The following is a 56664-nucleotide window of genomic DNA, read 5'->3' on the forward strand; positions in this document are numbered from 1 at the left end:
TCGAGATCCTGGATCAGCGTGGGGTGTACTGGCTGCCACCCCAGCAGCTCGCGGGTCAGCGCGCTCGACGTCGGGTTGTCTACTGAGGAGAAGGGTCCGAGCCAGCGAAAGTGCTTGCCCGCGTCCTCTGGAGCGATGGAGACCACCGGGAGATCGAGATGCCGACCGATCACCTCGGCGATGGTGCGGGTCGGCACGCCCTCTTCCCCGACTCCGTGCAGCACCGATCCCGCTGGGGCCTTCTCCAGCGCCAGACGGAACAGGCGAGCGGCATCGAGCCGGTGCAGAGCGGGCCAGCGGTTAGAACCATCGCCGACGTAGCCGGAGACGCCCTTCTCACGGGCGAGACCGATCAGGATCTCCGTGAAGCCGCCTCTTCTTTTGTCGTGAACCGAGGGAGCCAGTCGCACGATCGATGAGCGCACGCCGCGCCGGGAGAGATCGAGCGCCACGTTCTCCGATACGAGCCGGGGCGCGACCAACCCGGCGTCGGCCACGTCCTTTTCCGTCCCGAGACGCCCCTGCGGGAGAAAGAATGTGAGCATCACTGTTCCCGAGGTGATCACGAATGGCTTGCCGGAGCCTTCGAGCGCTGCTCCGATTGTCTGGACGGCGTTCAGATCCGTGCGCACAGCGCTCTCGTAGTCCGTGAAGATCCCCTGGTTGTCCGCGATGAAGTCGTGGACAAACGCGAGGTGGATGACGCCGTCAGATGCAGCCGCTGCGCTGCGCAGGCTGTCAAGATCATCGAGGGAACCACGATGCACCTGTGCGCCGGCGGCAGCAAGCGAGGCAGCGGCGGCATCTGAGCGTGCCAGTCCGAGGACCTGATGGCCCGCCTCGATCAGTTCGGGGACGACGACGGAGCCGAGACTGCCAGTCGCGCCGGTAACAAAAACTTTCATAGGAAAATCCTCCATTAATAAGCGTAAGGTTAGGGTTTCGGTCGTGTGGCCACACACATCAAGTCAGGTGATACAGCATGATTGATTGTGTCGTCACACATGCGTGTGCCGGTTTGGCAAGCAATGCAGCCAGCATCTCTCCCGACGACAAGCGTTCCTTGACTGACATCAGAAGTATATACTGATAAAGGACTTGTCAAAAGGGCCATTTTTAGATAGACGAAAGGGGCCATTGAAGAAAGATTTCGATCTATGCAGAGGCTTGAGGGAAAGCAGATATAGTATGCCGAAAAGAGCACTACCTGGCAAAAGCCGGAAATCACCCTCGACCAGAACGGTATTGTCAACTTGACGGTGTGGCGAAACATGGTGCTAAAATAACCTCATGAAAACAAACATCGTTGCCCCCACATAGAAAGGCTTTCGTTACCCTCCGGAAATCATTAGCCACGCCATCTGGCTGTATTTTCACTTTTCGCTCAGTTTTCGTGATGTCGAAGAACTGCTGGCACAGCGAGGGATCGTCGTGACCTATGAAACCGTGCGGCAGTGGTGCTTGACGTTTGGGCAGACCTATGCCAATGAGTTACGTCGTCGCCGCCCTCGTTGTGGCGACACATGATACCTGGATGCGCGTCTATCTGAAGATGAACGGGAAAACGCACTCTCTCTGGAGGGCTGTAGATCAGGATGGCAACGTGCTCGACATCCTGGTGCAAAGCCGACGCAACAAGAAGGCTGCGAAACGATTTTCCGCAAGCTTCTCAAAGGGTTACACTACGTTCCACGCGTGATCATTACCGATACGCTGAAGAGTTATGGGGCGGCGAAACGCGAAACCTTGCCTGGCGTGGAGCATCGTCAGCACTCGCAATGATAATGCCAGATTTACCAGCCCACTATCGTCACATTCTCTATTTGAAGGAGGTAGAGCATTATTCTCACGATGCTCTCGCGACACATCTTCATATGAAGAAAAACCGTGTGAAGGTCCTTCTTTATCGTGCAAGAGCGTGTCGCCAGCGGCTTTTGGAGGAAGCTCAACAGCAGCAAGTCGCAGCGTCGGCGTCGCGTCGGCGCACCATCAGCGAAACTGCTCTTCGTAAACTTCAACATGTTCCTCTTCATTATCGCGAGGTTATTGAGCTGGCCTATCTTCAGCATCTCTCAGATCAAGAAATCGCGGCCCACCTCCGACTTCCACTCGGAACGGTCAAAACACGGCTCGCCCGCGGAGTGTATTATCTGCTGACGATGTCATCTCACAGTAACAAGGGATCTGAGACCAACTGGAACAAGGAAGAATGCATGGAAGAGTGACAACCAGAGCAGTGCCAGGGCCAGAGCTGGGATGCTGTGACGGTTTTACGGGAAAACCGTAAGGCCGTATTTTTGAGGGGTCCCTGGCTATTTTTTCGGTGTGCTCCAGGTATGTGCTCTGAAGGAAAGGAAGCGCGAGGTTGGCGAGGTTGGATGAGGGAAGGATTTCCTGTGCGCCGACGAAGGCGGCAATACAATTCGGCCAGGTGGAAGACTTTGTCGCGATCCGTTGCGGGATAGGGCAGGAGAGCATGTTAATCCTCGGAAGGAATGAGGATTAAGAGATAGAAGTGGCCGTGGGCTTGCGAAAGATATACACCTGGTTCGCCATTTCTTTGTTCTCTCTATTGTACCTGGCCACGATTTGTTATCAGCTCGATGTCTTCCCTGATGCGGTAGGGGGCATGGCCTTCTCTCTGCCTGCTGCCGCCAAACGCCCTCTTCTGCTAACGGATATGCTAAATAGCCAGCACACTGTACTTTTGTTTTGGCGTTAGCATTTTTGCAGAGCTATGGAGCGACTTTAGCCGCCCCATCACAACAATGTCACACACGAGACGTGCTTGCCTGGTGCACTATTTCACGCATTTGATCCAGATGAGATGCATCGTGGTATAAACCCAGGATAAAGCGGCCAATGGCATTGAGTTCGCCAGCTTGCGGGAAGAATGAATATGTCATTATAGTATCCAGGTGAGGCTCGTCAGGCCACGCGTCGAGCATAGCTTTACGCATACGACGGCTCTCCTCAAGACGCTGGCGCACCTGAGCGATACTTGTCACGCTCTCCCAGGGAGTCTCGTAACGCGAACGACCCTCAACCTGCAGACCACGGGCCAGCACGAGAGCCAGGGCGGCGGCCTCTTCGGATGAAGCGGTGGCGTGAACCACCACGTGGCCCAGGGTCCACGCCAGGGCGGCCTCTTCAGAATTCCCAAAGGTATCGTTCGCCTGGGGATCTAGCGGCACGAATGTCACGTCCGCATCAACTGTATCAGTAATGATCTCTTGCATTACATTGATCGTTTCATCGGTAAGCTGATAAAGATCGGTCTTTGTCAGACCAGCGGCTATGTCTGCCAGGGTCTGAGAGCCGCTTGTCACTGCACTAAAATCGAGCATAGGGGTCTCCATCAATGAATTTTTGTTAGAAAGTAAAAGGATCTCAGGTTTTTTCAGCGCCTGTTTTCCTTAAGCAAGGCTTGGTATATAAGGTGACGAGTGATCAGGTTTTAGGGCGAAGAGTGATCAAGCGGCGCGAAGAGTGATCAGCTCAACTATTGGCGACGAGGGAAGCCGCTTGAGATGCGGATCGTTCTCAATCGTTTCTGTCAATTCGCGTGCGAATTTTCCTGTTTTTGCCTGTTATGAGTGGGCTATAGTAGCATGAACCCCAGCGAGACGCGCCTGCTTCAGCCCAAAAAAGGCCGGAACAGGGCAGCAGAAGCTCACAATCCAAGCAATTTTTGCTCATGAATTTACACTATTGAAAGTGGTACATCTGCTTGTAGAGCCATGTTGCTCATCAGCAATAGATGAGCTGATCACTCTTCGCGCCGCTTGATCACTCTTCGCCCTAAAATCGGGTCTTGGTTACTTTCGGTGTTTAAGCTCATCAACAGACACGAGGGAAAAGGCTTCCGGGCTTTCTGGAGCAATCTCTTGCTGTGTTTAAACACCGAAAGTGACCAAGACCCCTAAAATCTGTCAACTCTTCGCACTTACTCCCATCTCGATGGCAGCAGTATACTACGACAATGGAACTGTTAAAAGAGCCATTCATAGCTATAATAAGGGGGCCATTTACGAGCAAGCGAGGTCTTCAAAACGTTTCAATAAGAAGAACAGACAGGAGCGTATGTCTACAACCCCCAAAAATGCTGATCTTTCATGGAGAACAAAAAAGCAGAATTTAGTTTCAACTCAACTTCTTCGCTATAAATACAGATTATATGAATAGAACTATCTGTCTTTCTGCCACCCTGCGACCTCGTAGAGCGTTTGTGCATCGCTATTATTGACGGCAGTTTTTAAGGTTAAGCCTCTGGCCTGGGTTTCTACGGCAAATTCTCTTGCACGATCTAAGAGGGCCTTGCCAACACCAGAACGTCTTGCTCCCTGTATGACAAAAAGGTCGTTTAATATCCACAGAGGTTTCAGTGAGACCGAGGAGAAGGAGGGGTATAGCTGCGTAAATCCATACGCCTGCCGTACTCCATTTTCGTCACTTTTGAGTGACAGAGCGAGGAAGATCACTGAACTGTTTTCCTGCAGTCGCGCGGTAAGGAAGTTTTGCGCGGCTACTATGTCTGTTGCTTGCTGATAGAACTGGCGATGTGCGTCGAAGAGTGGTGCAATGAGTGCTACATGTTCTATCGTTGCCATGGTAATCTCAAAGGTAGATTTATGCATATTCAAAACTTGTCTCTCCAGCCTTTCCAATGCCAGTCGTGGAACTGACAGTCGATGGTAAATGGCATTAAGCAGTTACGCTCTTACCATTTGTCCAGCTATCGTAGTCGGAAAATGGTCTGCTTACGAGGACCACTTCGAGGCATATTGAACATACCACTTGAGACGCAAAAAAACTTGCCGTACCCAACTGGCCAGGCTGTGACGATTGCTTCGGCTTTCTCCACAATTCGTGCACACCCTCTGAGGATAAGTTCGTGGAAAAATGGGTTGTGCGCACCCCTCTGATTCAGGTATGCTTCGTAAGAGCAAGCGCTTTCTCCTCTGCCCTGCCCCCTCTCAGCAGGCTCCTCTATTTCTGATGTGCTTTTGTTGTGCTTCTCAATCAAAGGAGGGAATCGTTATGCCTGCAATCATCGAGGGAGAGGAGCCTCGTCTGGCTCCACGCAGCCTTGTTGTGCGTCGCTGCCCGAGGACCGAGCCCGCGAAAGCGCCAGCGGTCCAGACGGCGCGCGCGTCACAATTCGCCAAACCACGAGCGCAGCGCCCTGTAACGACTGAAGAGGTGCAGGAATTTTCGCGACTGTCAGCTCCACAGTCGAAAACGTTCCGAGGTGGGAGTTGGCTCCTGCCCCTTGGGCTGGGGATGTTTTGCGCCCTGCTCCTCGCCCTCGCTGGGTCTGTGGTGTTCACCTGGAGTAGCACGCTCATTGACGGGGTACGCTATGGCTATCCAAGGACGACGCACGTAGAACACATTGTGGGCCATAAGCGAGATCCACGAGTCCCAACGCACTTTACCGCTCTCAATCTCAAGGGGCAAGTACTGATCTTTGAGGTGCCCGGCGGCGATCCCGGGCATGCGCGACTCCTGCAAGGCCCTCACCTGGTTGGAACTGGCGCGGATCTGGCCCCGGTCATGCTGACCTTCTCAGGCGATGTGAAGCATCCTGATCTGGTGGTGACGGTCAATGGGCTGCAGGTGCTGTTTCACAACAGAGGAACGAGCTATGCGCCAATGCGGTAAAGGCCAAAGGGGCAATTATCATCGCGGCCACCACTATCACTCACGGGTGCGGCAAGTTTTTTTGCGTCGAGCTCATCCAGGGCAACGGAGAGGTGGTACGATGTGAGAGAACAACGTGATTGAGGCGTAGCGGAACGATTTTGCAAATATGGAGTGGAAGATCATGAGAAAACATCCTGATGAAGTGTATCTGTCCAAGCGCAACAAGATTGAACACTGGCCGGTAGAACTGGCCGAGAAGGTACTTGCCAGCCCACTCCCATGGGGGCCACCAACCTATGCCTTCGGCGGATATATCGACGACCCAACACAACCTGACCAGAGCGATGATGTTCATGCCCTCGCTTTTTGTGTCGATGGTGCCTATGAACACCACGGAGGGGACATCGGTGAAGCCTGGAAATGGGCTCGCCCTCTTCTCCATCACCTGAAATCTGGTGGTTCCTGCGAGCAATATGCAACACAGGATTTGTTGGATCTTGTGTTTCTCAATGTTCGTCTCGAACGCTTCTCAGATGGGCACATCCGTTCCGAGGAAGCGCTCCTGCGTGACATCGTGCGAGAAGTGGTCCGACGGGTCCAATCTTCTCATCCGCCTGTCTTTTTGGTGCAAAAATAGAGACACACGTGCTTGACGACACGAGGAGAAGGAGTCGCAGCGATAGATATAGGAAGGCCGAGCAAAGTTTGATCTGCTCCGCCTTCTTGTGCTCTCTCATGCCCAAACGAAACAGAGCTCTCAAAAAAAGAGCGAAAGCGAACGTCTTATGACTGCATAGGAGGAAGAACCATGCCCATTCAAGCCTTTATAGTTGATTTTTACGACGTCCTCTACTGTGAAAAAGACTCCGTTTCATTGCAAGTCTTTGAACAACGTCACAATCTGCCAGAAGGGGGCTTGCGGCAAGCCATGTCGCGATCAAAGTATTTCCGCGATGCTCGACTAGGCAGAGTGGATGGGGAAACGCTCTGGCGCGATGTCGCCCAACACATCGGGACTTCCCCAGAAGAATGGCGGACACTTGTCTCCCTCTCTGAGTCCGCTTTTGGACTCAATGAAGACCTGGTCGCTTTCTTTGAGAGGCTGCACCCTTACTATAAAATGGCTTTGCTCAGTAATGCGACTCCACACGTGCGCCATCTCGTCACGCAACAGTTTCACCTCAGCCATCTATTCGATGTGATGGTGATTTCGGCTGAGGAGGGGGTGAAAAAACCAGACCCAGAAAGTTATGAACGAACCTTACAGCGGCTCCAGGTACCTGCGGCAGAGACAATCTTCGTGGACGATGATCAAGACTATGTGGCGACAGCACAAGCATTAGGGATGTATGGGGTCGCGTTTCACACAACCAAGCAAGCGATGACCGATATTGACAAGCTTCTGCAGTCAAACGAAAGAGAGATCTCTCCCCAGAACACTTGAGCCTAGCTGGTTTGTCAAGAAGGGGTTGATCAGCAAATGAGTATGGATTCCTCTGGAGCGGCACAAGGGTCTCTGCTATTGGTGCGCGAAGTTTTTTCCTGGACGCTGCCTCACGCAAAAAAGCTTGCCACACCCAGCGCTGACCAGGTCATGACGATTGCAAAGAGCGTAGGACAACTCTTGAAGTGTCTGAGCAGGCCGACTCAAAGGTTCATGGATCTTCCGCAAAGTTGATGATCCGGGGACGCGTCTTCCCTGAGCGGCTTTTTTAGCTACACCGTAGCACTCGCTTACGCAGCATCTGGAAGCTCGCTCGCCCATACGCCTGGCGCTTGAGGAGCTTCAAGCGATGTACATGCCCCTCGACCGGCCCTTGAGACCAAGGAAGCGTCAGCCCGGCTTTCACCGCTTCATAATCTTTCTTGAGCGATTGCGCAAAGCCGCATAGTTCGGGGATACCCTGCTGTTCCGTCTTTTCCAGCCACGCATCAAAGCGGTCCCCTTTCCGCTCCCGCAGCATCGTTGTAAATTCTTGGATCAGTTCATTGGCATCTCGGATCTCCTGATCTGCTTCGCAGAGTTGGGTGAGATACTTCTTTTGCCATTCCAAGCGCTGCTCTTCTTTAAACGTGATCCAGTGGGCAACTTGCGAGGCGGTCGGAGGACGCTTTGGTGGCGCTTTGACAGGCGTTTGAGTAGCAGGATCAACTTGCTTGAATTTCCGCGCATCTTTCTGGGTGCGAAATTGGGCAAAGTAGCGCACAATGGGCTGATCCGAGCCGGTGTAGCCCTGCTCTTTGATTTCACGATAGACTTGTTGAGCATTGCGACATCCTTCGTTCCAGCGTTTGACCAGATACTCCTTGTACGGCTCTATGAGCGGTTTGCGCGGCTGATTGATCCGCGTGCGTTCTGGGGGCTGCTTCATCTTGAGGAAGTTGTACACCCCCTGCCGAGAGAGTCCCACTTGGTGAGCAATGCTGGCAACATCGACTTTGTTGGCATACAACTCATGGATCTTGTGGTAGCGTTCTACTCGTTCCTGATGGAGGAACACGCTTTTTTCTTCTTGCCGCTTTGTCCGGCCTGCGTACCAGGGCGGAAGCTGCCTGGCTTCCTCCCCAGAAATGCTCTCTGATGGCTTTGGCTCTAAGGCGTCCAGTTGGGCCTGCTTGTTCTGGAAGAAACTCTTCAACGCTTCCGAAAGATTCGATAACAGATGCCACCGGTCGGCAACTTGTTGCGCGTTGGGGGCTTCTTGCCTGGCTCCGTCCGCATACGAGCCACCGCGATCTCGGCTGATGATCTCGACACCTGGATGGTCCTCTAACCACTTTTTGAACGTTGTAGCCTCCCGATCGGGCAGCAAGTCAATCGGAACACGCCGTTCGAGATCGATCAAGATCGTTCCGTAGGTCTTGCGTTTGCAGAACGAAAAATCATCCACACCCAGCACCCGAGGTGTGGGAGCCTGCTCTTCTGGCTGGGCACGAATGAGCCTGAGCAAGGTATCGGGACTGGTCGAGAGACCCATTCCTTCCACCAAGCGCTTTCCGGCTTCCCCACCAAGGGCAAAGCCGATGAGAGTGAAGACATCCGTGAGTCGCGTGGTGCGTCGAGCGTAGGGAGCAACAACGGTTGGGAGTCGTTCGGTGAAAATCCAGCGTGCACATTCCGAATGGGAGCAGAAAAAGCGACGTACATGCAGTTCCAGGCGCACAGCACAGCCCATCCAGGGCAGATCGGCAACTTCTCGCACATAGCGCGAGTGAATCCGTGCCGAACGCCGATGACAGAGAGGGCACTCCGCGTCTTCAGAAGTGGTTGTCACCACGGCAGTAATCACTGTCTCAGAAGCCTCAAGGAGCTTCAAATGTAAGCAGGTTGGATCGGGAAGCAGCGTCTGCTTTGCCATCGAGCGTCAGGTTTCCTTCCATTCCTTTTCTTCAGGCATGAGGGAAGCATACCAACCTCTGCTTCCGCTGGCAAGAAACGCTGCAGAACGGCTCATCTCTGAGCAAGAACAAATATTCTTCATCAACTTCGCGGGAGAGCCAGGTTCATTGACACATATTCATCGCTTCCGTTGCAGCGAAAAGCGATGTTTTGAACGAGCGATCTGCTTCTGAAGCCATTAGGCCTATCAGTGTCATTTTGACGAAAAAGTACAACGTACCAGATAACTACGCATGGTTTTCCTATGGAATGGCTTGAGAGGCCCTGCTGTGTATCTTGATAGTCTTCAGTTACCATGAGCGTTTTGTATCTCAATCAGAGGCATCCCCAGCAGAATATGGCATTGAAGAGTCAGGAAATACCTACTGAATGTGCAGAAAAGAAGAACAGGAGCAAGCTCAGCCTCAGTTATATGGAACGTCGTACTTTTTCGTCAAAATGGCACTTACAGGCCAATAGCAAGGACAGGAGAAACAAGCAACGGAAAGGGCTGAAAGCGACCGATGAAAGGACTGACGTTTCGTGCCTGGCGGGATGATACCCCAGTTTGGCTCGGTGACCTGTTGCAGGCTCTTGGGCCTGAGAAGGTAGAGCAGACGAAGTGGGAGATGAAACAGCTTGAGTGTGCTGGTGCCCCCCTCTCCGCACGGTCTCTGGAGGAAGCGTGTGACCAGGGAACTATCCTGACTGGGACGCTTCTCCTCGATATCGCCAAGCAAGGATATGGCGTTCAGGTCATCAATGGAGAACTGAGGGGATATCAGCAGGATCGTCCCGATCCTTGGATCGTGTTGCGCGCCGTTGATAGCAGCTGGTGGGATGTAGAATGCGAGGTCAATGACGTTCTTGAAACCCTGCGCTCTCACTATCCAGATGCCACTGCACTGCCTGAGGCATGAAGGGCTTTTCTTTCGTTGTCACCCCGGGCAGGCCATTTTGCTCCTCACACAGCATGTAGCACCCGCTTGCGCAGGAGCGCAAAGCCTGCTCTCCCATAGCCCTGTCTTTTGATGAGTTTGAGCTTGGTTACATGGCCTTCCACCTGTAAATCCCAGGATTAAACGGCTCATGGCCGCTCTTGGTGCATACTGCTTGTTTGCTTTTATGCATTGGCAAATAGTGATATAGTTCCTTCTAAAAGAGCATTTCATCATCAAGAATGAGGTCGTGATGGAAAGGATGCCCCTGCTTCCCCTGCCTGAAGGGATGTTGATTGATGAGATCCAGATCACCGAAAACGGTTTGGGCATTGCGGTCGTTGCGACACATCCTACATCGTGTTGTCCATTGTGTTCTGACCTGTCATCCTCGATCCAAAGCCACTATCGCCGGGTCTTGCGTGATGTGCCCTGTGCAGGACGCCGGGTTCAGTTGTTCCTCACCGTTCGGAAATTCTACTGCCGCAATCCTCTCTGTCAGCGGAAAATCTTTACCGAACGTCTCCCAGCCTTTGTGGAACCCTGGGCCAGGATGACGATCCGGCACTGCCAGCAGATCACCTCTATCGGATTGGGCACCTGTGGCAAAGGGGGCGCCAGGCTCGCCGCTCGTTTGGGCATCCAGACCACTCGCCAGACGATTCTGCGCCGCATTATGGATCTCCCCGATCTCCTTCGCGGATCGATTCTCTTTCTTGGGATAGACGATTTTTCGTTTCGGCGTGGCCTCCGCTTCGGGACGATCCTGGTGAACCTGGAAAGCAGGCGAGTGGTAGACCTCTTACCTGACCGAAAAGCGGACACCTCGGCAGGCTGGATGCGCCAGCACCCCGATCTGATGGCGATCAGCCGGGACCGGGGAGGGGAATATGCCTCTGCTGCTGCGGCTGGCGCGCCCCAGGCCATTCAATATGCGGACAGGTTCCATTTGCTCAAGAATCTTAGAGAGGCTTTGGAGGGGCTGCTGGCGCGCCATTTGGCAACTCAGTGCAAACGTGAGGCACAAGCTATCCTTGATGAGCAACCACCAGCGTGGCAATCCAAACGAGCGGTCAGGTCTTCTCCAAAGCTGGAGAGCCTTCAACACAACCGACGCGAGGAGCGTCTAGCCCGTTATGAGCAAGTGATCGCTTTGCACAAGCTCGGCATGAGTCAAGCCGCTCTTGCCCGCCAGGTCGGCATGGGTGCCAGCACTGTGCAGAGCTGGTTGGCTGCTGGGATGTTTCCTGAGCGCAAACCGCGTGAACAGAGCAACCAACTTGATCGCTATCTTCCCTATCTTTTTCAGCGCTGGGAAGAAGGCTGCCACAATATTGCGTGCCTTTTTCGAGAACTGGTGGAGCAAAACTACAAAGGATCCTATGAGAGTGTGCGTGACAATCTTGTCCGCCTGCTTCCGACGGGGCGGAAGAACCTGGCTAACTCCTCGTCGAAGGCACCTGTTCTCCCCACGTCACGGCAAGCTGCCTTCCTCTTTCTTCATCGCTCAGAAGAACTGCGCGTCGAGGAACAGGAGACACTCGTCAAGCTTCGCCAGATCAACCCAGAAGTCGATCTGGCCTATGACTTGGTTCAGCAATTTGCCCAGATGCTGCGCACACGCACTGGAGATCTCCTCGATGCCTGGCTCGCCCAGGTGGAACAAAGCAACCTTCCCGAACTCCAGTCCTTTGCTGCTGGCGTTGAGAAAGACAAAGACGCGGTGAGAAATGGCTTAACCTGGCCGATCAATAACGGCATGGTCGAAGGCCACGTGACCAAGCTGAAATTGATCAAAAGACAGGGGTATGGCAGAGCAGGTTTTCCTCTCCTCCGCCAGCGGGTACTCCACGCAATCTGAGAAAAGCCCTCTTTCCACTATCTCGCTTCTTTCAGAGGCGAAACGCGCGTAGCAAAAATGACCAGGTAGCCAGGGACTAACCAATAGCGTTCAGCACCGTGCAACTCGGCAACCGTTTTCTCTAGTTGAGGCTCAATCACCCTTTGGAGTATGCAGCCCGCTTGAATCACACTGTTTAGATACGTACTGAGTGGGCGATGGATGAAGTATCCTCCATAGGTTTGTTTGATGGTTCGTTCCTCAAAATAGTCCCGGACCTCGACATAGCCTTTTTCCTTCCATGCTGATCCTGTTTCTTCAAAACACGGATGGAGGATGGAAAAAAGGAGTCCTCCACCGCTCTTGAGTGCCGCAACACAGTTCTTGAGTGCAGGTTCATAGTCGGGGATATCCATCAAGACCATGTTCGCAATCACAAAATCAAAGGTATTCAAGGGTGGCGTCCAGGTCGAGAGATCAGCTTGCGCATAGCGAATCCCTAATGGTTCCTCCTGTTCTCGGCTCCGCGCATACGTGTAGAAAGCTTCGGATGGCTCGACACCTGTGATGCTTGCTCCCTTTTTGGCAAGGAGCCGACAGAGATATCCTTGGCCACATCCTGCATCCAGAATGCTTTTGCCTCTCACATCTCCAAGCAGGGCAAAAATGGCTGGGTTCAGAAGATGTTTGCGCGTGAAATCCCCTTCCTCACCAAACCCTTCGATGAGATCCTGAGGATATTCAGCATAGGCCTTAATCACGTCTGCATTGGTTATTTCTGTCATGACTTCCTCCTGGCATCTTTTTCCTTTGGACATATTGGCAAGAAAGTATATCACATGAGTACCAAACAAGCAGTATGCACCAAGAGCGGCCATGAGCCGAATAATGTTGGGATTTACAGTTGCCTCTCGCTCTGAGGGAGGGGTGGCGAAAGCGTGTGGCATCGATTGGAAGCGATGCTGGTCTTGCATTCGCCGAAGCATTTACACGGCTTTATCTTGATTGAATGAGACAGATGAGGAAACAGAGTGAACCCATCTTTTTAATAAAGAGTATCACTTGTTTCCTCGCTATTATAGATCAAACTATTTCTGTGTGCCCCACCTCTGGTGGTTCCGCTTCGGCTCACTTCGCCTGCCAGACCTGAACTGTATGATCCAGACTTCCTGATGCGATCATCTTCCCATTGGGTGACCACGCGACACATAACACCGCATCATCTGGAGAATGGCCACGGTAGACAAAGACGTTGCCTCCGGTCTTTGCATCCCAAAGCTGAACAGTTGAATCGGGATACGCACCTGCTGAGGCAATCCGTTTGCCATCGGGTGACCAGGCTACACCCCATACTCCGCTGGAATGCTTGCTGTAAGTAAGATGCGTCTGGCCTGTAGCCACATCCCAGACACGAGCTGTGTAATTATCGCTTCCTGAAACAATCTGCTTTCCATCGGGCGACCAGGCAACGCTTTTGACAATATCATGCTCACCATAACCTGTATGAATCAGATGTTTGTTTCCACTCGCCGCATTCCATATCTGCACCTGCTTATTATTGTCACTAGAAACAATCCACTTGTCATCGGGCGACCACGCCAGGGCATTGATGTCCCTGTTATGCCCATGATATGTCAGCAACGTTTTCCCTGTCCGGGCATTCCAGACGCGTATCACTTGCTGATTATTGTCACTCCCTACTGAAGCAATACGAGACCCATCATGCGACCAGGCTAGAGAAGAAACAAATCCGTCACTTGAAGGGGCATACGTAAATGTATGATGTGCAGTGGCCGCATTCACAATTTGCACTGTTTCCCCGTCTCCGAATGCAATACGAGATCCATCGGGTGACCAGGCAACCGAATCTACATAAGGTGAAAGCTTAGCTTTGGCCTGAGAGATCACAATGTTTTTACCCGTGATCGCGTCCCAGGTCTGGGCGGTACCGTCGCTACTGCCAGAGACGATCCGCTTGCCATTCGGGGACCATGCTACCCCATTGACAGAACTCGTATGTCCCCGATAGACCACGAAGACGGTCGTGCCATTCTTGTTGGAAACCGAGGCATTGATAACCGGGACATCGGAGTCTGAGGCAGTTGGGTCACTGCATGAGGTCCAGACTACCCCTCCTCCAGTCAGGGCCAGGCCTGTCAATCCCAGCTTTATCAAGGCGCTCCGCCGGGAAATATGTCCTCTCCCGGCTCTCTGTTCTGCTGCTTTGTTCCCATCTTCGTGTGAGTGTAAGTCCACTGATCGGGTCCTTTCATCTGTGTAATTCCCTACTTTTTGATGTTGTGCCAGTTCTTGTGCGGGACTGGATTGAGAACACCATGCTGTATTGTTTAGCTCTTGTTCTAGTTTAGCCGTTCTCTGGGGAGAATCAGATAGCAATACGGTATCATTTATGTATCAAAAAAGCTGAGGGAAGAACGTAGAAAATCGTGTTCACTTTTCGAGATGTAGTGAAGAGGGTGGTATGATTGTGTGATTTGCCATTGTTCCTGTCCTCATTGGACACATTATGATTCAAAAAGTGTGTAGACAAGTTATGATTCCATCTCATAAGTAGTCCACACTAGACGCTCCGATTACGCAAGCGTCCAGATGGTCCCTTGCCTGACCCATCTGGGAATGGTTGAAGATCTCGCTCTCTGGGGAGGCTGGTGAGGCGGAAATGAGACGATCTCTCCTCGGATGCGGGCGGTCCAAATGGCCCCACAAAGAGGACAATGACATTTTGCCACCCCTGCCTGTGTCAACTGCGCTGGAGAGAGGACAATGGTCTGATTGGAGAACAAGCATTTTTCTGCCCGATCTTCCTTTTTGTACTCTCCTACCTCGTATCGTTGCGGTTTCGGTTCGCCCATATGCCGCCCTTGAGGCGAGTGTCCGTGTTGTGGGGGAGTGGTTGGAGGAGTGGGTTCGGCTTGGTGTCTTCTGTTTCCGTACCCATTCCCAACAGTCGCCAGAGGTGTTGACGTCGGCTGGCTGTGTACCGTAATTCTTGCTCGCCAGAGGCCGCCTCCATTGCCATGCTTTCACATTGTGCCAGTGGAAGAGCACACTCGGCAATACGCTCAAAAAGCAGTTTGGATTGATTCTCTGCCAGGGTTGCCGCGACGGCTCGAACAAGCCAGTCTTTCAGGACACCGATACAGCCAATGCTTCGCTCATAGAAATACGGCCAATGCTTGACGAGAAGGGCCTCGGTATCCACTTCCAGGGGAATCTGTTGAAGGAGAGTGAGCAAGACGCGTTGGAAGGCCACTTGATCCGGCTGGTGCTGAAATTGGTAGCGAGGAAAATGGATCTCCAAGCCGCGCCGGGCGGTCTGCCCGTTCAAGTTGCGTAGTGTGAGGAGTTCATAGGTGCCTGTCAATATGTGCAAGACGCCAGTTGTGTTTGCCATGCTTTTCAGCCAATCAAGCTGATCAACGAGCTTGATCCCTCTCGCCAGCTTTAAGAGATGCTGGGCTTCATCTACAATAATGGTTCGGACCCCTCGGCGGAGAAGGGCTGCTTCATAGACATGGCGCAGCTCTGCTGAGCCATTGAATTGCGCGGCTTTGCCCCTCACTTTTTTCGGCTCCCGTTCCCAAACATGTCCCTCATCAATGGTGAAGACCATACGGCGCTCGTACGTCTGCTCTCCGAGTTGCTTTAAGGCAATGCGATAGTAGTCAGACCGATTGAACGTTGAGCCATCTGGAGGACGCGCCTCCAGCAAGAGTAGTGGCATCGACTGAGGTTTGGAGCCGCGTAGAGGTGTGCCAGCCAGGATGGATGGCAAGGAGTCCTGGAGTTCCCGGCTACTTTGTTCCATCTGACGAATCAAGGTGGTTTTTCCCACCCCACTCGGCCTGTACAAGAGTACATAAGCGAACCCCGCTGGCTCTTCAATGGCGAGAGACAGGTGTCGATCAACTTCCTGGAGCAGGGTATGAGAGGTCGCATAGGCTTTGAAGGTATTGTCAACTTAAGGAATGAAAGGAAGAGCTTTTCTGAGAAGAATGACGAGAGGACGAAAAGAGATGAAAGACCGGGGAGGTTGGCACGGTGCTACGCTGCGGTTTGTGCGCCGGTGATGCGCATTCCATATCTGGAATCGGTCTTGCATGAGGGCACGATAATCTGAGGCATGAAGACGATGCCGTTTGGGACGAAAGTGATTGGAAATAGGACCGAAGGCCGAAAGAAAGCGTTGAGCATGTCCCGGGGTTTTAAACCGACGCATGGTGCGCTCCCGTTGTCTCGTCGGTTGGTGCGAGTTTTCTGCTCGATTATTCAAGCCTTTGTGTTGTCGATGCTCTACGCTAGCTAACAGTTCTCGTTTCGCTGCTCCGTAACTGGCCAGTTTGTCAGTAATGATGACGCGTGGGACATATTGCAGCCCTTTAAGCAGCTTACGGAAGAATTTCTTGGCTGCCTGCTTATTTCGCCTACTCTGAACCAAAATATCGAGAATATTTCCATACTGATCGATGGCTCGCCATAAGTAATGCGTTTTCCCATTGATTTTGAGAAAGACCTCATCCAGATGCCATTTGTCTCCCGTTCGAGGACGAGAACGTTTCACCTCATTGGCATACTGTTGGCCGAATGTGAGACACCATTGCCGGATCGTTTCGTATGTGAGCATCACTCCACGCTCGGCCATGATCTCTTCCACGTCGCGGAAACTGAGCGAGAAGCGAAAATACAGCCACACGCAGTGACTGATAATCTCAGCTGGGAAGCGATACCCTTTATAGAGAGAGGCTGATTCTTGCGTTTTCATAGCCCTCAGTTTAGCAGAGATTTCCAGCCCTCAGCAACTTGACAATACCTTCTACCTTGCAATTCTTGCTCGCCTATCCGACCCCACAGGAGGCGATGAATGCTTCGTGTGAAGAGATTGCTGAGCTGTTGAAAAGCGCTGGGCATCCAACGCCAAAGAAGACCGCGGCCTCGATTGTGCACCAGTTGCATCAGCCCCAGTTGACCGCCGATGAAGTAACGACCAGAACGAAATCGCGCTTGTTGATCGCTCTGATCCGTCAATTGCAGCCCGTGATGGAAGAGATTGCCGCCTATGATCAGGAGATTGAGCGCCTTTTTTTGATGCATGCTGACAGTCATCTCTTTCGCACGCTGCCTCGTGCAGGCAAACGGATTGCCCCACGACTGTTGGCAGAAATTGGGGATGATCGCTCGCGCTATCAGGATGCTGCCAGTTTGCAAGCCTTGGCTGGCACCGAGCCCGTGCCCTATGAAAGTGGCAAGTATACCAAACCGCATCGACGCTATGCCTGCATCAAGCCGTTGCGCAACGTGCTGCAGCAGTTCGCCTGGCAAAGCATCCAGACCGAAGCCTGGGCCAGCGAGTACTATGAGCGCAAACGTCGGGAAGGCAAAAGCCACAGCGTCGCTGTCCGTGCACTGGCCAATGTCTGGGGACGCATTCTCTTTGCGCTGTGGCTCAAACGAGAAGCCTACCAGCCTGCGATCTTTGAACAAGCCAGACGCCTGCATGCGCCTCGTGCGGCGTGAGTGCTGAACTGACCAGAGCTGAGCAAAGCGCTCTTCCTCCCAGGCAAAACAGACGCCTGTTTTTTTGCCTTTCAACTCGGCATGTCTTTTTTTGACCACGCAAGCTCAGGCGTGTCAAGGAAAGCGGAGCGGCTTGACACGCCTGAGCGGCGTGGTACACTCCTTCATGCCGTGTTGAAAGCATCGTTCTTCCTCCTGCCTTCTTCATGTTTGCCTGGTTTTACATTGGTCATTTTAGGGCTTGACATAGAGAGTCTTCCTTCTTCCCTGACCAACGCTCATTCAGGAATTTCGATTGCCATTTCTTATCAAAGAGCGTCGAGGAGTGTTTGTAATGCAGGAACAAGCCCTACTCCTGGGGCGATTTGCTGGTAATGAATACCAAATCGTCGGATCACCTGCCCAAACTCTTCGTCTCCGTCGTCTAATAAAAGACTCTCGCCGTGCTCGACATGATGCTTCCGTAAGTATTCTGCAAAGAACAGGCTGCTTCCATCGTGATTCCTATCTGCTTTTAGACTTCTAAGATCCGATGAACAGAGAATCGCATCAAACAGGGTATCAAGCTGTAAGTTAGGAACCGTCCAGCGCTGAAACGTATCCATATTATCAGTCGCAATAACTACTTGTATGCCCTTGGCTCGCAGGTTTGAAACGTAATGAGGGACCTCCTGGGAAACGAACTGCATCCGCTGGCAACTCACCATGAGTTCGTGCAGGACAATACCTGGATCCAGTTTCTGCTCCTGACAAAGGATATGTACGATATCTTCACTTGTGAGCTCTCCACGCATCCATGGCTCAAGAATGGTGCTCACTCTGCCAGAACTTTGAAAGAGGTATGAAGTGATGAGCCCCATCATCTGATGAGAAATATGTGATGGATCGCTCAGGTGGCCCCAGAAGAGCGATGTCGATAACGTATTATGCCAATCGAGAAAAAGACATTTGAGATGCTTCATTCCTGATTCCCTTGCCTTTGTTACTTTGTTTTTCGTACGTGTGCCAAGTTGTCTTGGTCATTTAGGTTGCTACATAATACACGCTAAATGTTCCACACTCCTGAAAGCCGATGCGGTGATAGAGAGGCTGACCCATTGGAGAAGCCGCTAATACACCGATATGATATCCGCAGTCCTGCGCCTCGCGTAGGGCTGCAAGCGTCATTGTGGCTCCGATCCCCTGGCCGCGATACTGAGGTAGCGTGAAGATGCGCCCAAGTGAAGCTGCTTGTGCGCCTAAGAACAACAGAGAGGTTGATACTGGTTCGCCATCTATGGTGCCAAGAAAGAGGCGCATAGGATTCTGAAGGTCGAGGTGCAAACCAGAATAAAGGGCGAAACACTGCTGAAGAATCTCTTCTGGACACCCCAGCAGACAGATAGAGAGCCATTGCCTTAATTGTTTATCAGTGGTCACAGGATGAATGGCTAATCGAGACGAGACAGAAATCTTCCTGTTCATGCTCAGCAGATCCACAGCCATGATGGGTTCTGTTTCGGCATGCAGAAGCCCATGATCTTCTAATATTTGTCTCAGGTTGGCTGGATGCGAGGAGGGTCCCACGAACCACAGAAAAGGCAGGTGGCGCTGGCGAAAGTAGTCACAGATACGATCAATGGCCGGAGAGAGATCCCCTGGCTCTAATTGTGTCTGTAGCACGCCGTTGAAGCTATCCGCGTCACTGCCAGTTTCATACCACAGGAGCCCAGGTTCTACATGAAGCTTTGCCCAGGGAAGGCGACTAAAGAGCGTGCGTTCGGCAATGTGGTTGGCATCATAGGCGAAGGCAATATTTGTTGGAGAGAGGTCTTGCAAGACAGCTTTCACGGAAAAAAATAAGTCTTTCTTCACTAACAGGTATGATGGTAGAGCTCCCTTAATTGGTGGACGCGCATAAGACCCCCTTTCGCAGACGAAGCAAAGGGCGAGATCGTGCTGGAGAAGGCGAAGAGGCAAGCTGTCCAGCCCTCTTTGGGCGACCTCGCCGCTTTGGGGCGACCCAAGGTGGTGGAGTGACCCGATAGGTGAGTCCCTCGTGCATGCTCCACATGTGATCCGTCAGCTCAGAGGCCATTGCAGGAGTGATCAAGGCTTTACCCTTGTGCCCCTGAGCGCGGGCTCGCTGTCGGCTCAATTCATGATGCGGCCAGCAAAAGTTGTAGGTGCAGCCAACCAACCACATCCCCGCTTCGAGCCTGTCTACTCGGCGAGCTGCATGCCGACAACGCCGGGTCAAGCTGGCAAGACGCTCTCTCATGGTCCCATTGAAGCGTTCGATAAACGCTGTGTTCAGCTCTTTTCCCCCAAGCGTTTGAAGCAACACCTCGTTGGCGCGCTCCATGGTGCCTTGCGCCATCCGCCGGATCACTTCAACCACGCGCTTTTTGACCGTTTTATTGATCACCGTTCCAATGAAGATCTCCGGCCACTCCTGCAACGCACACCGCCCGCGTCCTCCTGCTTTTGGGATCTTTTCCCGAAACGCGCGTCGGATGCTGCCCGGATACGCTGACCATCCGTCTGTCAAGATCAGAAGTGCGCGCACAGGGCTTTCCAATTCTAATAAACCACACATTGTCCAGTAAGAACGAGATCAAGAGCTTGATCAATATGGGCATCAAAGTAGCGCATCTGGCGAGCGACATTGCGGACCCCCACGCGATCCATGAGACTCAAGACGGTGCTATTGAGCTGGGCCAGCAGACTGGGAACCACTCCTGTACGCGTTTGACAACCATCTTCGCCTAAGGTCACATCACGTCGATGATGGAGGCAATTTTCAACGGCCCAATGGGCTCTGATAAGTTCAAGCATGCATGTGGGAGGCGCTTGGTATATCGAGAGACTGCTCAACCCATAGACCACCTCGTGACGGATCTTTCCCGACTTGAGAATGCGCGTGGTTCTTTCCAGCCGAAAGACTTGCTCGATGCCCTCCCAATCTTTGCTAAACCAGTCGTTAAGATCAGGGCTACAAAGAATTTGGCGATGTTCCAAGCGCCCATGCCCTTTGTTCCAGGTTTCTGCCTGCTTCCAGCGCCGTCGATCAGGAGAAGGATCCTCAAAGAAGGCAACAATATCCTCTCGCAGCGTTGGCTGATTGTCCTTGGCAATCAAGATGTAGTCTCCACTCAAACGAAGGACCTGCGCGCACAGTTGCCGTTGAGTATGCATAGCATCAAGGGTGAGAATGCGCCCACGCACCCATGAAGGTGCAAATAAGGGCTTGAGGGCACTGATCTCATTTTCCTTGTCTTGCACATTGCAATGCCAAAGCACGGTGCCAGTCTGCACCTCATAGCAACTGAGTTGATGAACCGGGTGAGCCTCTTTGCTTGTGGCCCGCAGGGCTTTGCCATCAACAGCGACCTGAGCATGTTTGGCTTGGATGCCTGGCGTCAGCAGGCGACTGGGTTCCTCTCCACACCGGGCCTGGGCTTCCCAACGGGTGAAAAAGGCAGAAAGAAGCTCATCGAGATGCTTGCTGTCTACTCTGGCAAGGACATTGCAATAGGTCATCTGGCATGGCATCTGCTGGCGGGAGAGCCCAAAGCGCTGTGCTAAAGGCACTCGATGATGACGAACCCACTCGGTTGCTGCACTCAGGGTCTTTTGCCCTGCTAGTTTGGCAAGCACAAGCAGAGAAAGAACCAAGGCCAATTCGTATCGTTTTCCTTGTTTTCGTCTCGTATCTGAGAGGGCTCGCAAGCTCTGGTACAACGAATTGACGGGAAGCGTTTCTGGGTCGTGTTCGGCTCGTTTTGCGAGCATGAATGTGGTATAGTCCATGCAGAGTTTTCCTTGAGATGTGATTTGGTTTTGTATTCTACAAGGAAAACTCTTCTTTTTCACCTCCTTTGTGAGAATTGGAAAGCCCTGGTGCGCGCAAAGGCAGGCAACAGGCTTTCACCATTTGTAGCAACTGATCAGCGAGCGTTCGATCACGCCTCAGACTGATCACCCCTCCCAACCATAAGCGCGTCGAAACCATCATCGCCATCGCGATCCACGGGATCATCTTACAGCCTTTCCCTCGGATCTCATCAGCCTGAATGTGTTGCAGATCCAGTCGGGCTTGCACAACTTGATCGAGGTGAACCCTTTGGCAATGGGCTCCTGCCCGCTCTTGCCATCTGGCCACCGTTCGTTCGTCTAGGTGGAAGGCATGTACAATCGCTTGAGGTGGACAACCATAGGCGAGCAAGGTCACAACGATCACAATCAGTTCCTCTGGCTTGCACAGACCTTCAAACATTGTCCTTTGGTGGGCACTGAACGTCTTTTTGCACATCCTGCATTTGTAGCGCTCGCGCTCCTTTCCATGACTGACAAGGTTGCTTGCTCCCATCTTCCCTCTTGCAGGGCAGTCCAAGTTCGGGCAAAATAACTGGGATGCATCTTTCAGCGTTTTTGTGCTTTTCATACATCACAGAATGCTGATTGATGCTCTTTTTCAAAGCTCAACCATCTTTCGCCCACCGGTTAAGGGCGTCCTACCAAAAATTCATCTTCAAAAATTTATGCCAATGCACGTTAAACCTATAAGTAACATTGAGTATCTCCAATATCTTCTAAAATGTCTCCAGTCTCTTATGAAAGAGGAGTCGTTTGATGGCCTTGCATACATAAGAGCTACGGCTCCTGCAATAACGATTGCAGCGGGTAGAGATCACGTTGAGAAGGTGCAGCATGGAATTACAAGGCTTTCCGTTTTTTAATCAATTAGATCTGTGGGATACGACTGATGGCAGGCCCAGCGAAGACCGGCTCTTCCTATGCGTACCGACCTCTATCGCGGCTGGTGTGCAGTACCTGACCGGGAAACACCTTTCCCCCGATGCCATGAAGGACGCGGAATATGGTGAAGCCTGGGTCAACCAAGGCACCGCTGCCAGTGCCTTTGTCGGCATTTGCGACCGCAACGGCGTCAAGCTGTATCCCCGCGAGGACGACTGCGTTGCCATAGCTCACGAAGAAATAGCGCGTGGCCACCCGGTAGTGTTTACTCAACAGGATGACTACGCGCCTGACCATCCTGACTGGACCCACGTTTGCGTCTGGTACAAGGACGGTCCCGGCTGGTTGTCAGCCATGGACCCCTTTGGCGGGAAAGAGCTGTGCTATGACGATCAGACCTGGCGCACCAGGATGCGCGCACATGAGGTCTGGGTCATGGCGCTCAAGCAGGAACCGCAGCAGCAAGGAGAAGAGATGATCACGCTTCAGGATCCCTGGGTTGCAAGCTACTTTCAAGATGTAGGCAACGGACAGTGGAAATGTAAACACAATGGGTACGTCATCGGCGGAAATATTCTCAAATACTGGCGTGTGATGCAGGGTGGTCCCCGCCTGCCCCTCTCAAATGAGCTCAAGAATATCGCGGGCGTCGCCTACCAGCATTTTGAGAGCGGCATCATCGTGTTTGATCCCGAGAAAAAACTCGATGGTCCACAGATGCCCGGTGGCTATCAATGCTACTTACTCAAGCTCAATGCCGCGCTCAGGCTCAAGCTTCTGGGATAACCAGCACCGGGCGCTGCCCCTGGCGGAATCTCAACAGCCAGGAATGGCAAGCGCAATTTCTGCTCCTGAGCAGACCCTGCTCTCACTCTCTATCACGCTTGACACACTTTTTCTCGTCGTGCAGTTCCGCTGCACAAATGTACATTCAAATGGAGGTACTATGGGTGTTACAGCCATCAAACGGATCGTCAATAACTATTCTTCGGGGATCACCGTTGGCGTCAAGGACCACGAGAATAACAGCCTTCCAGTTATCGCGCTTGGTGCCGGCATCGCCGACTGCGACATGTGGATTCCCTGGTGTACCTCGCAGGCAGACTTTGATGCGGGACACTATATCAGCATCACCGGGGGGGAGACCAACCTCTACCTCTGGCAGGAGGCGCGCGCCGATGGCGATTTCGTGCGTTTCTCGACCAGCGGTTACACCTCCTGCGCGCCAGTCTTACACTACGCGAACGTCAATGGCGATCGCGTCCTCATTCTCGATGAGCGTGGTCCCGCGCTCTGGCTCTTCGGCAGTAGCGTCGAGATCCCCTGGTTCCCCTCGGATCTGCTGAACGAGCATGCCAACTGGCATATGCAGCATATGGTTCCCTTCAAGACGGGTGAAGGCGTCGAGTTCCTGCGTTTCCACTGCCAGTTTGTCGACAAGGTGCACGCCTGGTATGACAGCCAGTCATTCGCCAACCAGGCCCTTGTCGCACCCTGGAGCCAGTTGCCTTCCTTCTTTAGACAGATAGCCTCAACGCCTGATTCGGCCGCTGGCTCAACATACATCCAGGACGAGCAAAACTTCCTCGCTAATCCCGCGCGCTGGGGCCACATGGATGACGACCTGGGGCAGTACATTGGCGATGGTATTCACGGCTGGGGTCATGTAGTGGCTGCGCCCAAAATCTTCAATGATCCTTTTATGTCCGACTTTTCGGTCTCGCCAAAGAGCGTCTACTTCTACCAGTGGCACGGCCTCATTAACGGCTGGTGGCGCTACTGGCAGCACCACATGGCTCCCGCGGGCTGGACGGAAATTCACTGTCAGCCGCTACCCGCCCTGGCGGCCCGCTTTGTCTCACAGTCTATTCCCGCGACCCTCAATCCAGGTCAGAGCTTTACCGCGACCATCACCATGCAGAATACAGGACGAAGACTTGGGCTTCGGGCGGTACGAACCCGTTCCGCCTGGGATCTCAATCGCCCCAGGATTCGACCACGTGGGGCACTAGCCGCTGCGAGCTGCCTACGTCGCCAGTCCTCCCGGGTCAGCAGGCCACGTTTACCTTGCACCTGCAAGCCCCCGCAAGAGCGGGCTACTACATGTGCCAGTGGCGCATGGTCCAGGAACAGGTCTCCTGGTTCGGCGATTACAGTCCCGCGGTTACCATTACGGTGGGCACTCCCAAGGACAAGGAGCGTAAGGAGAAGGATCGCGACAAAACGGCCATGATTGAGCGCACGCTTGTCCCGCCTGGAGGCGAGCCTGAAGCAAGCGAAGAGGAGATTTTCACACTCTCTAGCAACGAAGCGCCAGCCCATGGTTCCACCTTCATCACGACAGAGGAACGCCCTGCCGTGGGCGAACATGCCCTCAGTGAGGCACAGGAGGAATAGGGGAGTGCTGCTTATCGTCGCCCACCGGTGGGATACCAGCGCCCGAAGGCTGGCGCAACGCTGGACGGACGCAGGTCACCGCGCTGGCCTTTTGACCAGCGCCGACCTGCTCACCCCGCATTGGCAGTTCGTCACGGGGCAAGCCCTGACCTCTACCGCGTGCATCGCTGGCGAGCGCGTGGCCGGGGAAGAGATCAGCGGGGTACTTATGCGCCTGGCAAGCATTTCAGCGCGCGAACTGCCAGAACTGGCCGAGCAGGATCGCGCCTACGCGGCAGATGAGATGACGGCGTTTTTACGCAGCTGGCTGACGGAACTTTCTTGTCCTCTCCTCAACCGCCCTACCGCCGTCAGCCTTGCTGGACCAGCCTGGCGCCACGAGCGCTGGCTAGCCGCCGCCGCGCGCATCGGCATCCCTGTCGTGCCGTTGTACAAACAGGCTGTTGCCCTGGGTACGCGCACCAGTGAACCAGCAACAGATCTGGAGCCAGGTGCGCAACCTGCGGAAGGCACAGCTCAAATCACCGTGATTGGCGAGCAGTGCTTGAGCGATGGAGACCCTTCCCTCCAGAGCCAGGCCCGGCTCCTGGCACGTGTTGCCGGAGTGGAGCTCGTCACGCTTCATTTCAGTGGGGCCGAACGTGGAGCGGCCTTCGTCGCGGCCGATACCTGGCCCGATATCAGTGCCAACCCGCGGCTAGAGCCGGCGGTTCTCGCCTACTTTCGCCGGCTAGGAAGGCAGAGGGGAGAGCAAGCATGATTCTGCTCTGGGGATTACCGGGTGACGGACCACTGCGCGCTGTTTACGAGGTGCTACGACGTCGTAACTGCCGCCCTGCGTTTCTCAACCAGCACGATCTCCGACACACCTCGATCAAACTCACCGTTGCTGATCAAGCCAGCGGAGTCCTGAGCCTTAAGGGCGAAAACATCAGATTGGAGGACATCCAGGCCGTCTACTTACGGCCCTACGAGACGCTCTCGTTGCCGTGTATGCGGGACCTGGATAAGTCACATGCGCTGAGGCAGCACGCTCTCAATGTAGAAGACCTCTTGCTCTCCTGGATAGAGCTCACACCCGCGCTCGTCATCAACCCTTTGGAGGCCATGGCAAGCAACAACTCCAAACCGTACCAGGCAAGCCTTATTCAACAATTCGGTTTTGCCGTTCCCGATACCTTGATTACGACGAATCCGCAGGCCGCGCTGGCCTTCTGGCAGCGCCATGAGAAGGTCATCTACAAATCCATAAGCGGTACGCGTAGCATCGTCTCCTGCCTGACAGAAAAGCAACGCGCACGCCTCGAGCTGGTGCGCTGGTGCCCAACGCAATTTCAGCAATATATACCAGGGGATGACTACCGCGTGCATGTCGTCGATCAACAGCTCTTCGCCTGTCACATTTACTCGCCCGCCGCTGATTATCGCTATGCCTCACAACAGGGTGCAAGCGCTACTATCAAGGCCTGTCTTCTGCCAGAGCTCATTCAAGAGCGATGCCGTCTCCTCGCCCGCGGGCTCGGACTGCTTGTGGCTGGCATTGATCTACGTTGCACACCTGAGGGAGAGTGGTACTGCTTTGAAGTCAATCCCTCGCCCGCCTTTACCTACTTCGAGCAAGAGACCAAGCAGCCTATCAGCCAGGCAATATCCAGTTTACTCGTAGAGGGGAGAGAAAGCGAAATATACCCCTTCTTTTCCTCTCTTTCCTATGGGGAAACATGCAGCCATGAAAACCTCTCAACTTGCGGGGATGAAGGCCCCCGAAGCAGGGAATGAGCGCTATCGCCGTGCCGTACACACGCTCATGCAGTGGAACGAAACACGCCGTCCGTTAGAGCGCTGGTACATTACCACCCTCGCCATTCAGAAGTTAGTGGGTGGCCGCAAGGAAGCGATTAATGCCTATCTCGAGACGCATGAGGATGAGATCAAGGCCCATCATGATCGCCTGGAGATCAAACCTTCTTTCAATCGAAAGCCCGAACCAATAACCGAGATGATCCACATTGCCGAAGAGCCGACGGTATTCCCCTGGGGCAAACCGGCAGACGATGCTCAACCTGAACAAGAATAGAAGGTGCAGAAGAGAGGATACGAACCAGGAGCAGGTTCTCTCTGGTTCGTATCCTCTCTCAAATTCCTATAGTCTTGAAAAGTGTCATTTGCCTGAATTCTTGGCGGCTTTGCAAGATAAAATGCTGATGGTTTTAGCGGCTGTAAGCAGACAAGCAGTGACACATAATCTGGCGAAACATCGCTGGAGAATAAAATTAGGCATCATACCTGTTGTTTCCTAAGCGTTTCTCGTTATCGCGCCAAGTTAGACTGATGCCCACTTCGGGGGCTTATTGGTCGCTTGCTTGATCTCTTGAGCAGAAGAATCCTCTTGGTCATGGGCTCTTTATGCAGAGCAAGCAGACAGTAAGCCCCTAATCTGGATTAGCCCAAGTTATCTGGCAATTTGGCACTTTATCTGGCAGAAGATATGGTAAACCTAGAAGGGAGTGAGCACCTCGCAATAGGATGCTTGAAAGAGACGCGCAGTCAAATTGAGCAAAAAACGGGACCAAAATGCTTCCAGTTTTAGATGAGATACAATGAAGAGTAATCAATTGATGAACTGGAGGTTATTTTGAATCAAACTGCTCTCCTCAAACGGGGATTACTGCTGGAATATCTCACCCTGGGATGGAATGTGGTTGGGGTCATTCTCGTCATTCTGGCGGCGTATACCGCCCATTCCGTTGCTCTGGCAGGCTTTGGCCTGGACTCACTCATCGAAATCTTTGCGTCCGTCGTGGTCGTCTGGCAACTCAGGGGGATCAACTTGAATCGTGAACGCCTGGCGCTTCGTCTCATCGGCATCGCCTTCATTACGCTCGTCATCTACATTGTGGCCCAACTGCTCTACACGCTTCTCACGGGAACGCACCCTGCCACCTCCGTTGGCGGGATTGCCTGGATTGCGGCGACATTCATTGTCATGTTGCTGCTCGCCTTCGGTAAAAGGGTGACGGGACAGCAACTTCAGAATGAAGTGCTGCTCACCGAAGGACGTGTGACGCTGGTAGATGCGTATCTGGCCGGAGCTGTTTTGCTGGGACTCCTGCTCAATGCTCTCTTTGGCTGGTGGTGGGCCGATCCGCTTGCATCGCTCGTCATTGTCTACTATGGCATTCGGGAAGCCATCCATGCACTCCATGAGAGCCAACAGGCTGGGAAGGGAAGTGAAGCCCTGCCCACCACGCGAGCCTGAAACCGAGCGTTGGCCCACGACGCGGCTGTCACCATCCCAGAGATTGGCGCGTCTCTTGTTTTGCCTCATCAAGATCAGGAAGAGGAAGTTGGATCACCTCCGGCTTCCTCTTTGGAAAATGAACGGCACCTCCTTTGAATTTTTTCCTCATTGCATTGTGCTCATTACCTGCTCTCACTCTCCTCAACCGTGAGTAGCTAGTGCCGACTCCATCGCTTCACGGGACGAGGTTTCTGCTAAAGTACATGTTTTACCTGTGACACATTCTCCCTTGTGACTGGAAGCAGCGAGCGCGAGCGCCACCCCGAGAACGGCTTGACACTTCTTGCCTCACACGTTATCATGTCACCAAGTAATGACTTATCAATGTCTGAGGAAGAACAACCATGCCAACACTTCAAGCACAGGCCATCGCGCTGAAAGCCAAACTCTATCGCGGGTTTGCTGATTCCTCGCGGCTCTCTATTTTAGAAGCCTTGCGCGAGGGCGCACTCACCGTGAGTGCCATTGTGGAGAAAACTGGGTTGTCGCGCACCAATGTCTCGAACCATTTGCGTTGTTTATCGGACTGCGATCTCGTGACTTCTGAAGCACAAGGCCGCTACACGCTCTACCAATTAAGTCATCCTCAAATTGCGGCCTTGTTGACACTCACTGAGGAAATTCTCCGAGATATTGCAAGAGGGATGTATGAATGCACCAATTACACGGAAGAACACCCCTCGTTTCAAGAGAAAGAGAGTACTGATGAGTAGTGAGCATGCAGGACATGATCATACACATGGCATGGCCAGACAGACGCTACGCCTTGCCTTCTTCCTCTCTCTCCTTATTGTGGCGGCAGAAGTTGGTGGCGGTCTGCTCGCTCACTCGCTAGCGCTTCTTTCCGATGCAGGTCATGCGCTCACCGACATCTTTGCTCTCGGCCTGGCCTGGTTTGCCACGGCTCAGGCGGAACGACCTGCTAATGCACGTAAAACCTTTGGCTATCATCGCGTGGGTATTCTGGCCGCTCTTCTCAATGCCATCACGCTGATCCTCGTGACGATTTGGATTCTCTACGAGGCGGTGCAGCGCTTTCAACATCCCGAACCCATCGAGCCGGTGTTCATGTTTGCCTCAGCAGGAGTCGGAATTGCTGTCAACCTCTTCATTGGCTTTGGGCTGAACAAAGAGCAAGAGAATCTCAATGCGAAAGCAGCAGCGCTCCATGTCTTTGGAGATGTTGGGGCAAGCGCAGGCGTTATTGTTGCAGGCCTCGTCATTCTCCTGACTGGCTGGACTCCAATGGACCCGATCCTCTCCGTGGGGATTGCGGTGCTGATTGCTCTTGGCGCCTGGCGGATTGTGCGGGAAACGACCGATATCTTGCTGGAGGCAACCCCCATAGACGTCAACCTTCCGGCTCTCGTTGCGGATATGAATCGGGTTCCAGAAGTGGCTGATGTTCATGATGTACATGTGTGGAGTATCACCAGCGGAATGTATGCTCTCTCTGCCCATGTCCAGACCGCGAACTTGCCCTTGAATGAATGTGCCCCAATTCTCCTTCAGTTGGAGTCCATGCTACACGAGAAGTATCGCATTGGACATTCCACATTGCAATTTGAATGTGACGGGCATCAGGGAAAGTGTAGCGAGCTTGATGGATTGTACTGTCAGATGCAAGGGACTCACGATCATGAGCACGCATAGGATGAGGCGACACATACCAGCACGCGCGAAAGGATAACTGAAGTGAATGATCTTCTCCCTCCTGAGTCCTGTCAACTGATGGAGTTTTCTGTACGGGGCATGGATTGCACCGAGTGTACACAGCATGTTCAACACGCCCTCAGCGCGCTTCCAGGTGTGCAGGAAGCTCAGGTGTATCTCTCGTCGGAGAAAGCGGTCGTCCGCTACGACCCTACCGTCGTGAATACAAGTGCGTTTTGCAAAGCGGTAGAAGGGGCGGGGTATACACTTGAGCTTCCGCTACGCACCGTCGAGATGAAGATTGCGGGAATGGACTGTACTGAATGCACTGAGCATGTCCAACATGCCCTGGCGGCTCACCCAGGCGTTGTGTCTGCCCAGGTGTATCTCTCGTCGGAGAAAGCAGTCGTCCAGTACGATCCTACGCAAGTGACGCTTCCAGCGTTTCATCAGGCGATCGAGGGGGCAGGGTACTCCATTGTCTCAGAGGGAGCCGTTCAAGAGGGGACTTCAGCTTCTTCCACGCTTGGCTCCTTTACCCGTCCCATCCTCACGCTTTTTGCCCTGGTTTTTGGCGTCGTCCTTCTGGTAGTGATCGCTGGAGAATGGCTGGGTTGGATGGAACGCATCACCGACCTGGTACCATGGTACGTTGGATGGGCACTCGTCCTGCTTGCGGGAGCCCCCATTTTTTGGAACGTGATCAAAGCTGCCTTGCGTCGCCAGGTGATCTCTCACACGCTCATGAGCCTTGGAGTACTGGCTGCGCTCGTCGTTGGGCAATGGACAACCGCCGCAGTTGTCGTCTTCTTCATGCATATTGGTAATTTTGCAGAGAACTTTACGACGGAACGTTCTCGCCTCGCGCTCAAACATCTCACCTCAATGGCTCCCAAGACGGCTCGTCTTGAGCGTGAGGGAGGTGAAATGGAGCTGCCTTTGAGCGAGGTGCAGCAGGGGGATATCGTGATCGTTCGACCTGGCGAAGCCATTCCCGTTGACGGAGTGGTGATGTCGGGACAAGCCACGGTCAATCAGGCTGCGATTACGGGTGAGTCGATGCCGATTGAGGTGGAGCAAGGCCATCACGTCTTTGCAGCGACCATCGCGACCCTGGGAAGTCTGCGCATCCAAACGAGGCAGGTTGGAACGGAGACGACGTTTGGGCGTGTCATCAAAATGGTCGAAGAGGCGGAAGCTCACCGCGCCGATGTACAGCGCCTGGCTGACCGTTTTTCGGCCTACTTTCTGCCTCTTGTGGCAACCATTGCGGCTCTGACGTTTCTCATAAGCCGCAATCCCCTCGCGACAGCTTCTGTACTCGTTGTCGCTTGTTCCTGTTCGCTGGCGCTCGCAACGCCTGTCGCCATGCTGGCGTCGATTGGGGCAGCGGCCAAATGCGGGCTGCTGATCAAGGGGGGCAAGTATCTGGAAGTGCTGGCGCGAGCGGATGTCCTGCTCCTGGATAAAACAGGAACCGTGACGATAGGCCAGCCACAGATTACGGATATCGTCGCCGTCGGCCCGCTCACTGCTTCAGAAGTCCTTCAGCTTGCGGCAAGCGCAGAGCGCTACTCAGAACACCCCCTGGCCGAAGCGGTTCGGGCAAAAGCGGCGGAAGAGCAGATCATTCTTCTCCCAACAGAGCACTTTGAGGCCATTCCAGGACAGGGGATACGTGCTCGCGTGAGTGGCAGTGCGTTAAGTGTCGGCAATGCACGCCTCATTCCCTCTGGTCTTGATTTCGCTGAGGCCACCCGGCTAGAAGCACAAGGCAAGACCCTTCTGTTTCTTGAGCAAAACGGGGTGCTCGTTGGTCTGCTGGGAGCCTCTGATACGGTACGCCCCGAAGTGCCAGAAGCACTGGCAGAGGTCAAGCGTCAGGGGGTAAAGCGGATCGAACTACTGACCGGGGATAACGAGCGAGTTGCATCTGCCCTGGCACACCAGTTGGGTATTGGGTACCAGGCAAATCTTCTCCCAGAAGACAAGATTCGTCTGGTGAAGGAGTATCAGGCCAAAGGGCATACCGTCGTCATGGTTGGTGATGGCGTCAATGATGCTCCAGCCCTGGCGCAAGCGGATATTGGCATGGCAATGGGAGTCGCTGGAACCGATGTGGCGATGGATGCGGCCCACATGGCGCTGATGCGCAATGACTGGCGACTGGTGCCGGAAGCCTTCGCCATTGCGCACCGAACGATGCGGGTGGTCAAAATGAACATTGGCTTTACGGCCCTCTACAACCTGGTGGGTCTCTCCCTTGCCGCCTTCGGTATCCTGCCGCCGATCCTGGCTGCCGCCGCACAGTCGCTGCCAGATCTGGGTATCCTTGCCAACTCTTCGCGCTTGCTTCGTCAGAAATCGCTGGCTCGCGTTCCCACACAAGGAGCAGCGAAATCGGCACGGCCTCAAGCGGAGCGATCAGCCCGATGAGCCATCTCACCAATCGAGCGAGAGAAATCCACCTGGGGGTCCGGGTGGAAATCGTCACTGTGCTGTGGATGATCATCGAAGCAGCCATCTCCATTGGCGCAGGCGTGAGCGCGAGCAGTGCGCTGCTGATCGCCTTTGGCCTGGATAGCGTCATTGAACTGATCAGTGGGGCGGTCTTACTGTGGCGGCTCTCCCTTGAGGCACGAGGCGGGGACACCGAGCAGGTGGAACGGGCCGAGCGCCAGGCGGCCTGGGTGGTTGCCATTGCTCTCTCGCTCCTGTGTCTCTATGTCCTTGCCACAGCCATCTGGGGATTGGTCTCACGTGCTCATCCAGAGGAAGCGGTGGTTGGCATCGGCATGGCAGCGGCAGCCGTCCTCGTCATGCCGGTGCTGGGGATCAGCAAACGCCGCATTGCGGCCCGCATCGAGAGTGGCGCTTTGAGGGGAGATGCTGCCAGTTCGTTCACCTGTGGCTACATGGCTGGGGCTGTGCTGCTTGGTGTCGGTTTGAACGCTCTCTTGCATTGGTGGTGGGCAGAAGACGTGGCTTCCCTGCTTTTTCTCTTCTGGCTTGTTGGTGAAACCCGTGAAGCCTTTGAGGAGGCAGGAGATAGGCGCAGAAAAGAGAGCGGAGGCAACGACAATTGAGGGAGGAGTCCAGCCGTCGGAGGTTGAGATGGTTTATCAGTTCTTCAAAATCTTGTTCATGGCTGGGATCGTGGTCCAAGAAGTGATCCGCTTTCCTCATCGCAGAAGATACTGGCGAGAGAAAACGCAACAGGGGACCAAGGCATCTCACGTCAGCCAGCAGGAATGGATCGTGAGCATCCTGGGATTTCTCGGCATGCAGATCATCCCACTGGTGTCCATCCTGACCCCAGCACTCGACGCTCTCACTTATCAGGTTCCTCTTTGGATGGGATGGCTCGGAATCCCTCTGGAGCGCGTCACGCATTGTGGCTGATGTGGAGAGCCCACACGGATCTGGGACACAACTGGTCGCCAACGGTAGAGATCAGTCACGAGCAGGTCTTGGTGACCCAGGGCATCTACCAGGTGATTCGACATCCCATCTATGCGGCGCTCTGGCTCATGGGGATCGCGCAAGTGCTCTTGCTCCAGAACTGGGTCGCCGGGCTTTCTGGGTTAATCGCCTCGTCTCTCGTCCAGTTCCTGCGTGTGCCACAAGAGGAGCAGATGATGCTGGATCAATTTGGGGATGCCTATCGAGAGTACATGCAATGGACGGGAGGCATTTTCCCAAAGCTGTGAACCCTCCTGTTCGGCCTGAGTCGCGAGCACCGAGTGGTGAAATTGCTAGGATCGCGCGTCTCCCCTCAAGTTTCCTCTCGCCATGCCACTGGCACCATTCGCGCTTTGCTCCTTTGCGGCTGGTGGTAGTATTTACCAGCTGGTGACAACAATCTTAACTCCATCCCTTCAAGGCACAGTGTCAAAAAGCGCTGTGGATTACAGAAAAGTTTGGCCGCAAACTACTGAAAGGTTGGCCACACAAGAAAAACTAGCGAGTCCACTCTACAAGCTGGTTCACATGACTTGATATAGGCAAGGCTGCTACCGACGAAATCACGCCGTTTTTGTTGCTCGTCTGGCTCTACGAGCTAATTTAGACTATGCGGCCAAACATTCGGTTGGCTATGGCCAAACTTTTCTGTAATCCGCAAGCGCCGCATCAGAGAGGTGACAATTGCGCCAAGATATGTGGCAGAAATTACTTCTGTTGTGGAAGGAGTGCGAGCTGCTTCGGAAGGAGCAGGTTGAGTCTGATCGATTGAAGAAGAGCCGCACGAATGCGACGATACGCGAGAAGCTGTTCATTCTGTGAGAGGTCTTCCTTTGGAAGATCTTCGATGGACCACAAGTGACGCCGACCGGCGTTCGGAATGAAGGGTCACTGATCAGTAGCGCCACTACAGAGCACAACACCTTCATCCCACGAACGATCAAAAGATGGCTCTGCTGTCTGAGGAGAGGTGAGCAAGGGAACATGAACTTCGTCAAGCACCTGGCGGACCAAAGCGACCTCATCGGAAGGAAAAGGGGCAGGGGCGATCCAAATATCCCATCCGTTCTGTTTCTGTGCGGCAAGCAGACTTGCGGCCAGCAATTCACGAACAGAGCGATGGGCACACAGAAAAAGGATGCGTTTCTGTTTCTCGCTTCTCATCGCAACTCCTGTTGTATCAAGAAAGCCGTGAGATTCTGCGTGTGGAATCTCTCTGCCTCTCAGTATATCCTCACAAAGCTCAATGTTCCACTCTCTGCCATATATCTTGGCGGTTCTGCCAAATATCGTGTCTCAAGGAAGAGGATTCTTGTGAAAACTGTCCCATCCTTATCAGCCAGGAAGAGAGCATGAAACCCCGCCAATTTATGCGGCAGAGGTTGGTTGTTATGAAGCCAGTAAAACCATGGCATATTATCTGGCAATCACGCCAATAATTCGGTCAGATGACAGCATGGTCGAGTCGTTGCAGATGGATTGGCAGCTTTCTGATCCGAAAGAGGCGATCTGTTGTTGGTGCGCCAGGCACGAGATCGGGAAAGGCAAGAAGCCCCCCTCCTGACCCTCTTGGAAGAATTGGAATGCAGTGGAGCTGTTGATCCCGTGGCGTATCTTCATCAGTTGGTGCGTCAAGATCGCTTGCAGCACGGCATGTCTGAGGCCCTGATTGCCTATGAGCGACTGCCATACTCTCATCTGGTAGGCATTCAAACCCCTGCGGCGAGAAGAGAACGCTGGCGTCGCGCGGTGTGGACCATCATGATGCATAATCGGGCCTGTGTTCGGAGTGAGGATCGCTGGTTTGTGAATCCCTGGGCGGTTTTGACGCTCGCTGGTGGAGATGTCCGTTCCGTAGGTCGATATCTTGAAGAGCGGTCAGAAGGATTACGACGCCATCATGACCTCTATGAGGTTCATCCCAACATGAATCAGAAGGCCGTGTCCATCATCGATGATCTTTCTCTTCCAGAAGATCCTCTTCCTCCTGATGGAGAGGCATTTTGGGCGCAGATTGATGAGCAGCGAGACCTTTGAGTTAACCGTGTTGTCGCTAAAGTGGTAAGGTGGCCAATTGGTAGGCGCGCTAAAAGAAACCTTGCCAATTGTCACCTAGCCACATGAGCGTTTGGAGATCAATGTTGTTTGTCGAAATTCTTTTCCGTATCTCGACATTAACTTTTCGCGGCATGTCTTTATTTAGGAGGTAGAACGGGCACGCTCTGACGCAATTCTTTTCGCTGCCGTAAATGCACGTTTGGTTTTCGCATCAGAACCGCTGCCCTTTGCCAGAATGATTTGCTGTTTTGTGCCATAAAGTTTGCCGCTTATAAGAGATTGAAGAGAAGGAAGTTCAAGTTGTTTTGTATCGCTCTTGAGCCTCCTGGATCACGACTCGCAATTCATCTGCTGGCACATCCAAATGCTTATGATCATGTGCTGTCTGGCAGATGAGGATAAGAAGAGAGAAGCCCTTTAAGAGATGGACGCGCAGGGAGGAAGCAGGTCGAGATGCAAAGTCCGCTCACACCACCGGGCAACCGCTAAGAGACGCTCTTCCTGCCATGCGGCCCCCACCAACTGCACTCCCAAAGGGAGCTGGTTGGTATTCAAGCCCGATGGTAAGGAGAGCGACGGAAAGCCACAGAGGGTCCAGGGAATCTGGAAAACAGGTGACCCAGTCGTGCTTCGGTCGGCGGGAGCAGCTGAAGGAGCGGCGGGCGTCAAGAGGACGTCTACGTGCCGAAAGAGGTCCTGGAAGGCGAAACTCCACCGACTGCGCAACCGTTGCGCTTGCAAATAGGACACCGCCGGAGTGAGCATCCCTCCCTGGATAAATTGCCGGATTTTGGGCCCGTATTGCTCTGGATGAGCGGAAAACAGTTCTTGATGGTAGGCCGCGCATTCAGCGCTCACAATAATGCGATGGGCCGCATGCAAGAGGGAAAGATCTTCTGGCAGCGTGATCTCTTCGACCTGAGCCCCGGCCCTGTGCAGAGTCTCTGCCACCTGGTCGGTATGCGCACAAACCTCTGGATCTGCCTGTGCATAGAAATACTGTCGTATGAGTCCCAGGCGAGGAACCATGGGCTGAGAGGTCAGTGTTGCCGCGTAATTAGGGACGGGGACGGAAGCAGAAGAGGTATCATGGGAATCGTGCCCGGCCAACACTTGAAGTAAGAACGCCGTATCTTCGACACTGCGTGTCGTCACACCCATCGTATCCAGACTCCAAGCCACAGGAAGCACGCCGGCGCGGCTGATACGCCCATAAGTTGGTTTCAAGCCTATGACCCCGTTGTAGGCGGCTGGTCGGAGGATATCCCCAGCCGTTTGGGTGTCGATAGTGGCAAAACACATCCGCGTGGCGACCGCGACCGCCGAACCACTCGAAGATCCCCCTGGAGTATGAGCGGGCTGCCACGCATGCACGGTTGGAGCAGGATCGTTGACGGCAAATTCGGTACACATGGTTTTCCCGAGGATGATTGCGCCTGCTTGTTTGAGACGGCTGACGACCGTGGCATCAGAGGCTGGGACAAAATCCGCATAGAGGGGAGAGCAGGCCGTCGTTTTTATGCCGCTGGTATAGAGGAGATCTTTACAGCCAACAGGAATCCCGTGCAAGGCTCCTCGTGGTCCCGCTGTAGCTAACTCCTCATCCAGTTGTTGTGCTTGTGCAAGCGCTCCTTGTTGATCAACCGTGATCCAGGCATGGAAAGTCGGATCAAGTTCATCAATACGTTGGAGGAGATCCTGAACTATTTGGACACAGGACACTTGACCGCTCTGCAGGAGTGTGGCAGCTTGCTGGATGTTCAAAGAGGAGATCCTGGCCATTTACTCCTCTCTCATGTTGTGTGTGATGGAGCAGAGAAAATCTGGCTCTTGTTCTTGATTGGGCAAGTGCTGGGAGAGGAGCCAGAGATGTGCTGCTCGTTCCTCAAGCTGAGCGCGCAAGTCACGAGCTTGCTCTTCTCCAAACCAGATGATGGCTTGTTGCGTAAGGACTTGCATCAACTGCTTTCGGGTGATCTCCAGAGGCATGATCGCTCCTTCGTCTCAAACCAACGGTCATGAGTAAGGCTTACACCTGTATCGTAGCATAGATCCTGAGAAATGGCAAAAAGTCTTCTTCACGCACGAGCCGCGCGGAAGAGGCAGACCTTGCTTCCGTACCCGTTGGGAGTCATGACCTGCTCGGCAAGGAGAGAGGATGCGAGCCATGCTCCTGATTCGTATTCTCTCTCAAATTCCTATAGTCTTGAAAAGCTCTTCGAGGTCTCACGATGTCTCCTTCTCTTTTTTTTGTCGCCGTATTGGCTAATGTCCGCATGACATGACGGCCTACAGTGTAAATGCACGAATTAAATGACGCATTGTTGGACGAATGCTTTGTCGTAGGGAACGCTGATGAATTTCTGTTGTCTCTGCTGCTTGGGTGCCTCTGCAAGCCCGTTCTCAGTTTCTTTTTCCACGAGAAAACACCGTTTGCTGCGCCAAAAAGCGTGAAAAAAAAGGCCGCCATTTTTTTGTGCGCATTGACTATGCGTGGCTGGTCTGCTCCCTTGCTTGTTTTTCCTCTCGCGCGTTGTGTCTTGGGAGGGCGTTGTGGTATTTCTCCCGTTATCGTCTCCGCATGTTGTGATCGGTATCTCCTGTAGCTGCGTGTCGTCTGCCTGTGCTGGTGTGCCGGCGAGCGCTGGAGACGTCAGGGCAGGATGCCATTCTGCTTCTTGTATAGCTTTTTTTTAGTTGTGTTGAAAAATGCTCTATTGAGCATTTTTAATGGTCTTTTTATAGACAACTTCTGTGTTCTTCTCTCTAGTTTTTGGCACGATGCCATGGTGTTATCGGGTGTTATCGTGGGAGATTGTGTGTTGTGGAGAAGAGGAGGGAGCGATCGAATGGGAGGTACAGGGGGACCCAGAGAGGAGTCACCTAGTGCAGGCGGTTTGGTGTTCGAGCGTTTGGCGATCATCCGTCCCTATCTGGAGGAAGGCGTGTGGCAAACGGAGATGGTGCGTCGAGGGGGAGTGGGTGCAGGTGAGCGGCAGGTTTCACTCCGGACGGTGCAGCGCTGGATTCAGGCGTATCGAGAGGGAGGGCTGGCGGGCTTAGGCAAGAAGGTGCGTTCGGATCGGGGGCACAGTCGTGGGTTGCCGGAGGAAGAGGTGTTGTTGGTAGAAGGTCTGGCGTTGCAGGGGCTGCGGCGACCGCTCACGAGCATTCATGCCGTGGTGAGTCAGGTGGCCGACGAGCAGGGCTGGCCACGCCCCAGTTATGCGCAGGTGTCGCGGATTGTGGGGCGTCTGCCCAAGGATTGGGTCGTGTTGGGTCAGGAGGGGGAGGAGAAGTATGGGGAGACGTTTGATCTGCTGTATCATCGAGAGGCGAGGTGCGCCAACGCGATCTGGCAGGCGGATCATTGTCGATTGCGCTGCTATGTGCTCAATGAGCATGGTCATGCGCAGATGCCGTTGTGAACAGCGATCGAGGATGATTATAGTCGAAGTATTTGTGGATATCGCTTGAGTTGGGGAGCTCCGTCGTCGGCCTTGACGGCCTTGACCTTGCGGGATGCTATCCGTGTGAAAGAGGATCCGCGTTGGCCGATGCATGGAGTGCCGGAGTGTTTGTCTACCGATCACGGCAGAGAATTAAGACGCAGAGGGGCTGGCACCCCTCTGCACTCCCCACCTTTCCAATTAACTCTGACAGAGTATCGTTAATTCTTCCTGGCAGTGAAGATGCCATACGCTACGTTGGTACTACCGTCGCCAACCACTGCTCTATTTCAGGAGCCTGGTAGTGTTCCATGCCTTGGAGAAGAACGAGACTGGCCTGTCCTAATTGGTGGGCCTTTTGCATATCTCCCTGGATGTGGGCAACACGAGCCTGTCCATACAGGGCAAGCGCCTCGCATTCCTGGGAGTTCTGGGCACTCAGTTGATACATTTCGATAAAGGCTGCGGCAGCATCTGCGACTTTTCCCTGTTCCAGACAGAGTTTTCCCCACTCATTGAGTGTGCCTGCAAGCGCCCATGGGTTCCCCAGTATACGCGCGATGCGTAATCCCTCCGCCAGATATGCCTCTGCCTGGATGTAATCGCTCTGTTTCAGGAAAAGAAGCCCCAAATTCGCCAGCGTTGAGACCTGATATTCGCGATTCTCAAGACGGCGGGCCAGCGCAAGTGACTGTTCAAATGGCTCGCGGGCCAGCCCATATTTTCCCTGTTCCATGGCCGCTATCCCCAGGTGTTGCTGGAACAGGCACATTCCAGCGCGAAAACCAATCTGTATGGCGAGGTCCAGGCCTTCTTTAATTATCTTTTCTGCCTGTGCATAATGGGCTCGTGTGAGTGCTATCTGCCCGAGGTTGATGAGCAGCGCACAGGTGTGATCTGGTTTTCCTACCCGACGTGCCAGGACAAGCCCTTCTTGCAAATACTCCTCGGCCTGGGCGAACTTTCCCTGCTCATTGGCAATTCCGCCCATACTTCTGAGTACGAGGCTCATGAGTTCGTCGTCCTTTTCTTGCCGCGCAAGAGCTAAAGCTTCCTGAAGGTGAGACTCAGCTTGGGCATAATTGCCTTGAGAGGAGGCACAGATACCGAGAACACGTAAGAAGCGGCTTCGAAGTGCGGGGGCGTCGAGTTCAGACGTCAGCTCGAGGCCGCGTTGCAGGTAGTTATATGCCCGGGCATATTCTCCCATGTTGATGACAATGTCCCCCAGTTGGTAGAGGGCAGTTGCTAAGCTTTGCTGGTTCTGCATAGCGGTTGCAGCCTGACAGACACGCTCTAACAGGTCTACTGCCTCGGTGTACGATCCACGGATAAAGAGAAACTGGGCAAAGGCGTTACCTGCGACGATCAGGGCTCCCGGGTGATTGTGTTCGCTGGCCAGACGCAAGGCCGCTTGGATATTGCTGCTTTCCTGTTCCAGACGCTGATAGTCCTTCTCAGAGAGGCTCACATACTCTGCCATAAAGCTCGCGAAACGTTCGACAGAGGCAGCATCCCTTCTCTGGAGACTGGCATAATCGGCGATGGTCTGATGGAGCGCGTAGCGGTCGGGCGCATAGCTCTCCAGCAATCCCGCGTCACATAGCGTATCGAGCACTTCGGCAGGTCTCTGGCATACAGCCAGGGCGGCAGCTTCGCTGAACGTATTTGGTTTGGCTGGAAAGACTGAGAGGGTGTAGAGCGCCTCGCGGGCCTCTTGCTCTACTTGCTGATCGCTGATCGCGATCAGGGTATGCAGTGAGATCGCAGGGGTATCTGTCATGCTGGGGGAGCGTTCAGCGAAAGCCTGGGGTTCCTGAAGGTGCAGACGCATTTCTACTGAGCGCAGGCGCTCGATGGCCTGGCGCATGCGACGCTGTTGCCCATTGTATGTTTGCACGCGCAGAAAATTGCCCGTGAGCAGGAGCGCCAGCGGCAGCCCACCAACCAGGCGCGCAATTTCCGCCGCCGCAGCCGGCTCTTGCTGAATAGCCAGAGGCGCCAGGCGTTCCAGGAGAGTGATACTGTGAGATGTATCCAATTCGCTGACGGGGAAAGCGTTGTTGCCCGCAGCGTGCCAGGCGAGCTGGGGAAAGCGGGTGGTAACCAGGTAAACACAGGAATTCCCGCCTACTTTGAGGGAGGCGAACGCTTCAAGGGTCCAGATATCATCCATGATCAGCAATATCCGACCTGAACCTATGGAGGTGCGGACCGCCTGCGCCCATGCTTCGCGTGTGGTGAGCCTGGAGGCTTCGGTGGCTGAAATACCAAGCAGCGTGCCCCAGCGCCGCAAAATCCCTATGACATCTGGGTTCTTGCCTGCTCCAGCCCAGAGAATTCCGTCGTGGAAGTAGGCTCGCATCTCTGTATCGTGAGCCAATGCAATCGCCAGAGCCGTCTTTCCCACGCCCGGTAGCCCATAGAGCGCAAGAACCATTGAGGGTGTATTCGAGCACAAGCGGCTTTTCAGGAGAGAAAGGAGCGTTTGGCGCCCAATCAGTGCACGAGATTCATCCGGTGGAGGTGGAATGGCAGGATCGTCACTACTTCCATGAGCAATGCTCTCAGGCTCCGGCGTATCCATTTCCAGCGGCGCTTCCTGGGAAAGGAGGCCCAGTTCCCTGGCGTTTTTGCCAAAAAGCGCACAGAGCTTCTCTCGGTAGTAGGGGCTGGGCAGCATCTTGCCATTTTCCCATCTGCTGAGGTAGTAGCGGTCGGCTCCAAGTTGCTCGGCAACGTACTGTTGGGACCAGCCGCGCATCTCCCGCTCTTCTCTGAGATGCTGTCCGGCGCTCTTTTTGGTGGACGAGGGCGTCTTCTGCTTGTCGCTCATGGTGATACTACTTCTTTTTTTATTCCTATTGGCAATGAACCTGGTAAAATCTTTCTACTATTCTAACACAATCTCTTGCGTTTTTTGAAGATATGTAAGCGAAGCGTTTTTCTGGCGGCGAATCTGGTTTTTGCTCGTTGTTCAGAGAGTGATACCTCTTTGCCCCTCTTATGATACCTCTCTGCTATCTCATCATGGCCTCTTTCTCAGGCATACTATGGGCATCACAACAGAATGGTGGCGTTGGCGGAGAGGCGATCCTTTCCAGGATGTAGGATGCCCACCATTGCGATAGGTGAAAGAAATCGATGGATACACGAACTTTCTTCCTGTTGCAGTATGACGTGGCGCTCACAATGAGTGACGAGTTGATTCTGGCTGCGCAAAGCGACGAGCAATTGCGCTATGCCCCCAGTGAGAATCAACATTCGCTGGCCTGGCTGCTCTGGCATAGTGCACGCTGGGAAGATATTGCAGCGACCATGCTGCAACAAAATACATACCAGGTGTTTGAACAGGATGGCTGGTTTGACCGCCTGGGGGTTGAGCGACATGACATTGGCATGTTCATGGGCGCGGAAGCATGTCGCGCCTTCAACCTTCGCATCAACCTGCCCGCTCTGCGTTTGTATCGGACGGATGTTGAGCAGCGTACCCGGCTGACTGTTGACGCGTTGCGAGACGAGGATTTAGACGAGTGGGTATCAGCACAACACTTTCGTCAGGTTTTGGAGACAGGGGTAATAGGAGAACAGAGTGCCCCCTGGCTGGAGCGCTTCCTGGCGAACCGGCCGAAAGCCTGGTGGCTCTCCTCGATCATTTGGCACCAGACAGCCTATGTCTTAGGAGAGGCGGCGTCCCTTCGCCGACAGGCTGGGCAACCCCAGCATGTTTTGCCTGAATGGCCCTTTTAAGGACGAAAAGAAGAGGCGTTGTTGCCGTAAGAACAGCATTATGAAAGGATAGTTGTATGTATCAAGTCGACAGGCACGTCTGTTCTGCATGTGGGACAGCCCTCGCAGCCCATGAAGCATTCTGCAACCATTGTGGAAAACCCTATACCGCGGCATATGCTCCGCCACCTTCTCCTGTGGGGAGCCCGCAGCTATATGACAACCGCCAAAATCTTCAGGCACCGCAACGTCGGTCTCCCTGGCTTATTGGAAGTATAAGCGCGCTTGTCCTGCTGGCTCTTATTGGAGGGGGTTTCTTTTTCCTGGTCTTGCCGCGTCTTGGGACGCACGCTGGTAATGTTACCCAGGCTCCTATTCCGACTATTGAGCCACTCCATATCAATCCCTATAGCTACACAGGACATTCATCCGTGGTCTGGCAAGTTGCCTGGTCCCATGATGGCAAACACATCGTCTCCTCAGGCGGACTTGGCGACGATTCGGCGCAGGTTTGGGATGCTGTGACCGGGAAAAACCAGATGACCTATACCGGTTATACCGTCATGAATGCGGTTGCCTGGTCGCCTGACGGGAAATATATCGCAGCCGGCGGAAATAGCCATGAGGTGGATGTCATTCAAGTCGCTGGCAAGCAGAGAATCACCACCTATAAAGGGCATCAGGATGTGATTCTTTCCCTTGCCTGGTCGCCTGACGGGAAATACATTGCTTCTGCCAGCTATGACAAGACCGTACAGATCTGGAATGCTATGACCGGCGCGCATGTGCTCACCTATCAGGGACATCATGACACGGTGAGTAGCGTTGCCTGGTCGCCCGATGGAAAGAAAATAGTCTCCGGGAGCTTTGATGATACCGTACAGGTCTGGGATGCCGCAAGCGGCCAAACGCTCCTTACCTATAAGGGACATACCGACAAGGTCTACACGGTTGCCTGGTCGCCTGATGGGAAACGCCTTGCTTCGGGCGGTGTTGATCAGACCGCTCAGGTCTGGGATGCCATAAGCGGCAAAATGATCTTTACCTATCAGGGGCACAAGGCGAGTGTGAGCAGTGTTGCCTGGTCTCCCGATGGCAAGCGCATTGCCTCTGCCAGCTATGACAAAACCGTACACATCTGGGACGCGACCACTGGGGGCAATGTATTCACATATAGCGGCCACCACGACTATGTGTACTCGCTGAGCTGGTCGCCTGATGGCCAGTATATTGCTTCAGCCAGCGCCGATCATACCGTGCAGGTCTGGCTAGCTCATTAATGGAGGCATCATGGCAGAAGCTGGAGAGTGTGTTTCATACCGTGTAGTGGACGCTTCTCGTATCATCCCTGATAGTCACGCTCTCGCTTCTGCCAGAGCCGTTTTCTATGGTCCACATCTCACACCAGGAGAACATCACGATGAAAAAACAGCTTCGCTGGCAGCCTCGTCCCCTGAGCTTGAGCTTGCTCGCTCTTCTCGCCGCCTGTTGTCTGTTCTTTGCGGTCTCGCTCCCTGTACAGGCTGATACCGTGCGCATCAGCGATCCGGTAGAAGTACTGAATGTCCAGCAGGTGATGAGTGAGGGCTCAAGACTGGCCTACCCGCTCGATGTCTATACGACCAGCACGTTCAGCGGAACCGCGTCTGATTTTGTGCAGCGCACGATCAGCGCTCACCTGGCCAGTAAACGGTTGATCGTGATTGCCATCGATGTCGTGCATCGCTACTTCACCATAGTGGGGGGGTCCCAGGTTCCGTTGACCAAGGCGCAATATACCACTGCTGGACAGGCTTTCAAAAACGCGGCTGCTGGCAATCATTTCACTTCAGCGACGCTCGCGGCCATTCAATCACTGGAAAGTTCGCTCAAAAACTACACTTCTAGCACGAGTTCCGGGAGCGGGGGAGCGGTGCTGATCCTGCTAGGTATCGTCGTGGCTCTCGTCATTCTCGGGTCCATTGTCGGTTTCATCAGGCGACTCCTCGGATTGGGGGGACGGCAGGCAGTCCCTCAGCTTTCATCGGGAGATCAGCAGATACGCTATGGAGACGGGCGAGACAATTTTGGCGGCGGGTCAGCAGGGAATTTTTAACCGGCTTCAAGGAGAGGGTAGTACTGCAAAGATTGTAGGCTCATCAAAGTGCTGTTTAGTAATATACAAGCGTATGCGGCTGGAAAAGTAGAAGCGGCCCTGTCCATAAAGGAATCTCTGATGATAACAAGCACGAAGGATTTCTTATGATTGAAAATCAGCACCCATTGTCATCTCCCACTCATGGCTTCCCAACAGAAGGGAAACAGACGGGATCGCACCACCCACGTCTCTCTCGGCGCGCTGTTCTTGGAGGGATTGCCGGAGGAGCAGCCTTGGCTGCTCTTGGAGGAGGGATCGCATGGTGGGTCTCCTCACCTCATCCTCGCCTCATCTATCGAGGACATCATGGTTTTGTTCATGGAGTCGCCTGGTCCCCTGATGGAACGCGCATCGCCTCCGCCAGCGCGGATCGCACCATCCAGGTCTGGAAGGCCTCGTCTGGCGAAGCAGTCCTGGTCTACCGGGGCCACAAGTCAGAGGTTCGGGCAATCGCCTGGTCTCCCGATGGGACGCGTATCGCCTCGATCTCCGAAGATCAGACGGTCCAGATCTGGGATGCAAGGAATGGCCATATGCGCTCTCGCTTTCCAGTCCTGGCTGGTGTGATGCCCACGGTTGCCTGGTCTCCCGATGGCAGCAAGATCGCTTTTGCTTCAGAGGATACGACCATCCAGATCTGGGACGCGACGAATGGAGAACGCCTTGCCACGATTGGGCGGACAATTGCCTTTTCCCTGGCCTGGTCCCCTGATGGGAAACGCCTTGCCTCAGGCGGAGACGAATTGGTTCAGATATGGGATGTGATGACGCGGAGCCAGATTGCTGCCTATAAAGGGCCTGCTGCCTCAGTCTCTAGCGTCGCCTGGTCCCCCGATGGAACACAACTCGCCGCTAGCTCAGTGGGAGGAGTGCATATCTGGAACGTCAGCACAGGGAAGCAGGTTCTGACCTATCGCCGCCAAACAGATATGGTGTCTCAAGTTGCCTGGTCTCCCAATGGGAAACGTCTTGCTTCAAGCTGTTGGGATAAAACGGTCCAGGTCTGGAATGCTCTTGATGGGGGAGATGTCTTCACCTACCGTGGACATTCCGATTTTGTCTTTGCTGTCGCCTGGTCGCCTGATGGCTCAACGCTCGCCTCTGGGAGCCGCGATACCACTGTCCAGATATGGTCAGCGGAGTGAGCTATCCCAGTTCGCCTGCTCAAAAAGCGGGGCTGGGGACGACATCCGTTCCCAACGGAGGCTATGTGAGCCTCTTTGTGGAGATTTTGAGGGGCTGATTACTGGTGAGTTTTGAGGAGGACCTTACTCCCTCTTTCCTGTATTCCTCTTTGTCCCACACGCATATACACAATACATGCTTTATACACATTGTTATGTGTATCAGGTACCAGGAGCCGGGATAGAAAAAGATCGTTCAACAAGAAGGGATATTGAATATGCAAAGAACAGTATGGCAGAAGTTCCTGCTGGCCATTGTTCTGGTGTCTGGCTTTGTTCTCGTCGCCGGATGTGGCACAACCACTTCCTCATCCTCACATGCTCCCTCTCCTACTATCAGCTTGTTCTCATTTCCTACATCCTCTCAATCTCCTCAAAGGTTGCTCTCCGGGCCAGATGGCAATCTCTGGTTTCTGGAAGTTGACACCCATAAAATTGCTCGCCTGACACCTTCTGGAAAGATCAGCGAGTTCAGCCTGGCGAATGCAGATCTTTCCCTGAGCACGCTTGTGGTGGGTCCTGACCATAATCTCTGGCTCAATGAGGGCTTGCAGGGCAAAATCGCCCGTATCACTCCTGCCGGTGAAATCAAAGAGTTCGCCTTGAGTAATAGGTTCGATGGTCCCCGCTTCCCAACAGCCGGGCCAGATGGCAATCTCTGGTTCCCGGTGTCTCCACATAAAATTGCTCGCGTTACCTCCGCCGGAGTCATCAGCGAATTTCTGCTCCCTGGAAAGAACATGGGAGATGAGCCGAGTTCCCTGGTTGTCGGGCCAGATGGCAATCTCTGGGGTCTTGAATTAGAGGGAAACAGCGTTGACCGTATCTCCATGAACGGTTCTATCAGCGTCTTCCCCATTCCAAGCATTGGTGCTGGCCCTGACAATCTGCTCGTAGGCTCGGATGGTAATCTCTGGTTCACCGAAACCAACACGGGCAAAATTGGACGGATGACACCTGGCGGCTCTCTCAGTGAATTTGCAACCTCTAACGAGGATGGTGAACCTGATCATCTGCTGGTTGGGCCAGACCATAATCTCTGGTTCATCGAAATGGAGCTTAAGAAATTCGAGCGCATCACGCCAGCAGGGCAAATTCGCGAATTTGTCGATGAAGACGCCGCAAGTGTTCTAGAACCTCCCATTGCCGGGTCAGATGGCAATCTCTGGTTTATCCAGTCCGACAGCCATCAGCGCGGGCAAATCGGGCGCCTGACTCCCACCGGGAAATTCAGCGTCTTTTCCATGCCAACAGCTAATGGCCAGCCCTCCGATTTACTGCTCGGGCCAGACGGCAATCTCTGGTTCGCCGAAAACGGAACCGGGAAGATCGGGCGTATCACCCCCGGCGGTTCTATTACCGAGTTTGGGATCGCCTCCACAGGAAGTTCTTTCACATCCCTGCTGTTTGCTCCCAATCACACGCTCTGGTTCTTCCAGAAAGGAGCGTCTAAAATCGGCAGCCTGACGCTCCCTTCCTGAGAGACGCATGAGTTATCCCTCACGTCTGATACGCCTGAAAAACGCATGGTGATCGACAGAAACTGCCTGCCCCGAGAGCGCCGCTTCAGCGAGTTCTGCCCGGATGAAACTGGGATGCCGGGCGCGCCTGCGACCTCGCACTAGCAACGCCAGGCTGGCGGGGGTTCACAGAAAGCGGAGCGAATAAGATCGGACGCATTACCACGACAGGGGCCATTACCGAGTATGCTGTTCCCACGGCTGGAAGCGTGCCTTACGATATTGCTGCAGGTCCGAACGGGACAATCTGGTTTACTGAATACCGAAGCGGCAAAATTGGGCGCCTCGCCTTTCCCTAAAAAGCCGTAACGGAAAGAAAGGAATCCCTGATGACAACAAGTACGAAACGCTCTTTGCATCTATCGAAACGTGCCCTGCTCTTTGAGAGACAGCTAGATCTTATAATGGAGTGCTCATAGATTTACTGCTGAAAGGAGTTTGAGTCTAGGTATCCTTGCCGAAGAAAGAGCGGCTATGCCGAGACTCACCAGCTTGATTATGTTTAAAACGTTTTCTCAGATTATTCAGCGATTTTCCCTATTGCTCAGCCTGTTTTTTTTTGCTTGGGCTTGTAGCTTGTGGCAACCTGCCTGTGAGTCTCTCTTCTTCTCAGCTTCTCAACAAAAACCTTATCACCAATAGTGATGCCGAAAGTGGACAAGGGTCTTCTGATAGAAACACTTTGGTTGCTATTCCAGGTTGGACGCAACACAGTCAAAGCAATGTCTTGCGGTACTCAAACGATAAAGAGACAAACATGATGAGCGCTCATGAAGCTGGTCCGGCCAGTCGTGGAAACAACTACTTTTCTGGTGGCCCTAGCGATAATATGCTTTCTGCACTGGAACAGGTGATTGATCTTTCTGCTATCTCCGATCAGATTAAGAGCGGTACCATTCGATTTACGCTCAGCGCGTATCTGGGAGGCTATGCAAATAGACCTGACTACGCTTCGGTCACTATGGGCTTTCTGGATGCGAAAGGCCATATGATCAGAGGCGTTGCGATTGGTCCAGTCTCTGCTGCTGATCGACACAATCAAACAAGCATGATGTTTCGCAATCGGACCGGGCTACTACCCGCAAATACGCAAAAAATTGATATTACCTTGGCATTTATCAAAGCCACGAACCTTGAAGGTCCTGGCAACACTGCGTGTGCCGATAACCTCTCGATGGTACTCACCTCACAATAAGGTATTCCAGTCCTGTCTGGTGTGATGCCCACGGTTGCCTGGTCTCCCGATGGCAGCAAGATCGCTTTTGTTTCAGAGGATGCGACTAAAACTATGAATTTAAAAGGAGGCACCAAATGGTTCAGACTCAGTCCTCAGCATTGGCCCCACAAAAAGTCTATAAGCAGAACAGCATATTGCTAGTTGCGCATCTGCTTATTCTTGCCCTTGGTCTTGGTTTGGGCGTGCCTTTCATTCAACTGTCTAGCATAGCTCTTGATATAGCGTCACGCATAGTGGTGCTTATTCTGGCGGCTATTCCGCCTGCTCTTGGCATTCTGGTCTTTCTTGGCTTTCGACGCATGCGTCTGATAACCTCTCCACAGGGTGTGATACTGAATGGCCTTGGCTATAAGGTCTACACTCCCTGGGACAACATCAAAGAGCTAAGCAAAGACTGGTATGGTGGAAACAGCGCGTACTCTACGCGTTTGTATCAGCCCGCTAAGCGGGTTGAGGGTTTCATTTTTTATCGGCCTGCTGTGTTCGGGCTTTCCGTTGAGGACGGTCTTAGACAACAGGTCCCTGTTATTCAAGGGTGGGCCTTGCTGGCTGTCCAGATGAGCCGCTTTTCCCATATGCTGCCGCTGGATGGGTTTTTGAATGAGCAAACGCGTCAGGAATTGATCAAGGATGCAAAAAAGTATGCACCTCAAACGTTTCAGGTGATAAAACAGGGGTAAAGTGAGCGCGCGTTAGGGAGTCATTAATGGAACCATATGAATTCATGAAGCCTCCTTTTCCGGAGGAGGTATTCCAATTGGGGAAGACGTATCAACTTGGCGAGCCGCAGGAGCAATATGGGACCAAATTCAATACCTTTGCAGGCTGTGCCGTACTGGTGCTTATAGCTCTGATTGGACCGGTCATTGCCGCTGGTGGACTCCGTTCACCACAGGGCATTCTTGCTATTGTGATTGTCCTTGTTGTTTTTTCGTTCGCCCTTCTTATGGCATTTTTCCAACGAAAATGGCGTGTGTACGTCTATACGGACGGTTTTGTGTACATAAAGGGGAAGTTGGTGCAGGCATTGCACTGGAATGAAATCGAATTGGTGAGACGGTTTCGCTTTCGTGGATACGGCCATTCAGGTTCGAATAGGAGGAGCATATGGATTATTCACTCAAAACAAAGGAAAGCCCCCATCACATTTGGAGATGAGATATACGGTGTAGAAGAGCTTATGAAAACTATTGGAGCACATGTAGAGAAAGTGGAGTAAGCCGACCCCAACAGAAGGGAAACAGGCGGGATCGCGCCACCCACGTTTCTCTCGGCGCGCTGTTCTTGGAGGGATTGCCGGAGGAGCAGGAATCGCATGGTGGGCCCTCGCCTCATCTATCGAGGGCATCATGGTTTTGTTCATGGAGTCGCCTGGTCCCCTGATGGAACGCGCATCGCCTCCGCCAGCGCGGATCGCACCATCCAGGTCTGGAAGGCCTCATCTGGAGAAGCGGTCCTGGTCTACCGGGGCCACAAATCAGCGGTTTGGGCAATCGCCTGGTCCCCCGATGGGACGCGTATCGTCTCGATCTCCGAAGATCAGACGGTCCAGATCTGGGAGGCAAGGAATGGTATTGTCAACTTATTGATCAGAGCAAAACGTTTTTCTGAAAAAAGGCCCATGAAGAGAAAAAGAAGTGCAAGGTAAGGGGAATTGCGTTTGCTACGCAGCTTGCTGCATGCTGGTGATGTCGTTCCATGTCTGAAATTGCTCCCGCATGAGCGCACGAGATGCTGACGCATGAAGCCGATGTCGTCGTGGTCGAAAGTGGTCTGAGATGGGTCCAAAGGCAGAGAGAAAGCGTTGAGCATGACCAGGGGATTTGAAGCGGCGCATGCTGCGTTCTCGTTGTCGTGTCGGTTGATGGGAATTCTCAGCTCGATTGTTGAGGCCTTTGTGCTGCCGGTGCTCGCGACTTTCCATGATCTCCTTCTTGGCTGCAGCGTAACTGGCCAGTTTGTCGGTGATGATCACACTGGCACATATTGAAGACCTTTGAGCAGTTTGCGAAAGAACTTCTTGGCAGCTTTTTTATTTCTCTTGCTTTGAACCAGGATATCAAGCACGGTGCCATATTGATCGACCGCTCGCCAAAGAGAGCTTCGCTTCCCATTGATGGTCAGAAACACCTCATCAAGATGCCACTTGTCTCCAGTGTGACTACATCGATGTTTGAGCTCATTGGCGTAGATCTGGCCAAATGTGAGGCACACCTGGTTGGCAAAGAGCGAGAGAAGGAGCAAGTGTAAATTTGTATGTAAAAAGAAGGGACTATGTGCGACGTATTTGGGCGGACCATTTCTTATAGTCGTTAAAGGGGAGAGGCAGATCAGGGAGTGAAGGAGGAGGGTAGGGGAGGGAAAGACAGAGAGCATCGAGCAAAAAGCGTGCAAAAAAGAGAAGCAAAGAAAACGCATCGTGAGAGAGGGGAAGGTAGCTCCCCACTAAGATATTGTTGGCGAATTGATATGGAGCAAAATATGAGATACTAAAGGAGCACAAAAAAGACAAGCATTCAGGAGAGAACCCATGTCACTACATCCACAAGCGATCCCGCCAATCCCAGAAGAAACCGTACAGATAGCACGCGCCATTTTGCCCAAGGGAAATACATGTATTCATATGCGAGATGCATTAGGAACGTTTTTTCAGGATGAAGATTTCTTGGACCTGTTTCCAGCAAAAGGACAACCAGCGGAATCCCCTTGGCGGCTCGCTTTGGCGATGGTGATGCAATACGCAGAGGGGTTAACGGATCGGCAAGCAGCGGATGCAGTGAAAACGCGCATTGATTGGAAATACGCGCTTCCGCTTGGAAATCAAGGATCCAGGATTTGATTTTTCCGTGTTGAGTGAATTTCGTGGTCGTCTCCTGGCTAATCAAGCTGAGCGCCGTCTTTTTGATCTCATGTTATCTCAATTCCGAGAACGAGGCTGGATCAAAGCGCGAGGCAAACAACGCACGGATTCAACGCATGTTCTGGCAGCTATTCGAGCTGTGAACCGTCTTGAAGGTGTTGGAGAAGCCATGCGCCATGTCCTCAATATCCTGGCAGAAGTAGCTCCCGATTGGCTTCTTGAGCGTGTTCAACCTGAATGGGAAAAACGATACAGATCGCGCTTTAGCGACTTTCGTTTACCAAAGGACGAGAAAGCGCGTCAAGAGCTCGCAGAGCAGATTGGAGCTGACGGCCGAATGCTCCTGGAGAGCATCTGGGGCAGCACAACCCATGCCTGGTTACAAGAACTCCCAGCAGTAGAGATTCTGCGAAGGATTTGGATCCAGCAGTATCACGCGAGTGAGCAGGGAACGCCTTGGAGAAAAGATCAGGAGCTTCCCCCAGCAGCGCTCTTGATCCAATCGCCATATGATGTGGAGGCGCGATACAGCAAGAAGAAGCAGACAGGATGGGTTGGCTACAAAGTGCATTTTACCGAAGGATGTGACGCTGATCAGCCTCATTTTGTGCTCGAAGTTACCACGACAGCATCCACGCTCCCAGATGGAGACGTCATGGAAAATCTTCATGAACGCTTGGCTGGCAAGCAACTTCTCCCCAGCCAGCACCTGGTCGATAAAGGCTATGTGGACGCCGAACTGCTTGCCACGAGTCAGCATCGCCACCAGGTTGATCTGGTTGGGCCGGTTCTTCCTGATACCAGTTGGGCCTCAAAAGAAGCTGGGCGTTTTGATCATAGCCACTTCCACATTGATTGGAAGGCCAAACAGGTCCTGTGTCCGGCTGGGCAGACAAGCCGAGATTGGGGACATATCCCTGATCGACATGGAAAGCCAAGTCTGCGTATCCGGTTTCCCCTTCCCCTTTGTCGGGTTTGCACACTTCATGAGAAGTGCTCGTCAACCGCAGCCAAAGTGCTCATTTTGCGACCAGATGAAGCCAGCTATGTGGCACTTCAGCAGGCTCGAAAACGTCAGAAAACCGCTGAATTCCGGGCGTTGTATGCAGCGCGAGCAGGCATTGAAGGAACCGTTGCTCAAAGTGTACGTACCTGTGAGATACGCAGATCCCGATACATTGGCATGAAAAAACTCAATCTCCAGGCGTTTCTAACAGCGACCTCCATCAACATGCTTCGGGCTTGTCATTGGATTGCAGAAGCGAAGCTGGCAACCACGCCAACCTCTCGTTTTGCAGAGCTGCTCGCTTCTGTCAAGCAAGTAGCTGTTGCATAGCTTCTGCTCATTCGCCAACAATATCATGAAGTCCTACCGAGGGGAAGATATGGTATGAGATTTGCGAAATAATTGAATGAATTTTTTGCGAGGGAGATGCTAGGAAGTCCTAGAGCCATTGACAGGAATGGCTCTTTTTTTTTATCTTGTGCCAGCACCCAGGAGAGAAAGGAAAGGGAAAGGAAGCCGATGAGAACTCAGGCGAAGACGAGTGCGCAGTTGAGTGAAAGGCAACGGGAGCCGCGCATTGGAGCGGTTTGCGAAGATTCGGCCATGCGTGGAAGAAGGGGTGTCGCAAGCGGAGGTGGCGCGAGCGCATGGAGTGTCGTCCTCGACGGTGCAGCGGTGGATCAAGCGCTACCGAGAGCAGGGATTGGTGGGCCTGGCGCGAGAGGAACGAGCAGATCGTGGGCACAGTCGTGATTTGTCAAAGGAGGAGATCGAGCTGATCGAGGGGTTATATCTGAGCCGACCACGTCCGCAGCTGACGAGTGTGTATCGAAAGGTGTGTCGTGTGGCCAGGGAGCAGGGATGGAAGGAGCCGAGCTATGATCCGCGTGTATCGAATCGTGAGGAGGTTGTCGCCAGCCTTGGAGACGCTGGCACATGAGGGAGCGAAGGCGTATCGAGAGCAGTTTGAGGTGCTGGTTCGTTTTGCGCGCGAGTCGAGCCAATGAGCTGTGGCAGGTGGATCATTGTCGATTGCCTATCTGGCTGGTGAACGAGCGTGGAAGAGCGTGCAAACCGTATCTGACGATCGTGCTTGACGACTAGAGTCGTTGTATTACCGGATATCGGCTCTCGTTGGGGAGGGTTATCAGCCGCGCAAACGGCGTTGGCGTTACGGGGAGCGATTTGGTCGCGCGTGTGATGAGCGTTGGCCCATCTGCGGGATCCCCGAGAGCCTGTAGAGTGATCATGGCAGTGACTTTACGTCGAATCATGTGCAAGCCCTGGCGGTTGATCTGAAGATTGAGTTGCTTTATTCCCAGCAGGGGCGACCCCGAGGGCGAGGAAAAATCGAGCGTTTTTTTCGGACGGTGGAACAAGAGTTGTTAGTGGATCTGCCCGGATATGCACGCGAGGGGTGGATTGGCGGTTGCAGGCGGAGAGTGACAGGCAGAGCAGACCAGGGGCGTGTCTGACGCTAGAGGAATTTGACGCGATATTTCGGACCTGGTTGCGCTCTGCGCTATCACACGCAGGTGCAGGAGGGGATAGGAGAGGCCCCGATGCGGCGCTGGGAGGCAGGAGGGGTGGTGCCAGTGATGCCCCCGTCGTTAGAACACCTTGATGTCTTGTGTTATTGTCCCACTTTGAATGATCATCTAAAGTGAAAAGTCAACTTTTGATTAGTTCAAATAAAGTGAAAAGTCAACTTTTGATTAGTTCAAACTGAATGGGGCTGAGATAGCCCAGGGTGGAATGTTTGCGCACCCGATTGTAGTATGCCTCAATGTATTCAAAGAGGGCAGTACGGGCCTCTTCATGGGTTGCAAAGTGTGCTCGTGATGTACATTCTCGCTTGAGCGTTCCGAAGAACCGTTCCATCACGGCGTTATCCCAGCAGTTGCCTTTGCGACTCATGCTCACACGAATCCCGTGGTCTTGCAGAAACGTCTGATAGGCATGGCTGGTATACTGACAGCCACGATCTGAATGGTGAAGCAATCCGGCCTCTGGCTTGCGATGAGTGATCGCCATTACCATGGCTTGCTCTACCAAGGCTTCATCTTGCTTGGCTGCCATGGCCCAGCCAACAATGCGCCGCGAGTAGAGATCCAAGACGGCTGCCAAATACATCCAGCCCAATGTACGTCACATCGGCGACCCATTTTTCGTTCGGGCGCTCCGCCTCAAAGACACGCTCAAGCACATTTTCGGCTGGCGTGGCAGCAGGATCAGCACGCGTGGTCAACACCCGATGGGTCGTGTGATGGGCAGCAAGCTGGGCTTGCTTCATGAGACGCACAACCCGTTTGCGGCCCACATGGATGCCTTCATCGCGCAGTTGCTCATGAATGCGTGGACTGCCGTAGCGCCCCTGATGCTGAAAATAGATTTTCACGATCTCTTTGGTGATTTCGCCATCTTCTCGCTCCCTCTGCGAGGGAGGGCGCTTCATCCAGGCGTAGAACCCGCCGACCGAAACCGCGAGCACTCGACACATGATCCGAACCTCAAATTGCTCCCGGTGATGCTCGATAAAGCGAAAACGGTCTTCTACGGATGCGAGAAGATGGTTAGAGCCTTTTTTAGGATGTCACGCTCCTGCCGCAACACGTCATTTTCCCGTCGTAAGCGACGCATCTCCTCAGCTTCTGGCTGGAGATTTCCACTACCCACAAAGGCTCGTTCTCCGTTCGCCGCCAGTTCAGAGCACCAGCGGCTCAGTGTACTCATCGCTATTCCCAAGTCTTCGGCTACTTGTCTCTGCGATTTTTCGCTTGTACGCACCAAATTCACTGCTTCTTGCTTAAACGTCTTATCGTATGTTTGTCCCGTTGCCATGCTTTCCTCACTTCTTCTACGACCCTCCACTTCCAGTTTACTGATTCATCCAAACTGGGACAACTACACTTGTTGCTGACGTTTTCCACGCGTCGAAGAGTCCAGCAAGATGGGATAGCGTTCCAGGGTCAGCGGTATTTCGATGTGGCATTAGCCGAGTATGTTGGGGAAGACGTGGTGGTGCGTTATGATCCGTCCAATCGTGAGGAGATTGCGGTGTATGTGCCAGATCTCCCTCTGGCGAATGCATTGGAAGATGTACGAGAGCGGTTTGTGTGCCGAGCGAGGTGCTGGGAGGTGGGAAGAGAGGGGAGAGTTGTTGGGGAGGTGGTGGAAGTGCGTGCGAGGCGCCGTGAGGTGTTACGAAGAGAATGACGAGAGCATCGAGCGAGTGTGGAACGCTATGTGTCAACGGAAGGAGAGCGCGCGCGGTGGAAGGCAGTGGCGCATCAAGCGGTCGCACGTGGTGAGGACAAAGCGGGCAAGGTCGTGGTGGAAGAGGTGAGAGAGGAACCATTTGAGCAGGAGGAAGAGGAACCACAGTGGAAGAGATATGAGCATGAGTGAGAGCAGGAGAGAGAAGGAGTATCCATTGGAGAAGAGGAACGAGCTCGTTGCGGGAGAACATCTGGAGGTTGGAGGTGGAAGTGATGGTGCTGTTGCTGTGTTCGAGCGTTTTCTTGTGACGAAGGCGTATCAGATGTTTGTGGATGTGTGTGAATAGAGTCGGCAAACGAGGACGATCGGGATCTGTTCTGGGGTGACAGGAGTCGGGAAAACGCAGGCGGCCCGTCGGTACAGCCAGTGGGATGTGATTGAACCGAGATTAGCCCGTCATGTGCTGTCTCCGGATGATCTGAATGAGGCAGAAGTGGTGCCAAGAACGGCATTCTATACGCCGGAGGTGACCGCGACGCCGAAGCGGACGGAGCAGGATGTGGCGTTATTGCGGTGGGAAATCCAGCAAATGGCTGATATGGCTGTCGCCAGGGACATGGGCAAGGATGGGGAGGATGTGCCAACAAGTGGATATATTCGTCCAGGGCAGGTCGATTTGCTGATGGTGGATGAAGCGAATCGCCTGTGTCCGGTGAGCTTAGAGATGTTGCGAGATGTGTTTGACCGGGGGCAGATGGGACTGGTGTTGGTGGGGCGACCAGGACTGGAGAGGATGGTGAGGAGTATTGCGCCACTGGCATCGCGAGTGGGGATGCGTCTGGAGTTTGCCGGGCTGAACGCTCAGGAATTGGACGTGTTGTTGCAGCGGTATATCCAGGGGGCTGGAGTCGAGATAGATGAGGAGGCTGGCGAGTGTTATTTTTCAGCGGACGAAAGGAAATTTTCGATCGGTGCGTCAAGTATTGCTTCAAATTGAGTATTTGTTGCGCATCAATAAGCGGAGGAGGGTGACGATGAAGCTGGTCGATGTGGCATGTGCGCAATTGTTGCGGTAAGGGAGCAGGGGGCTGAGAAAGGGAACAGGTATGGCGTTGAAGTGGCTCGAAGAGCGATGGAGGACGTTGATTCCGGAGTTAGAGAGATGGAGCACGCAAGAAGAGGAGATTCGTGTCATCTGTGAAGCGGAGGTTGCGGCATGGCGAGGGAGAAGCGGTCTGAGGAAGGCAAACTCCTTACGGGTTCCGCTGACCCAAACCCGGCAGCGTGTGCGGCAATTGCCGTTAACAGCGGAGAATCGGTGGTTCAATCCACGAACGGGTGAGTGGGAGCATATTGCCCTGAAGTATCTCAATT

Annotated in this window: 55 protein-coding genes and 7 pseudogenes (2 of these 62 only partly in view); 39 read left to right on the forward strand and 23 right to left on the reverse strand. The window is 53.5% G+C overall.

Annotated features, from left to right (window positions below; all coding sequences use genetic code 11):
• Positions 1-905: the 5' portion of an SDR family oxidoreductase gene (locus JMJ16_RS34760; protein ID WP_201389010.1), read on the reverse strand. It extends 19 nt beyond the left edge of the window; only the first 905 of its 924 coding nucleotides appear in the window; its start codon is at positions 903-905; its stop codon lies off the left edge, out of view.
• 439 nt (positions 906-1344) lie between these two features.
• Between JMJ16_RS34760 and JMJ16_RS34765 the strand changes: the two are divergent.
• The 3 genes and pseudogenes from JMJ16_RS34765 to JMJ16_RS34770 form a co-directional block, all read left to right on the forward strand.
• Positions 1345-1773, forward strand: a pseudogene (locus JMJ16_RS34765) (IS6 family transposase); the annotation flags it as partial.
• Positions 1774-1784: 11 nt separating this feature from the next.
• Positions 1785-1859: pseudogene (locus tag JMJ16_RS57450) on the forward strand (hypothetical protein); the annotation flags it as partial.
• Positions 1860-1889: 30 nt separating this feature from the next.
• Positions 1890-2225 (forward strand): sigma factor-like helix-turn-helix DNA-binding protein, encoded by a 336-nt coding sequence (locus JMJ16_RS34770; protein WP_236601824.1) that lies wholly within the window; start codon positions 1890-1892, stop codon positions 2223-2225.
• 546 nt (positions 2226-2771) lie between these two features.
• Here the strand turns inward: JMJ16_RS34770 and JMJ16_RS34775 are convergent.
• On the reverse strand, positions 2772-3347 hold the full coding sequence (locus JMJ16_RS34775) for a DinB family protein (RefSeq protein ID WP_201389014.1): 576 nt from the start codon (positions 3345-3347) through the stop codon (positions 2772-2774).
• 840 nt (positions 3348-4187) lie between these two features.
• On the reverse strand, positions 4188-4637 hold the full coding sequence (locus JMJ16_RS34780) for an N-acetyltransferase (protein ID WP_201389016.1): 450 nt from the start codon (positions 4635-4637) through the stop codon (positions 4188-4190).
• Positions 4638-5040: 403 nt separating this feature from the next.
• On the opposite strand from JMJ16_RS34780, the gene JMJ16_RS34785 reads away from it, so the two are divergent.
• The 3 genes from JMJ16_RS34785 to JMJ16_RS34795 all read left to right on the forward strand — a co-directional run bounded on the left by JMJ16_RS34785 (position 5041) and on the right by JMJ16_RS34795 (position 7090).
• Positions 5041-5664: a hypothetical protein gene (locus JMJ16_RS34785; RefSeq protein WP_201389018.1), complete on the forward strand. Its 624-nt coding sequence runs from the start codon at positions 5041-5043 to the stop codon at positions 5662-5664.
• A gap of 163 nt (positions 5665-5827) precedes the next feature.
• Positions 5828-6283 carry a hypothetical protein gene (locus JMJ16_RS34790; protein ID WP_201389020.1) on the forward strand — a complete coding sequence of 152 codons (456 nt, stop codon included), beginning with the start codon at positions 5828-5830 and terminating at the stop codon, positions 6281-6283.
• Between the two features lie 171 nt (positions 6284-6454).
• Positions 6455-7090, forward strand: a complete 636-nt coding sequence (locus JMJ16_RS34795) for an HAD family hydrolase (protein ID WP_201389022.1) — start codon at positions 6455-6457, stop codon at positions 7088-7090.
• A gap of 268 nt (positions 7091-7358) precedes the next feature.
• On the opposite strand, the gene JMJ16_RS34800 is transcribed toward JMJ16_RS34795, so the two are convergent.
• Positions 7359-9005 carry an ISL3 family transposase gene (locus JMJ16_RS34800; RefSeq protein WP_201389024.1) on the reverse strand — a complete coding sequence of 549 codons (1647 nt, stop codon included), beginning with the start codon at positions 9003-9005 and terminating at the stop codon, positions 7359-7361.
• A gap of 544 nt (positions 9006-9549) precedes the next feature.
• Here JMJ16_RS34800 and JMJ16_RS34805 point away from each other — a divergent pair.
• Positions 9550-9945: a hypothetical protein gene (locus JMJ16_RS34805; RefSeq protein ID WP_201389026.1), complete on the forward strand. Its 396-nt coding sequence runs from the start codon at positions 9550-9552 to the stop codon at positions 9943-9945.
• Between the two features lie 271 nt (positions 9946-10216).
• On the forward strand, positions 10217-11824 hold the full coding sequence (locus JMJ16_RS34810) for an ISL3 family transposase (protein WP_201389028.1): 1608 nt from the start codon (positions 10217-10219) through the stop codon (positions 11822-11824).
• Between the two features lie 17 nt (positions 11825-11841).
• On the opposite strand, the gene JMJ16_RS34815 is transcribed toward JMJ16_RS34810, so the two are convergent.
• The 4 genes and pseudogenes from JMJ16_RS34815 to JMJ16_RS34830 all read right to left on the reverse strand — a co-directional run.
• Entirely contained in the window at positions 11842-12588 is a 747-nt protein-coding gene (locus tag JMJ16_RS34815; RefSeq protein ID WP_201388461.1) for a bifunctional 2-polyprenyl-6-hydroxyphenol methylase/3-demethylubiquinol 3-O-methyltransferase UbiG, read from the reverse strand.
• Positions 12589-12931: 343 nt separating this feature from the next.
• The gene (locus tag JMJ16_RS34820; protein ID WP_201386714.1) at positions 12932-14059 is read right to left on the reverse strand and encodes a WD40 repeat domain-containing protein; all 1128 of its coding nucleotides are present in this window, start codon (positions 14057-14059) and stop codon (positions 12932-12934) included.
• A 583-nt stretch (positions 14060-14642) separates the two neighbouring features.
• Positions 14643-15659, reverse strand: coding sequence for an AAA family ATPase (locus JMJ16_RS34825; RefSeq protein ID WP_255553264.1), 1017 nt, complete (start codon positions 15657-15659; stop codon positions 14643-14645).
• Between the two features lie 240 nt (positions 15660-15899).
• Positions 15900-16586: pseudogene (locus JMJ16_RS34830) on the reverse strand (IS6 family transposase); the annotation flags it as partial.
• A 95-nt stretch (positions 16587-16681) separates the two neighbouring features.
• Here JMJ16_RS34830 and JMJ16_RS34835 point away from each other — a divergent pair.
• Positions 16682-17338 carry a transposase gene (locus JMJ16_RS34835; RefSeq protein WP_236601825.1) on the forward strand — a complete coding sequence of 219 codons (657 nt, stop codon included), beginning with the start codon at positions 16682-16684 and terminating at the stop codon, positions 17336-17338.
• Positions 17339-17646: 308 nt separating this feature from the next.
• Here the strand turns inward: JMJ16_RS34835 and JMJ16_RS34840 are convergent, their stop codons facing one another.
• The 5 genes from JMJ16_RS34840 to JMJ16_RS34860 form a co-directional block, all read right to left on the reverse strand.
• Positions 17647-18156 (reverse strand): HAD family hydrolase, encoded by a 510-nt coding sequence (locus JMJ16_RS34840; protein WP_201389032.1) that lies wholly within the window; start codon positions 18154-18156, stop codon positions 17647-17649.
• A gap of 205 nt (positions 18157-18361) precedes the next feature.
• Positions 18362-19168, reverse strand: coding sequence for a GNAT family N-acetyltransferase (locus JMJ16_RS34845; RefSeq protein WP_201389034.1), 807 nt, complete (start codon positions 19166-19168; stop codon positions 18362-18364).
• Between the two features lie 49 nt (positions 19169-19217).
• Positions 19218-19886, reverse strand: a complete 669-nt coding sequence (locus JMJ16_RS34850) for a hypothetical protein (RefSeq protein ID WP_201389036.1) — start codon at positions 19884-19886, stop codon at positions 19218-19220.
• Positions 19887-19900: 14 nt separating this feature from the next.
• Complete coding sequence (locus tag JMJ16_RS34855) at positions 19901-21130, reverse strand: ISAs1 family transposase (protein ID WP_201377602.1); 1230 nt, start codon at positions 21128-21130, stop codon at positions 19901-19903.
• A gap of 37 nt (positions 21131-21167) precedes the next feature.
• Positions 21168-21689, reverse strand: coding sequence for an IS1 family transposase (locus JMJ16_RS34860; RefSeq protein WP_201389038.1), 522 nt, complete (start codon positions 21687-21689; stop codon positions 21168-21170).
• Between the two features lie 341 nt (positions 21690-22030).
• Here JMJ16_RS34860 and JMJ16_RS34865 point away from each other — a divergent pair, with 341 nt between their 5' ends.
• The gene (locus JMJ16_RS34865; protein WP_201389040.1) at positions 22031-22864 is read left to right on the forward strand and encodes a hypothetical protein; all 834 of its coding nucleotides are present in this window, start codon (positions 22031-22033) and stop codon (positions 22862-22864) included.
• Positions 22865-23009: 145 nt separating this feature from the next.
• Here JMJ16_RS34865 and JMJ16_RS57455 read toward each other — a convergent pair whose 3' ends face one another.
• From JMJ16_RS57455 to JMJ16_RS57465, 3 genes are all read right to left on the reverse strand, one after another.
• Positions 23010-23198, reverse strand: a complete 189-nt coding sequence (locus tag JMJ16_RS57455; RefSeq protein WP_201389043.1) for a hypothetical protein — start codon at positions 23196-23198, stop codon at positions 23010-23012.
• A gap of 111 nt (positions 23199-23309) precedes the next feature.
• A complete protein-coding gene (locus tag JMJ16_RS57460; protein ID WP_201389066.1) occupies positions 23310-23525 on the reverse strand; it encodes a hypothetical protein in 216 nt (71 codons plus the stop codon).
• 108 nt (positions 23526-23633) lie between these two features.
• Positions 23634-23867 carry a hypothetical protein gene (locus tag JMJ16_RS57465; protein ID WP_201389068.1) on the reverse strand — a complete coding sequence of 78 codons (234 nt, stop codon included), beginning with the start codon at positions 23865-23867 and terminating at the stop codon, positions 23634-23636.
• Here JMJ16_RS57465 and JMJ16_RS57470 point away from each other — a divergent pair.
• The 12 genes and pseudogenes from JMJ16_RS57470 to JMJ16_RS34935 all read left to right on the forward strand — a co-directional run.
• A pseudogene (locus JMJ16_RS57470) lies at positions 23849-24169 on the forward strand (hypothetical protein); the annotation flags it as partial. The gene JMJ16_RS57465 and the pseudogene JMJ16_RS57470 sit on opposite strands and share 19 nt — an antisense overlap.
• Before the next feature lie 138 nt (positions 24170-24307).
• Positions 24308-24475: a hypothetical protein gene (locus JMJ16_RS54920; protein WP_236601827.1), complete on the forward strand. Its 168-nt coding sequence runs from the start codon at positions 24308-24310 to the stop codon at positions 24473-24475.
• Between the two features lie 4 nt (positions 24476-24479).
• The gene (locus JMJ16_RS34890; RefSeq protein WP_201389072.1) at positions 24480-25235 is read left to right on the forward strand and encodes a hypothetical protein; all 756 of its coding nucleotides are present in this window, start codon (positions 24480-24482) and stop codon (positions 25233-25235) included.
• The gene (locus JMJ16_RS34895) at positions 25232-26254 is read left to right on the forward strand and encodes a RimK family alpha-L-glutamate ligase (RefSeq protein ID WP_201389075.1); all 1023 of its coding nucleotides are present in this window, start codon (positions 25232-25234) and stop codon (positions 26252-26254) included. The genes JMJ16_RS34890 and JMJ16_RS34895 overlap by 4 nt, the downstream gene beginning before the upstream one ends.
• The gene (locus JMJ16_RS34900) at positions 26205-26552 is read left to right on the forward strand and encodes a hypothetical protein (protein WP_201389076.1); all 348 of its coding nucleotides are present in this window, start codon (positions 26205-26207) and stop codon (positions 26550-26552) included. Before JMJ16_RS34895 ends, JMJ16_RS34900 begins: the two co-directional genes overlap by 50 nt.
• Positions 26553-27110: 558 nt before the next feature.
• Positions 27111-27734: a cation transporter gene (locus JMJ16_RS34905; RefSeq protein ID WP_201389077.1), complete on the forward strand. Its 624-nt coding sequence runs from the start codon at positions 27111-27113 to the stop codon at positions 27732-27734.
• Positions 27735-28120: 386 nt separating this feature from the next.
• Positions 28121-28489 carry a helix-turn-helix transcriptional regulator gene (locus tag JMJ16_RS34910; protein ID WP_201389078.1) on the forward strand — a complete coding sequence of 123 codons (369 nt, stop codon included), beginning with the start codon at positions 28121-28123 and terminating at the stop codon, positions 28487-28489.
• Positions 28482-29429: a cation diffusion facilitator family transporter gene (locus JMJ16_RS34915; protein WP_201389079.1), complete on the forward strand. Its 948-nt coding sequence runs from the start codon at positions 28482-28484 to the stop codon at positions 29427-29429. The genes JMJ16_RS34910 and JMJ16_RS34915 overlap by 8 nt, the downstream gene beginning before the upstream one ends.
• 42 nt (positions 29430-29471) lie before the next feature.
• A complete protein-coding gene (locus tag JMJ16_RS34920) occupies positions 29472-31865 on the forward strand; it encodes a heavy metal translocating P-type ATPase (RefSeq protein WP_236601828.1) in 2394 nt (797 codons plus the stop codon).
• Entirely contained in the window at positions 31862-32515 is a 654-nt protein-coding gene (locus tag JMJ16_RS34925) for a cation transporter (RefSeq protein ID WP_201389080.1), read from the forward strand. The genes JMJ16_RS34920 and JMJ16_RS34925 overlap by 4 nt, the downstream gene beginning before the upstream one ends.
• A 28-nt stretch (positions 32516-32543) precedes the next feature.
• The gene (locus JMJ16_RS34930; protein WP_201389081.1) at positions 32544-32831 is read left to right on the forward strand and encodes a hypothetical protein; all 288 of its coding nucleotides are present in this window, start codon (positions 32544-32546) and stop codon (positions 32829-32831) included.
• A complete protein-coding gene (locus JMJ16_RS34935) occupies positions 32831-33139 on the forward strand; it encodes an isoprenylcysteine carboxylmethyltransferase family protein (protein WP_201389082.1) in 309 nt (102 codons plus the stop codon). The genes JMJ16_RS34930 and JMJ16_RS34935 overlap by 1 nt, the downstream gene beginning before the upstream one ends.
• A gap of 640 nt (positions 33140-33779) precedes the next feature.
• Here the strand turns inward: JMJ16_RS34935 and JMJ16_RS34940 are convergent.
• The gene (locus JMJ16_RS34940; RefSeq protein WP_201389084.1) at positions 33780-34055 is read right to left on the reverse strand and encodes a hypothetical protein; all 276 of its coding nucleotides are present in this window, start codon (positions 34053-34055) and stop codon (positions 33780-33782) included.
• A 348-nt stretch (positions 34056-34403) separates the two neighbouring features.
• Between JMJ16_RS34940 and JMJ16_RS34945 the strand changes: the two genes are divergently transcribed.
• On the forward strand, positions 34404-34928 hold the full coding sequence (locus JMJ16_RS34945) for a hypothetical protein (RefSeq protein WP_201389086.1): 525 nt from the start codon (positions 34404-34406) through the stop codon (positions 34926-34928).
• Between the two features lie 438 nt (positions 34929-35366).
• Here JMJ16_RS34945 and JMJ16_RS34950 read toward each other — a convergent pair whose 3' ends face one another.
• Complete coding sequence (locus JMJ16_RS34950) at positions 35367-36713, reverse strand: amidase (protein WP_201389088.1); 1347 nt, start codon at positions 36711-36713, stop codon at positions 35367-35369.
• An 18-nt stretch (positions 36714-36731) separates the two neighbouring features.
• Positions 36732-36938 carry a hypothetical protein gene (locus JMJ16_RS34955; protein WP_201389090.1) on the reverse strand — a complete coding sequence of 69 codons (207 nt, stop codon included), beginning with the start codon at positions 36936-36938 and terminating at the stop codon, positions 36732-36734.
• Positions 36939-37798: 860 nt separating this feature from the next.
• On the opposite strand from JMJ16_RS34955, the gene JMJ16_RS34960 reads away from it, so the two are divergent.
• Positions 37799-38377 carry a helix-turn-helix domain-containing protein gene (locus tag JMJ16_RS34960; RefSeq protein WP_201389092.1) on the forward strand — a complete coding sequence of 193 codons (579 nt, stop codon included), beginning with the start codon at positions 37799-37801 and terminating at the stop codon, positions 38375-38377.
• 274 nt (positions 38378-38651) lie between these two features.
• Here the strand turns inward: JMJ16_RS34960 and JMJ16_RS34965 are convergent, their stop codons facing one another.
• A complete protein-coding gene (locus JMJ16_RS34965; protein ID WP_201389094.1) occupies positions 38652-41234 on the reverse strand; it encodes a tetratricopeptide repeat protein in 2583 nt (860 codons plus the stop codon).
• 308 nt (positions 41235-41542) lie between these two features.
• On the opposite strand from JMJ16_RS34965, the gene JMJ16_RS34970 reads away from it, so the two are divergent.
• The 9 genes from JMJ16_RS34970 (at position 41543) to JMJ16_RS35015 (ending at position 49853) form a co-directional block, all read left to right on the forward strand.
• Positions 41543-42148 (forward strand): DinB family protein, encoded by a 606-nt coding sequence (locus JMJ16_RS34970; RefSeq protein ID WP_201389096.1) that lies wholly within the window; start codon positions 41543-41545, stop codon positions 42146-42148.
• 56 nt (positions 42149-42204) lie between these two features.
• On the forward strand, positions 42205-43407 hold the full coding sequence (locus JMJ16_RS34975; RefSeq protein ID WP_201389098.1) for a WD40 repeat domain-containing protein: 1203 nt from the start codon (positions 42205-42207) through the stop codon (positions 43405-43407).
• A 140-nt stretch (positions 43408-43547) separates the two neighbouring features.
• Entirely contained in the window at positions 43548-44222 is a 675-nt protein-coding gene (locus tag JMJ16_RS34980; RefSeq protein ID WP_201389100.1) for a hypothetical protein, read from the forward strand.
• Between the two features lie 146 nt (positions 44223-44368).
• The gene (locus tag JMJ16_RS34985; protein ID WP_201389102.1) at positions 44369-45409 is read left to right on the forward strand and encodes a WD40 repeat domain-containing protein; all 1041 of its coding nucleotides are present in this window, start codon (positions 44369-44371) and stop codon (positions 45407-45409) included.
• Between the two features lie 257 nt (positions 45410-45666).
• Positions 45667-46929: a hypothetical protein gene (locus tag JMJ16_RS34990; RefSeq protein WP_201389104.1), complete on the forward strand. Its 1263-nt coding sequence runs from the start codon at positions 45667-45669 to the stop codon at positions 46927-46929.
• A gap of 796 nt (positions 46930-47725) precedes the next feature.
• Entirely contained in the window at positions 47726-48163 is a 438-nt protein-coding gene (locus JMJ16_RS34995; RefSeq protein WP_201389106.1) for a hypothetical protein, read from the forward strand.
• A gap of 116 nt (positions 48164-48279) precedes the next feature.
• Positions 48280-48885 carry a hypothetical protein gene (locus JMJ16_RS35005; RefSeq protein ID WP_201389262.1) on the forward strand — a complete coding sequence of 202 codons (606 nt, stop codon included), beginning with the start codon at positions 48280-48282 and terminating at the stop codon, positions 48883-48885.
• Positions 48886-48911: 26 nt separating this feature from the next.
• Positions 48912-49424: a DUF6585 family protein gene (locus JMJ16_RS35010; RefSeq protein WP_201389110.1), complete on the forward strand. Its 513-nt coding sequence runs from the start codon at positions 48912-48914 to the stop codon at positions 49422-49424.
• A 96-nt stretch (positions 49425-49520) separates the two neighbouring features.
• On the forward strand, positions 49521-49853 hold the full coding sequence (locus JMJ16_RS35015; RefSeq protein WP_201389112.1) for a WD40 repeat domain-containing protein: 333 nt from the start codon (positions 49521-49523) through the stop codon (positions 49851-49853).
• Between the two features lie 15 nt (positions 49854-49868).
• Here the strand turns inward: JMJ16_RS35015 and JMJ16_RS35020 are convergent.
• Positions 49869-50512, reverse strand: a pseudogene (locus tag JMJ16_RS35020) (IS6 family transposase).
• A 223-nt stretch (positions 50513-50735) separates the two neighbouring features.
• On the opposite strand from JMJ16_RS35020, the pseudogene JMJ16_RS35025 reads away from it, so the two are divergent.
• Positions 50736-52401, forward strand: a pseudogene (locus tag JMJ16_RS35025) (IS1182 family transposase).
• 277 nt (positions 52402-52678) lie between these two features.
• Positions 52679-53011 (forward strand): helix-turn-helix domain-containing protein, encoded by a 333-nt coding sequence (locus tag JMJ16_RS35030; protein WP_374229141.1) that lies wholly within the window; start codon positions 52679-52681, stop codon positions 53009-53011.
• A gap of 160 nt (positions 53012-53171) precedes the next feature.
• Here JMJ16_RS35030 and JMJ16_RS35035 read toward each other — a convergent pair whose 3' ends face one another.
• Positions 53172-53345 carry a hypothetical protein gene (locus JMJ16_RS35035; RefSeq protein ID WP_201382927.1) on the reverse strand — a complete coding sequence of 58 codons (174 nt, stop codon included), beginning with the start codon at positions 53343-53345 and terminating at the stop codon, positions 53172-53174.
• A gap of 430 nt (positions 53346-53775) precedes the next feature.
• Positions 53776-54912, reverse strand: a pseudogene (locus tag JMJ16_RS35045) (IS3 family transposase).
• A gap of 72 nt (positions 54913-54984) precedes the next feature.
• Between JMJ16_RS35045 and JMJ16_RS57475 the strand changes: the two are divergent.
• The 4 genes from JMJ16_RS57475 to JMJ16_RS35065 form a co-directional block, all read left to right on the forward strand.
• A complete protein-coding gene (locus tag JMJ16_RS57475; RefSeq protein ID WP_374229142.1) occupies positions 54985-55287 on the forward strand; it encodes a Mu transposase C-terminal domain-containing protein in 303 nt (100 codons plus the stop codon).
• A gap of 30 nt (positions 55288-55317) precedes the next feature.
• The gene (locus JMJ16_RS35055; protein ID WP_201389118.1) at positions 55318-55479 is read left to right on the forward strand and encodes a hypothetical protein; all 162 of its coding nucleotides are present in this window, start codon (positions 55318-55320) and stop codon (positions 55477-55479) included.
• A gap of 175 nt (positions 55480-55654) precedes the next feature.
• The gene (locus JMJ16_RS35060; protein ID WP_255553276.1) at positions 55655-56287 is read left to right on the forward strand and encodes an AAA family ATPase; all 633 of its coding nucleotides are present in this window, start codon (positions 55655-55657) and stop codon (positions 56285-56287) included.
• Positions 56288-56396: 109 nt separating this feature from the next.
• Positions 56397-56664 carry the 5' portion of a hypothetical protein gene (locus JMJ16_RS35065; protein WP_201389122.1) on the forward strand. Its footprint extends 242 nt past the window's final position, so 268 of the gene's 510 nt are visible here — the first part of the coding sequence; it begins with the start codon at positions 56397-56399; the stop codon falls past the right edge of the window.

This window comes from Ktedonobacter sp. SOSP1-52 (assembly GCF_016587395.1).

What these genes read in the sequence shown, in the direction of transcription:
- JMJ16_RS34775 (WP_201389014.1), bottom strand. Translation starts at nt 3,347, where the DNA reads ATGCTCGATTTTAGTGCAGTGACAAGCGGCTCTCAGACCCTGGCAGAC.
- JMJ16_RS34780 (WP_201389016.1), bottom strand. Translation starts at nt 4,637, where the DNA reads ATGCATAAATCTACCTTTGAGATTACCATGGCAACGATAGAACATGTA.
- JMJ16_RS34785 (WP_201389018.1), top strand. Translation starts at nt 5,041, where the DNA reads ATGCCTGCAATCATCGAGGGAGAGGAGCCTCGTCTGGCTCCACGCAGC.
- JMJ16_RS34790 (WP_201389020.1), top strand. Translation starts at nt 5,828, where the DNA reads ATGAGAAAACATCCTGATGAAGTGTATCTGTCCAAGCGCAACAAGATT.
- JMJ16_RS34795 (WP_201389022.1), top strand. Translation starts at nt 6,455, where the DNA reads ATGCCCATTCAAGCCTTTATAGTTGATTTTTACGACGTCCTCTACTGT.
- JMJ16_RS34800 (WP_201389024.1), bottom strand. Translation starts at nt 9,005, where the DNA reads ATGGCAAAGCAGACGCTGCTTCCCGATCCAACCTGCTTACATTTGAAG.
- JMJ16_RS34805 (WP_201389026.1), top strand. Translation starts at nt 9,550, where the DNA reads ATGAAAGGACTGACGTTTCGTGCCTGGCGGGATGATACCCCAGTTTGG.
- JMJ16_RS34810 (WP_201389028.1), top strand. Translation starts at nt 10,217, where the DNA reads ATGGAAAGGATGCCCCTGCTTCCCCTGCCTGAAGGGATGTTGATTGAT.
- JMJ16_RS34815 (WP_201388461.1), bottom strand. Translation starts at nt 12,588, where the DNA reads ATGACAGAAATAACCAATGCAGACGTGATTAAGGCCTATGCTGAATAT.
- JMJ16_RS34835 (WP_236601825.1), top strand. Translation starts at nt 16,682, where the DNA reads ATGAATGCTTCGTGTGAAGAGATTGCTGAGCTGTTGAAAAGCGCTGGG.
- JMJ16_RS34855 (WP_201377602.1), bottom strand. Translation starts at nt 21,130, where the DNA reads ATGGACTATACCACATTCATGCTCGCAAAACGAGCCGAACACGACCCA.
- JMJ16_RS34860 (WP_201389038.1), bottom strand. Translation starts at nt 21,689, where the DNA reads ATGGGAGCAAGCAACCTTGTCAGTCATGGAAAGGAGCGCGAGCGCTAC.
- JMJ16_RS34865 (WP_201389040.1), top strand. Translation starts at nt 22,031, where the DNA reads ATGGAATTACAAGGCTTTCCGTTTTTTAATCAATTAGATCTGTGGGAT.
- JMJ16_RS54920 (WP_236601827.1), top strand. Translation starts at nt 24,308, where the DNA reads ATGATTGAGCGCACGCTTGTCCCGCCTGGAGGCGAGCCTGAAGCAAGC.
- JMJ16_RS34895 (WP_201389075.1), top strand. Translation starts at nt 25,232, where the DNA reads ATGATTCTGCTCTGGGGATTACCGGGTGACGGACCACTGCGCGCTGTT.
- JMJ16_RS34900 (WP_201389076.1), top strand. Translation starts at nt 26,205, where the DNA reads ATGAAAACCTCTCAACTTGCGGGGATGAAGGCCCCCGAAGCAGGGAAT.
- JMJ16_RS34910 (WP_201389078.1), top strand. Translation starts at nt 28,121, where the DNA reads ATGCCAACACTTCAAGCACAGGCCATCGCGCTGAAAGCCAAACTCTAT.
- JMJ16_RS34915 (WP_201389079.1), top strand. Translation starts at nt 28,482, where the DNA reads ATGAGTAGTGAGCATGCAGGACATGATCATACACATGGCATGGCCAGA.
- JMJ16_RS34925 (WP_201389080.1), top strand. Translation starts at nt 31,862, where the DNA reads ATGAGCCATCTCACCAATCGAGCGAGAGAAATCCACCTGGGGGTCCGG.
- JMJ16_RS34930 (WP_201389081.1), top strand. Translation starts at nt 32,544, where the DNA reads ATGGTTTATCAGTTCTTCAAAATCTTGTTCATGGCTGGGATCGTGGTC.
- JMJ16_RS34935 (WP_201389082.1), top strand. Translation starts at nt 32,831, where the DNA reads ATGTGGAGAGCCCACACGGATCTGGGACACAACTGGTCGCCAACGGTA.
- JMJ16_RS34940 (WP_201389084.1), bottom strand. Translation starts at nt 34,055, where the DNA reads ATGAGAAGCGAGAAACAGAAACGCATCCTTTTTCTGTGTGCCCATCGC.
- JMJ16_RS34955 (WP_201389090.1), bottom strand. Translation starts at nt 36,938, where the DNA reads ATGCCTCTGGAGATCACCCGAAAGCAGTTGATGCAAGTCCTTACGCAA.
- JMJ16_RS34960 (WP_201389092.1), top strand. Translation starts at nt 37,799, where the DNA reads ATGGGAGGTACAGGGGGACCCAGAGAGGAGTCACCTAGTGCAGGCGGT.
- JMJ16_RS34965 (WP_201389094.1), bottom strand. Translation starts at nt 41,234, where the DNA reads ATGAGCGACAAGCAGAAGACGCCCTCGTCCACCAAAAAGAGCGCCGGA.
- JMJ16_RS34970 (WP_201389096.1), top strand. Translation starts at nt 41,543, where the DNA reads ATGGATACACGAACTTTCTTCCTGTTGCAGTATGACGTGGCGCTCACA.
- JMJ16_RS34975 (WP_201389098.1), top strand. Translation starts at nt 42,205, where the DNA reads ATGTATCAAGTCGACAGGCACGTCTGTTCTGCATGTGGGACAGCCCTC.
- JMJ16_RS34980 (WP_201389100.1), top strand. Translation starts at nt 43,548, where the DNA reads ATGAAAAAACAGCTTCGCTGGCAGCCTCGTCCCCTGAGCTTGAGCTTG.
- JMJ16_RS34985 (WP_201389102.1), top strand. Translation starts at nt 44,369, where the DNA reads ATGATTGAAAATCAGCACCCATTGTCATCTCCCACTCATGGCTTCCCA.
- JMJ16_RS34990 (WP_201389104.1), top strand. Translation starts at nt 45,667, where the DNA reads ATGCAAAGAACAGTATGGCAGAAGTTCCTGCTGGCCATTGTTCTGGTG.
- JMJ16_RS34995 (WP_201389106.1), top strand. Translation starts at nt 47,726, where the DNA reads ATGATGAGCGCTCATGAAGCTGGTCCGGCCAGTCGTGGAAACAACTAC.
- JMJ16_RS35005 (WP_201389262.1), top strand. Translation starts at nt 48,280, where the DNA reads ATGGTTCAGACTCAGTCCTCAGCATTGGCCCCACAAAAAGTCTATAAG.
- JMJ16_RS35010 (WP_201389110.1), top strand. Translation starts at nt 48,912, where the DNA reads ATGGAACCATATGAATTCATGAAGCCTCCTTTTCCGGAGGAGGTATTC.
- JMJ16_RS35015 (WP_201389112.1), top strand. Translation starts at nt 49,521, where the DNA reads ATGGTGGGCCCTCGCCTCATCTATCGAGGGCATCATGGTTTTGTTCAT.
- JMJ16_RS35035 (WP_201382927.1), bottom strand. Translation starts at nt 53,345, where the DNA reads ATGATTCGACGTAAAGTCACTGCCATGATCACTCTACAGGCTCTCGGG.